The sequence below is a fragment of the Sphingomonas sp. Ag1 genome, assembly GCF_000980895.1.
GTDB classification, from domain to species: domain Bacteria; phylum Pseudomonadota; class Alphaproteobacteria; order Sphingomonadales; family Sphingomonadaceae; genus Sphingomonas; species Sphingomonas panaciterrae.
The window spans coordinates 1-53,904 of record NZ_LAZX01000091.1; the positions used below are offsets into that span (position 1 = coordinate 1).

Genomic DNA, 53,904 nt, shown 5'->3' on the forward strand with positions numbered 1-53,904 from the left:
TGGTCGATTCGGGGCTGGCGCGGCGGCCGCGCTATGATCGGGCGGCGGGGATGACCCGGCTGGTCACCGAGCGCGCGAGCCAGGCGTCGGCGACTCAGCGCGCCGGCCGTGCGGCGCGGCAGGGGCCGGGCGTTGCCTATCGCCTGTGGGAGGAAGCGGCGACCGCCGGCCTGCCGCGGTTCGACCCGCCCGAGATAGTGGAGGCGGACCTGTCGGCGCTGGTGCTGGCCAGCGCGATCTGGGGCGTGGCTGACCCGCGCGACCTGTCGTGGATCGATCCGCCGCCCGAGGCAGCGGTCAGCGAGGCGCGGGCGCGGCTCGGCGCGCTGGACGCGATCGATGCGGACGGGCGGCCGACCGCGCATGGCCGCGCCATCGCCGCGCTGCCGATGCCGCCGCGGCTGGCACACATGCTGGTGCGCGCGGGCGAGATGGGGCTGGGCGGCGTGGCGGCGGAGGTCGCGGTGCTGCTTGGCGAGCGCGGGCTGGGGGGCAATGACCCGGATCTCGAGCTTCGGCTGCGGCGCTGGCGCGGCGATCGGTCGCCCAAGGCGCAGGCGGCGCGCAAGCTGGCGGAGCGCTGGGCGCGCTCAATGCCGGCGGCCGTCAGCGCGCCGCCGGCGGGCGGGCATGATGTCGCGGTGGCGGTGGCGCTGGCCTTTCCGGACCGCGTAGCGCGGCGGCGTGATGCGAGTGGCGAACGCTGGGCCTCGGTCGGTGGGCGCGGGTTCAAGCTGGACCCGGCGTCGACGCTGGCGCGCGAGCAATGGCTGGCGGTGGCCGAAACGCAGGGCATGGCGGCGGGGGCGCGGATCCTGTCGGCGGCGGCGATCGACGAGGAAAGCGTCGCGGCCTTGTTCGGCGAGCGGATCGAGACGCGGCATATCGCCGAGTTCGATCCCGCGACGGGGGGCGTGCGGCCGCTGCGCGAGCGGCGGCTGGGCGCGATCCGGCTGAGCAGCGGGCCCGACAGCAGCGCCGATCCGGCGGCGATCGAGGCGGCGCTGGTCGAGGGGGTGCGGACGCATGGGCTGGCGTTGCTGCCGTGGCAGGCGGGGGCCGAGGCCTATCGCCAGCGCGCGATCTATGCCGGGCTGCCGTTCGATGACGAATCGCTGCTGGCGCGGCTGGACGATTGGTTGCCGCCGCTGGTGGCGGGGCGCCGGCGACTGGACGCCATCCCGGCGGGCGCGCTTGGCGATGCGCTGCGCGGCCTGTTGAGCTGGGACGAGCAGCAGCGCGTCGAGCGCGTCGCGCCGTCGCACTTCACCAGCCCGGCGGGGAGCAGCCATGCGATCGATTATGGCGCGGAAGGGGGACCCAGGGTGGAGCTGCGCGTGCAGGCGCTGTTCGGGCTGGCCGAGCATCCGACGGTCGGGACGGCGCGCGTGCCTTTGGTCCTGTCGCTCACCTCGCCTGCCGGCCGCCCGATCCAGACGACGCGCGACTTGCCCGGTTTCTGGGCGGGAAGCTGGGCCGCGGTGGCCAAGGAAATGCGTGGGCGGTATCCGCGCCATCCCTGGCCCGATGACCCGGCCGCGGCGGCGGCGACGCTGCGGACGAAAAATGCCGATGCAAGAGCGCGCGGATCGCGGTAAGGGCACGGCCATGTCGACCGCCCGTATCTTTCAGCGCCCGAAGAACGCCATGCAATCGGGCAAGCACCGCACCGACCTGTGGCAGCTCGAGATCCCGTCCGACGATCCCAAGCGCCCCGATCCGCTGACCGGCTGGGCCGGGGGCGCGGACACGCGCGAGCAGGTGAACCTGTTCTTCCCGACGGTGGAGGCGGCGATCGCCTATGCCGAGCGCGAAGGGCTGGCCTATACGGTCATCCCGGCGCCGAAGAAGACGCTGAAGCTGCAGAGCTACGCCGATAATTTCCGCTGATCCGCGGCGCCGCTGAGCTGAGCGGCGCGCGCCGACCGGCCCGTCAGGGGCGATCGGCGCAGCGCCGCCGGATCAATCCTCTTCCGGCTCCGGCTGCGGCGGGTGCAGCCGCACGCGATTGACGCGTCGTTCGTCGGCGTCGAGCACCTCGATCCGCCAGCCGCTGGGGTGGTCGATGCAATCGCCCGGCTCGGGCACATGGCCGGCCAGTGCGGCGGTGAGGCCGCCGATCGTGTCGACGTCATAACCGGCCTTGTCGAAGCGGGCGTCGACCAGCTCGGCGATATCCTCAAGCTCCGCGCGTGCGTCGGCGTCCCACGCGCCGCCATCGGTCGGCACCAGCAGCGCGGCGGGTGCCTCGTCATGCTCGTCCTCGATCTCGCCGACGATCTCCTCAATCAGATCCTCGATCGTCACCAGCCCCTCGGTGCCGGAATATTCGTCTAGAACCACGGCGAGGTGGACGCGCGTCTGGCGCATGTCGGCGAGCAGATCGAGCGCGCCGCGGCTCATCGGGACGTAGAGCGGCTGGCGAATGAGGCCAGTGATGTCATCCGGCCGCGGGCCATCCCCGGCGAGGATCGCGAACACGTCCTTCACATGGACCATGCCGATGATCGTATCGAGCCGCTCGCGATAAACCGGCACGCGGCTGACGCCGGCATCGGCGAAAACGTGGACCAGCTCGTCGAACGGCGTGCGTTCCTCGATCGCGATAATGTCCGCGCGCGGCACGCCGACGTCGCCGGCATCGCGCTCGCTGAAATGCAGCAGGTTGCGCACCATCTGCCGTTCGAGCGGGGTCAGATCGCCCTTCGTCTCGGGACGATCCTCCTCCTCGTGGCGGTCGATCGCCGCCTCGAGCACTTCGCGGAGCGTGGCCTCTTCGGAATCACCAAAGATCAAGGTGCGCAGGCCGCGCCAGATACTGCCTTCGCCAGGCTCGCCGTTTCCGGCGCTACTTCGGTCCTCGGACACTTAGTCCTCTCGTATAATGTAGGGATCGGCGATACCGAGCGAGGCGAGCGCATCACGCTCGATCGCTTCCATCGCGTCCCCTTCATCGTCGTTGATGTGATCATAGCCGAGCAGATGCAAGGTGCCATGCACGATCAGATGGGTCGCATGGTCGGCGACGCTGATCCCCCGTTCGGCGGCTTCGGCGGTGCAGACGCCGTGCGCGAGCACGATGTCGCCCAACAGCACCTCGCCGTCGTCCGAATTCTGGCTGACGGTGTCGATGAGGTCGGATTGCACCATCGGGAAGGACAGGACGTTGGTCGGCTTGTCCTTGCCGCGATATTGATGATTGAGCGCCTGCACCTCCACGTCGGAGGTCAGGCGGATGCTGACCTCCACCGTCGCGGGGGCGGCAAGCAGGGTGCCGTAAGGCGTCGCGCCGACGGCGGCACGCACCGCCGCCAGCGCCAGCGCTTCCCACCGATCCTGAGTCCAGGGGACTTCCTGCGAAAGGGCAATCTCGATCATCGAACCTGTCCGTAGAGCAAAGCGGCGCGTTTGATCAGGCCCAAAAATCCCAATGTGTCAGGCATCGGGCCCTTCATAGGCCTCGACGATGCGGCCGACGATCGGGTGGCGCACCACGTCCGCCGCGCTGAACCGCGCCATCGCGATCCCTTCCACGCCCTCCAGCCGAATGGTGGCGTCGGCCAGCCCGCTCGCCGCGACGCCGCCGGGAAGGTCGGTCTGGTTGGGATCGCCGCAGATCACCATCCGGCTGTTCTGGCCGAAGCGGGTGAGGAACATCTTCATCTGCGCGGGCGTGGTGTTCTGCGCCTCGTCGAGGATGACGAAGGCGTCGGCCAGCGTGCGGCCGCGCATGAAGGCGATCGGTGCGATCTCGATCTCGCCGCTCGCGATGCGCCGTTCGACCTGCTCGGCCGGCAGACAATCGTAGAGCGCGTCGTAGAGCGGGCGCAGATAGGGATCGACCTTCTCCTTCATGTCGCCGGGGAGGAAGCCGAGCCGCTCGCCCGCCTCCACCGCCGGGCGCGACAGGATCAGCCGCTGCACGCTGCCGGTGATGAGCTGCGCCACCGCCTGCGCCACGGCGAGATAGGTCTTGCCGGTGCCGGCGGGGCCGAGCGCGAAGATCATGTCATTGTTGACCAGTTCGCGCATGTAATGCGCCTGCGCCGGGGTGCGCGGCACGATCGTCTTCTTGCGCGTGCGGATCATGATAGGCGGCGCGCCGCCGCCGGGGCCGCCGGCGCTGCCCCGGTCGGCGGCGAAGATGCCGTCGAGCGTCGGTTCGGCCGCCATCGCGATCGCCGCGTCGACGAGGCCGCCGTCGACCTCCTCGCCGCGCTGGATGCGATGGTAGAGATCTTTCAGCACGTCGCGGGCGAGCGCCACCTGTTCGGCCGACCCCTCCAGCCCGACGCGATTGCCGCGTGCGGTGATGTACACGCCGAGCCGGTTTTCGAGCATCACGAGGTTGCGGTCATATTGACCGAACAGGGCGCTGAGCAGCTGGGGACGATCGAACGTCAGTTCGACGCGACTACGCTCGCCCGGCTGGGCGGCTACGGGCTTGCGGCTCATCGGGCTCCTTGGAAGCGGATCATGTCGCCGCAATGTGGCAGCGCGGATCGGCGAGTGTAAGCCCCCCTGTTGCTGATTTCGCGCAACTCGCCAGCAAGTTGGCGCCCGAGGCGGCGATCAGGCGGCGCGGCGATCAGGCGGCGCGGTCGAGCCGGGGGACGGCGATCAGCGAATTGGGACCGGCCTGAGTCAGCGTGACGGTGACGAGATCGCCGATCGCATGATCGCCGGCCAGCAGCACCGACTGAAGCCAGGGCGACTTGCCGAGCATCTGGCCGGGGAACTTGCCCCGCCGTTCGATCAGCACGTCGCAGGTGCGACCGACGCTGGCGGTGTTGAAGGCGTGCTGATCGCGGTTGAGCGCGGCCTGGAGCTGCTGGAGACGATCGGCCATCACCTCTTCGGGCACCTGGCCCGACAGATCGGCCGCCGGCGTGCCAGGGCGCGGGCTGTATTTGAAGCTGAACGCCTGGGCATAGCCGACCGCATCGACCAGGCTGAGCGTGTCGGCGAACTCGGCATCGGTCTCACCGGGGAAACCGACGATGAAGTCGCCCGACAGCGCGATGTCCGGCCGCGCGGCGCGGATGCGGTCGAGCAGGCGAAGGTAGGAATCGCGCGTGTGGCTGCGGTTCATTGCCTTCAGTACGCGATCATTGCCCGCCTGCACCGGCAAATGGAGGAAGGGCATCAGGCTTTCGACGTCGCGATGCGCATCGATCAGCCCCTGCGCCATGTCGTTCGGGTGGCTGGTGGTGTAGCGGATCCGCGCAAGGCCGGGAATCCGGTCCAGCGTGCGGATCAGGTCATGCAGGCCGCGGCCGTCGGCGTCGGTCCAAGCGTTGACGTTCTGCCCCAGCAGCGTGATTTCCCGCGCGCCGGCATCGACCAGTGCCTTTGCCTCGTCGACGATCGCGGCGAACGGGCGGCTGACTTCCGCCCCGCGGGTATAGGGCACGACGCAATAGGTGCAGAATTTGTCGCACCCTTCCTGCACGGTCAGGAAGGCGGCGGGGCCAACCTTGCGCCGCGCAGGCAGCACGCCGAACTTCGATTCGACCGGCATGTCGGTATCGACGCTGGGGGTGCCGGCGGCGGCATCGGCGACCAGGCGGGGCAGGTTGTGATAGGCCTGCGGGCCGACCACCACATCGACCTTGGCGCGGCGGACGATCTCCTCACCCTCGGCCTGGGCGACGCAGCCGGCGACGGCGATCATCGGCGCCTCGGCGCCCTGCAGGCGGCGATCCTTGCGCAGGCGGCCGATGTCCGAAAACACCTTTTCCGTCGCCTTTTCACGGATGTGGCAGGTGTTGAGCACGACCAGATCGGCGTCGGCGGCATCGACCGCGGTCATGCCCTGGCCGGCCATCAGCTCGGCCATCCGCTCGCCATCATAGACGTTCATCTGGCAGCCAAAGGATTTGACGGCGAAGGTCTTGGGCGCGGGCTTCATGGCGCCGGGCCTATAGCGAAGCTGCGGCCTCCACGCCACCGGAGTCCAAATTGGCGGGCTCGACCGTGGGGGAATCCACCCTGGCGGCCTCCATGCCCCCAGCAGCCGCGATCCGCGCGCGCGCTTCGGCGGCGATCGCCTTTCGTCCGCCATGCGCCGCCGGGTCGAACGGGGCGCAGAAGGTCAGCGTCACGGTGAAGCTGCCGCGGCGGCGCAGCACGCGCAGCGCATGGGCGGTGCCGGGTTCATCGCCGACCCAGGCGAGTTCGCGGGTCGCCGCGCCATAATCGATGCGCACCGGCTGGACGAGGACGCCGGGCGGGGGCGGATCGAGCACTGCGAGCAAGGGCGCCTTGAACGGCAGCAGCTGCGTGCCGTCGCCGGTGGTCCCTTCGGGGAAGATGGTGATCGCCCATGCCTCTGCCAGCGCGGCGCGCAGCGTGGCGATCTGCTCGGTCACTGCCATGCGGTCCTCGCGCCGGACGAAGATCGTGCGGTTGAGCGTGCACAGCCAGCCGACCAGCGGGACGGCGCGAAGCTCCGCCTTGGCCACGAACGCGCTGCCGGTGCGGCCGGCGAGGATGGGAATGTCCATCCAGCTGAGGTGATTGGCGACGAAGACGACGTTGCGCCTCAGCGGCGTGCCGACCGTCCGGCGGCGTGCGCCGATGATCCAGCCCAGCGTGCCAAGGTACCAGCGCGGCCAGGGGGAGGGGAGGCGAAGCAATCGCCACAGCAGGTGGATCGGCAGCGCGATCAGCAGCGCTGCGACGATCCCTGCGAGCCGTGCCGCGACTCGGATCAAACGAGGTCGGGCTCGCCAGCGGCGCGGGCGCGCGCCTCGCGGGTACGTTCCGCCTCCGGCACCAGGCGGAAGGCGGCGATCGCGGCGGCGAGCGTGATCGGCACGGTAACGAGGAGCGAGAGCATGCCGATCGACAGGCTGTCGGTCAGCGAGGAAATACGCCCGGCGAGATACGGACCCATCGCGAGGCCGAGCAGGGTCGTGCCGATGAAATAGGTCGCCGTCGCCGCGCCGCGCATCCGTGGCAGAACGAGATCCTGCGTGGTCGCGGCGGAATTGCCCAGGCCCCAGCTGGCGGTGAACTGGCCCAGGAACAGGCAGGCGTAGAGCACGATCGGCGTATCCGTGGTGAAGGCGATGGCGAGGAACGGCGCCGGCACGACCGCGCCCAGCGCGACCATGATGAGCCGCCCGCCGGGATGTTTGGCGCGCAGCTTGTCACCCAGGATGCCGCCGGCGGTGACGCCGAGGAAGCCTGACACGGCGCCAAGGCCGCCCAGGATCAGCCCCGCCTCTGCCGGCGAGATGCCGAGATCGCGCATCGCATAAGGCGCGGCCCAGAAGCCGGCGGCGTAGCTGAGGAAGGCGTTCAGGCCATAAGCGACGACGGTGCACAGGAACGCCGGCGTGCCGATGATCAGCGCAAAGGCCGGCGGATCACGGTGGCGCAGCGCCGTTGCCCAGGAGAAGACGGCATAGCAGCCGATCCCCACCGCCAGCCATTGCGGCAGCGGCTCACCAATGCTGATGAGCGCAAGGATTGCCGCTGCGACGACCGCAAGGCCGATCAGGTTGGTGACGAGCGCACGCGTGCCCAGCCGCGCCGCGCCGATCAGGGTGAAGGGCGGCAGGATCGACATGAGTTCGTTGAAGAATTCGCGGAACGGCGCGGGATGCGGCGGCTGCGCCAGCCCTTCCGACAGGCCGCGCACCGGTTCGCGCAAGGTGGCGATCCAGATGGCGAAGATGATGCCGGGCAGGCCCACGGCGAGGAAGGCGGCCTGCCACCCGGCAAGGCCGAACGGGCCGCCATCGGGATAAGCGGCGTTCCAGTTCTGCACGATCAGCCCGCCGATGAAGAGCGAGATGCCCGCGCCGACATAGATGCCCGCGGAATAGATCGACAGCGCGGTGCCGCGCAGCTTCTTGGGGAAATAGTCGGAGATCAGCGAATAGGCCGACGGGCTGGCCGTCGCCTCGCCGATGCCGACGCCGATGCGCGCGACGGCGAGCTGCGTCCCGTTCTTCGACAGGCCCGACAGCGCCGTCATCGTCGACCAGAGCGCGAGGCCGACGCTGATCAGCCGGACGCGGTGCCAGCTGTCCGCCAGCCGCCCCAGCGGGATGCCGAACAGCGCGTAGAAGACGCCGAAGGCGGTGCCGTAGAGGAAGCCGAGATCCTCGTCGCGCAGGTTCAGGTCGCGCTTGATATCCTCCGCCAGGATCGAGATCACCTGCCGGTCGATGAAGTTCAGGATGTAGACAACGAACAGAATGGCCAGGACGTACCAGGCATAGCCAGTGGCGCGATATTCACCATCCGTCTCGGTTTGCATCCTGCCCCCGTGTGATGTTCTTGGATCGTTGCGAGAGGCCTAACAGACGTTCATTCGAGGGGCCAGCGCGCGATTGGTTCATAGGCCGCGCCGGCATGGCCGAGGTGGCTTTCGTACAGGATGAGGTGCGTGAGCGCGAAGGGTTGGCTGGACAGCGCCGCGTGCCGCGCGAGCCAGGCGGCGACCTCCGCCTCCGCGCCGGCGCCACGGCTGAGCCGGGCGAGCGTGATGTGTGGCAGAAACGCGCGATGTTCCGGCTCCAGCCCGACGCGGATCATCGCCTGGTCGACTTTGCGGTGGAGCGCGGCGAGCGCGTCGTGCGGCGTGACGCCGGCCCAGAGTGCGCCGGTCTGCCCGCGCTGATCGAACCGGCCGACTCCCGACAGGGCGACGGTGGGCGCGGGCGCGCTGAGCGAGGACAAGGCGAGCGCCACGTCCTCCGCCACCGGGCGGTGCACCGATCCGATGAAGCGCACGGTGAGGTGCAGTTGCTCGTCATCCTGCCAGCGCGCGGGCGCCACGCCGTCCATCACATCGGTCAGCGTGTCGCGGATGGCGGGGGGCGGGCGAAGCGCCACGAACAGGCGGTGCATGGATCGTTTCCCTGTAATCTAAAGGGCTCAGGCGACGATGTGACGACGGGCGGGGAGCGGGCGAATGTGACGAACTGTTGCTAGGGGCGGCCAAACTTGAACTTTGCGTCCTCGCACGCAATATTCCGTGGGTATCCGGCCCTTTTGCCGGACGAAGGAGCATATACGAAATGGCCAACTGGTCCGACCCCCGTCCGACCGCGAGCGCGTTCGGCGCGAGCGTACCGGGCACCCGTGGAACGACGTATGATGCGGGTCTCCGCAAGTACATGCTGTCGGTCTACAATTACATGGCTTCGGGCGTCCTGCTGACGGGCATCGTCGCGCTGCTGTTCGCCAGCGGCGGGCGCGAAAGCCTGGCGGCGCAGGTGTTCCTGACCCCGGGGCCGCTGAAATATATCATCATGTTCTCGCCGCTGGCGTTCGTGATGGTGCTGAGCTTTGGCATCAACCGTCTGTCGACCGGCACCGCCCAGCTGCTGTTCTGGGCGTTCGCAGGCATCATGGGCCTGTCGATGTCGACGATCTTCCTCGTCTACACCGGCTCCTCGATCGCCACGACGTTCTTCGCGACCGCGGTCGCCTTCCTGTCGCTGAGCATCTACGGCTATACGACGAAGCGTAACCTGCAGGCGTTCGGCACGTTCCTGATCATGGGCGTCGTCGGCCTGATCGTCGCCTCGCTGCTGAACCTGTGGATGCAGAGCTCGGCGCTTCAGATGGGCATCAGCGCGATTGGCGTGCTGCTGTTCGCTGGCCTGACCGCCTATGACACGCAGCGCATCAAGGAGATGTACGCTCACGTCGCCGGCACCGACATGATGGGCAAGGCCGTGATCATGGGCGCGCTGTCGCTCTACCTCGACTTCATCAACATGTTCCAGTTCCTGCTCTCGTTCCTGGGCAACCGCGAATAAGCGAGCAGCATCCGGATCAACCGGGGCCCGGCGGGGAAACCTGCCGGGCCCTTTTCTTTTGTCCGCTTCCCGGCCGGCCCGACGGGACATGAGGGGGAATGGCCTGATGCGCCTGTCGATCGATGTCCACCTGGATTATGGCTTTGCCGAGCCGGCCGACGTGCTGCTGCAGATCGAGGCGGCGGCGATGCCGGATCAGTGGATCGAGACGGAATCCCTGGTCATCCGGTCCGACCATCCGATCCGTGCGGTGCCGGGCGAGGCGGGGATCGGCCAACGCTGCTGGGCACGGGGCGAGGGGCGGCTGGTGGCGGATTATCACGCCATCGTCGCAATCGACCGGCCGGGTATCGAATTGGCGGCGCTGCCGGAAACGATGGTTCGTGCGCTGCCGGCCGAAACGGTTCGCTACCTGCTGCCCAGCCGCTACGTCGAGTCCGACCGGTTCGAGCATTTCGTGCGCGGGCAATTCGCCGGCCTGCGCGGCGGCGCGGTGGCCGCGGCCCTGACCGACTGGGTACGCGAGAATCTCACATACAGCGGGGCGGTGAGCCACGGGCACAGCAGTGCGCTGACCACCTTTGCCGAGCGGCGCGGCGTGTGCCGCGATTATGCGCATCTGCTGGTGGCACTGGCGCGTGCAGCCGAGATCCCGGCGCGCTGCGTCGGCGCCTATGCGCCCGGCGTCGACCCGCCCGATTTTCATGCGGTCGCCGAACTGTGGCTCGACGGGGCGTGGCGGCTGGTCGACCCGACGGGCATGGCGAGTTGCGACGATCTGGCGCGTGTCGCCGTGGGGCTGGATGCGACCGAGATCGCCTTCATGACCATTTTTGGCGTGGCGACGCTGCAGCGGCAGACGGTCTGTGTGCGCCGGATCGACGATGTCGCCGGGCGATGATGCTGCGGGAACAGCCTAGACAAATTGTTCGTTGATGATGGGTAACGAAGGAGAGTTCGATGCCCACGCAGCAGCCACCGTCACAGGATGCCGGTCGCGACGAGTCGATTGCCGAGCGTTTGGACAAGGATCCCAAGAACAAGGACGCGCAGCTTGACGCGGGTCTCGATGAGTCGATGGACGCTTCCGACCCGCCCTCTTCGACGCAGCCGGGCAGCGGCGATCCCGCCAAGTCGTCGGGATATGATGAGGAAGCCGAGCGGCGGCGCGACGCCTGATTGTTGCGGCAAAGCCGCACTGATCGTCATTCCGTAACAAGAGTGACTCAGTTCGTCGCATCGCTTGTTGCAGTGCGTCATTGGCCATGATCGTATCGCCTTGTGGTCGCGCGGGGCGGATCCTCCCACCCCGCCGATCGCAACAACATGTGCGGGGTGGCTAGCGATGGGCGCGATGATGAGGCCGGCGGAAGGCGCAATGACGCTGGCGGAGATGAAGGAGTTTGCGGGCTTCGGCGCGTCGACCCAGCGCTACATCCGCCGCAGCCTCGACATCGGCCTTGACCGTGAGGATGCGCTGGCCCGCTGGTCGCGAGACGTGGTCGAGGCGGCGAGCATCCGGGCGCAGGCACGCTATTATCGCCGCCTGCCGGAGATTCGCGCGATGATCCCGCAGGACAGCGGCATCGATGCGATCGAGCCGTTCCTGGCGCCGCTGATCGCGGTCAGCGCCTTTGACCTGGGGCAGGGGCGGATCACCAGCTTTTCCGCCTATCGGTTCCTGTACGAGCGGCTGATCGGCGCGTCGGCGCGGCCATGGCTGCCAGGCGCCTTCTGTTCGGCCGCGGCCCTGCCGCACCTCCATCCTGCGCTGCGCCGTGACCTGCTGCAATCGATCAGCGAGGCGGCGGCCACGGCATCGGGCTGGTCGGCGCGGCCGCCGGCGTTCTTCCCCTATTGGGTGGAGAAGGTGGAGAGCCCCGCGATTCCGTATTGAGGCTTGCTGCGCCGGCGCGCGCCGGTGTCAGCGGCAGGAGCGCCAGCTCATCGATCCGCGGTTCGCCTGATCGAGGTGGAAGTGATCGCGGTGGGCGGCATTATAGTCAGGCGACAGGACGGTGGCGAAGAGCTTGCACGCGCCATCGCGCACGTCGCGCAGGAACGCGGCCTTGGCGCCGCCATCCTTCCAGTCGTCGAGCACGCTGATCCGACTGCCATCGGCGAGGCGGAAGCCGGCGATGTCGACCGCGTTGGCGGTGGCGTGCTGGCTGTAATCGCCGCTGCTGCGGCCGTAGAGGCGGCGGCAATTGTAGCTGCCGAGATGGTCGATCCGCGTCACGCGCATCCGCAGGTGCCGTTCGGCGGCGGGCTGCACCACCTCCCATTGCCATAGCGCCAGCGCGGCGGCGACCGGGCAGGAGATGCCCAGCCCGGCGGGTGTGAAGGGGGTGATGCGCGGCTCGTCCGCAGCGAAGCGCAGGGCATTGTCATAGCCGCAATTGTCGCCCTCGCGCAGCGGCGCCAGCACCGTATAGGTGACGCCCGCACGGTCGAGCAGCGACTGGCAGCGCGGAAAATCCTCCCCCAGCGCGACCAGCTTGCGCCCGGTGAACAGCCCGGGCGGCTGCGCCAGGTCGAGCGGCGCCCAGGGTGTATCCTGCGGATGCCGCTGCGCCCAACCATAGGCCAGCAGCGCCAGCAGGCCGACGACGGCCAGCGCAACGATGACGCGCAGCGTGCGCCGCACGCGCCGCGCGGCACGATCCCGCTTGCGCATCAACCGCGCATCGCGCTCGCGATCACCTCGGACGTGATGGGGTAGCCGGCGTCGTCGGGGATGCACAGATGCTCTTCCCCGTCGCGCGTTTCGGACCAGGGCGTGACCGTACGGATCGGCGTATCGTTGGCGTGCGCGGCCGCATCGGCGAAGCTGGTGAATTGCGCCAGCCGTTCCAGGTTGCGGCGGGTGGGGAAGATCACCTCCAGCTTGCCCGCATCGGCATCGTCGAGCACCTGCTGCGCGGTTGCCCAGACCAGCCGGACGTTTTCGGTGTGGTCGACGGTCGCCCGCGGTGCATTCTCCGGCAGCTGCGCCAGATAGAAACGCGTGTCGAAGATGCGCATGTTGCGGTGCGCGGGGCGCCAGCGCGCCCAGGGCACCAGCTGATCGAGGTCGAGCGTCATGCCGGCAGCGGCGAGCGCCTCGGCAAAGGAATCGCCGGCGTGCAGCGCGGCGCGCATCCGCACCAGTTGCTCTGCGGTCGGCAGCGCGGACAGGCCGATCGGCAATCCGGCTTCCTCGATCGTTTCGCGAATGGCGGCGATCCGCGCCGCCGCTTCCTCGCCGCCGCCGTGAAGCGCCGCCATCGCATGGTCGCCCGGGTCGATCCGACCGCCGGGGAACACCATCGCGCCGCCGGCGAAGACCATCGCCTTCGCCCGTTCCACCATCAGCAATTCGGGCGGGCCGTCGACGGCATCGCGGAAGATGATCAGGGTTGCGGCGGGAATCGCTTCAGGCAGATCGTCACTCATACGACCGACTTAACGATGCTTGCGCCAGAAAGTCACGCGCGCGGGTGCACGAATTGACTCTGACGGTGCTGCGATGATCGCGCGCGGGTGAGTGGGAGAGGGTGCCGACGGTCGGCGCGATGCCACGCAGCGGCATGATCGGGTGGTGGTGGAGCCGAGGGGAATCGAACCCCTGACCTCTGCAGTGCGATTGCAGCGCTCTCCCATCTGAGCTACGGCCCCGCCCGGTCCCGGCACAGCCGGGAGCGACGCCCTTAGCTCGCAATCCGGGGCGATGCAACGGCTTCTCGCCCCGTCCTGAAACGTCGCCATCGGTGACCAGAGCCGCCTTCACGACGGGTACCTTGATGCGCCTGCGTAACGACAGGAACATATCCCGGTGTCGTTGCTTGGTTTTGTAGCGCGACCGGGCCGCAGAACCCCCGGCGCCGTCCGACAGGCAAGGAGTTTCTGGCATGGTTTACGATCGAAACGGGCGCGGTGATCCAGCCGGCCGTGAACAGGACTATGGCCGCGATTATGGCTCAGGCCGTGACTATACATATTCCAGCGCGCGCGACTACGCGGCCGCGGGGCGCCTTGGGCGCGGCGGCGGTGGCAGCACGCGCCGCGACCGCGACGATGACAGCCGCGACTATGTGCGCGATTTCGTGCCTTATGGTGAGCGCGACTATGGCCATGAGGGCTATAGCCAGCGCGACCGGCGCTACGCCAGCTACGACGATGACAACAGCACCCGCGACTGGGGCGATGGCCGCCGCATGAGCCGCGACGGCGACTATTATGGTGCTGGCGAGCGATATGGCCGGTCGACGTACGGTCAGTCGCGCGACAGCCGCTGGGATCGTGGGCAGCAGGGCTATGGCGCCGGCTCAGGCTATGGATCGTGGCAGGGCCGCGACGACTATCGTGGCGGCGGACAGGGACGCGGTTGGGGCCGCGACCATGACGAGCATCGCCGGCACGAGCATCAGGGCCGCGGGCGCCATCGTCACGGCGGCGGCTACGCCGGAATGCCGCAGGGCTATGATTATGACGAGCGCGGTTTCTTCGCCCGCGCCGGGGACGAGGTGCGTTCCTGGTTCGGCGACGAGGAGGCGGAGCGCCGCCGCGAAGAAGACATGCGCCTCGACGAGCGGGACTATGGTGATCGCTACGGCAGCCACCGCGACAGCGATTATGGCTCGTGGCGCCGCTCGCAGATTGCTTCGCTCGACCGCGATTATGACGAATATCGCCGCGAGAACCGGAGCAAGTTCGAGAATGAATTCTCCAGCTGGCGCACCAACCGCCAGACGCAGCGCGATTCGCTGAACAAGGTGACCGAGCATATGGAGGTCGTCGGCATGGACGGCAGCCATGTCGGCACGGTCGACAAGGTGCGCGGTGACCGCATCCTGCTGACCAAGAACGACGCCGATGCCGAAGGGCGCCACCATTCGATCCCGTCGAGCTGGCTGGCGACCGTCGATACCAAGGTCACGCTGACCAAGACCGCCGACGAAGCCAAGAAGCACTGGCGTGACGAGGAAAACAGCTCGGCGCTGTTCGGCTATGGCGATCGCACCGGCGACCAGAACCGCGACAAGACGCGGACCGATGGCAAGGACGAGGGACGCACGTCGCTCGATCGGAGCTTTTCGGGCACGTATTGATTGAGCTAGCTGCCGGCCGTTCCCCCTCTGCGGTCGGCACTAGGGAGCCCGGGCATCGTGCCCGGGCTCTTTGCGTCTGGGCGCCGTGCCGCGTGGGCTTTTTGCCTGGAAGCCGGGGCTCATGCATAACCCGGGCGCAAGAACCGAAACTGGGAGATGATGATGCCACGCGCCTGGACCTTGCGAGCGCGCCCGTCGGGCATGCCGCAACACAGCGACTTCGAACTGATCGAACAGCCCTCCGCCCCGCTGGGCGAGAATGAAGTGCGGATCGCCAACCGCTGGCTGTCGGTCGATCCCTATATGCGCGGCCGGATGAACGACGTGAAAAGCTACGTCCCGCCGTTTGCCTTGGGTGAGCCCATGCAGGGCGGGGCGATCGGCGAGGTGGTGGAGAGCCGCGCCGCCGACCTTCCCGTCGGCACCAAGGTGCAGCACATGCTGGGCTGGCGCGAGGAAGCCGTGCTGCCGGCTGCGCAGGTGCAGAAGCTGCCGCCGATCGACGTGCCGGAGGAAGCGTTCCTGGGGCAGCTCGGCATGCCGGGCATGACCGCCTATTTCGGCCTGCTCGATGTCGCGCAGGCAAAGGAAGGCGAGGTCGTGTTCGTTTCCGCCGCCGCCGGCGCGGTGGGATCGACGGTGGTGCAGATCGCCAAGGCCAAGGGGATGACCGTCATCGGTTCGGCCGGGGGCGCGGCCAAGGCGGAATGGGTGAAGTCGCTCGGCGCCGACAAGGTGATCGATTACAAGGCGGGCAATGTCGTGCAGGCCCTGGCCGATGCGGCACCCGAGGGGATCGACGTCTATTTCGACAATGTCGGCGGCGATCATCTGGACGCGGCGCTGCTGGCGGCGCGGCTCCACGCGCGTTTCGCGATCTGCGGGATGATCGACATCTACAATGACGGCAAGCCGCAGTCGCTGAAGTATCTGGCCAAGGTGATCGGCGCGCGGATCACCATCAAGGGCTTCCTTGTCGGCGACCATCTGGCGCGGGTGGCGGATTTCTACGCCGACATGGGCCGCTGGCAGGCGGAAGGGCGCTTGCGCCGCGAAGAGACGGTGTTCGACGGGATCGAGGCGACACCCGACGCCTTCCTCGGCCTGTTCACCGGCGGTAATACCGGCAAGATGCTGGTGAAGCTCTGATCTAGCGCGCTGCGCCGCTGGCCTGATCGGTCGGCGGCGCGGGTATCACAGGCGGCGGCGTCCGGTTCGGACGGCCGCCGCTTTTTCATGCGCCCCGCGTCAGATCGCGCCGCTGAACGTGTCGCACACGGCGGGGTCGCCGCTCTGCAGCCCGCGCTGCAGCCATGTCTGGCGCTGCGCCGAGGTGCCGTGGGTGAAGCTTTCGGGCGCGACGCGGCCCGTCGCCTCGCGCTGCAGCGTGTCGTCGCCGATCGCCTCGGCAGCGCGCATCCCTTCTGCCACGTCGCCCGGATCCATGCGGTTGCGGTTCTGCGCCGCCCAGACACCGGCGTAGCAATCGGCCTGCAATTCCAGCCGGACCGACAGCGCATTGCCCTCCGCCTCGCTGGCGCGCGCCTGCAGGCGGCGAACCTGGTCGGAGGTGCCGGTCAGCGTCTGGATATGGTGGCCGAATTCGTGCGCCATGACGTAATATTGCGCGAAATCACCGGCCGCGCGGAACCGCTGCTCCAGCTCGTTGAAGAAGCCGGTGTCGATATAGATGCCCTGGTCCGACGGGCAGTAGAACGGGCCCATGGCCGACATCGCCGCGCCGCAGCCCGACTGGCCGCGGCCGCTGTAGAATACCAGCTTGGGCGCCTGGAACGGAGCGCCGGACTGCGCGAACAATTGCTCCCAGGTGTTTTCGGCCGAGGAGAAGGCGTTGCAGGTCGCGCGCGTTACCGCATCGACCGAGCAGGCCGCCGCCGCCCCGCCGCCCGCGCCCGCGCCCGCGGGTGCATTGCCACGCGACACCTGGGTGTGCGGCGCGCTGCCGGTGCCGCCACCGCTCAGCAGCCCGCCAAGATTGCCGAGCCCGCCGAACACCGCAAAGACGATCAGCAGGACGACGATGCCGCCACAGCCGAACCGGCTGCCGACCAGTGGGAGCAGGCCGAGCAGCAGCCCGCCCCCGCCGCCACCGCCGAAGCTCTGGCCCCGCTGATCCTCGACGTTGATGTCCCTGTCGAAATCGTCGAGCCGCATCGCGGTGCCCCCTGGTTGGTGTCTTTGATGATCTTGCTACCGGTGCGGCATGAATGCGCGAGAGGGATCGGCGGTTGCAAGCCGCCCGCTTGATGCCCGACGCCGCGCGGCGCATGGCGATGGTCCCGGCCATGCACAGGAGGTGCCCCATGTTGCTCAAGGGAAAGACGGCGCTGATCACCGGATCAACCTCCGGCATCGGGCTTGCCTATGCGCGCGCGTTCGCCGCCGAGGGCGCGGCGGTCATGCTGAACGGTTTTGGCGCGCCGGATGCGATTGCCGACATATGCCGCACGCTCAGCGGCTTGAGCGGGGCGGAGGCGCTACACGATGGCGCCGACATGACCGATCCTGCCGCGATCGCCGCGATGGTCGCGCGCTGCCATGCCGACCTCGGCGGGCCCGATGTGGTCGTCAACAATGCCGGGGTCCAGCATGTTGCGCCGATTGCCGATTTCCCGGTCGACCGCTGGGACGCGATCCTCGCGATCAACCTGTCGAGCGCCTTTCATGTCATGCGCGCGAGCGTGCCGCTGATGCGGGGGGCGGGATGGGGGCGGATCATCTCCACCGCATCGGCGCACAGTCTGGTCGCGAGCCCCAACAAGGCGGCCTATGTCGCTGCCAAGCACGGGCTGGTCGGGCTGACCAAGACGGTGGCGCTGGAAACCGCGACCGACGGCATCACCGTCAATTGCATCTCGCCCGGCTATGTCTGGACGCCGCTGGTGGAAAACCAGATCCCCGACACGATGGCGGCGCGCGGCCTGACGCGCGAGCAGGTGATCAATGACGTGCTGCTGGCCGCCCAGCCGACCAAGGCGTTCGTCACGCCTGAACAGGTGGCGGCAATGGCGGTGTTCCTGTGCCGCGAGGAGGCCGCGTCGATCACCGGCGCCAACCTGTCGATGGACGGTGGCTGGACCGCGGCGTGATCAGGCACTAGCCCCTTGGCCGAACAGGGAAAGGTCTCAGCGATGAAGCGGGCGGTGGTCGCGCTGATGACGGCGGCGACGCTGGCAGGGTGCGGCGGACGGCGGGAGCCGGAGACGGTAGCGGGCGCGCGTGCCCCGGTCGCAGACTGGCGCCGGGTGGCGACATTGTCCGATCGCGATCGCCTGCGCACGTGGCGCACCGTCTGGCTCGACGCGCTGGGCCGCGCACGGGCGAGCGGCGCCACGCGCGAGATCGACGCGCAGGGCGCCTTGTTCAATCCCGACCATGGACTTCCCGACCCTATTCCCCCCGCGGGCGATTACCGCTGCCGCGTCTTCAAGCTGGGCGCAAAGGCCAAGGGCGGGCGCGATTATGTCGCCTATCCCGCCTATACCTGCCGGGTCAGCGGGGAGGGGCCGGTGCGGATGTTCGAAAAGACCGCCGGGTCACAGCGCCCGGCCGGGCGGATCTTCCTGCTGCGCGCCGCGCGGGCAGTGTTCCTGGGTACGCTGGCGATCGGCGACGAGGCGCGCTGGCTGCCCTACGGACGCGACAGCGCGCGCGACATGGCGGGCTTCGTCGACCGGATCAGTGACGATCGCTGGCGCATCGCGCTGCCGCAGCCGGCGTTCGATTCGACGCTCGATATCATCGAACTCGTCCCCGCGCGCTGAGCGGGGCGGGGGCGGATCAGCCGACCGGAACCGGTGCTGGTGGCGGGGCGCTGACCTCAATTGCCGCCGCAGGCGCTGCAACCGCGGCATTCGCGCCGGCGGCAGGTGCGGGTGATTGCGCGTCGAGCGACGCCAGATATTCCTTTCCATGGCGGTCGATCAGCGTGACCTGCGCCGCATTCGCCTTCGCCACCGCCTTCAGGAAGGAGCGAGGCTTCTTCATCAGGTCCGGGAAATCGAGCGTGACGAGACCCGCCCGGCGCGCTGCTTCCTGCGCGAAATGCACGCAATTGCGGCTGTTCATCCGGTAGGTGCCATCGCCCTTCTTGTCGTCCCACTCATCGACCAGCCGCAGAATGGAGGCATATTGTGCGTCGGTGAGGACGAGCGAAAATTGCGCGTCGCTCCCCTCCATGTAGCTGCGCTTGGCGACATCGATCCGCCCGCCCACTGGGCCGAAGAGGATGGCGGGGGTCACCGCCTTGGGCGTGAAGCCGTAATTGAGGTCGACCGGCTCGCCACCCGCCTCTGGCGTGCCCCGCAGGGTGAAGAAGGCGTGGGGGAAATGATTGCCGAACTCATGGCTCCAGAAGGTGATGACCACCTGGGCGTGGGCCGGCAGTGCTGCGAGCGAGAGCAGCAGGGCGAGGGCGGCGGCAGCGACGCGCTTCATGACGCCGAGTGTGTCATTCCACGGGGGCAGGCTCAAGCGGGAAGCGTGCCGGTCACCGCTTCATCGCCGTAACCTGCCGCAAGGCCCGACGCGGAAATGCCCGCCGGTGACGAGCACCGACGGGCATCCTTCCTCCCCAGGAACTTGGTGGCCGGGTGGCGCCGCGGCGAAGCCGCGTCGTCGACCGCGCCTGAGCGGCGCCGCCGGCCAGGCTTGCGCGAGGTGAGGGCAGCAAGGCTGCCCTTGCCCGCGCTACGCCGCGAACTGGTTCATCGTGTTGTGGACGCCGCCGGCCTTCAGCGCGGCCTCGCCGGCGAAATATTCCTTGTGATCGTCGCCGATGTCGCTGCCCGACATGTTCTGGTGCTTCACGCAGGCGATCCCTTCGCGGATTTCCTTCCGCTGCACGCCCTTGACGTAGCCGAGCATCCCCGCCTCGCCGAAATATTCCTTGGCGAGATTGTCGGTCGAGAGTGCCGCGGTGTGATAGGTCGGCAGCGTGATGAGGTGGTGGAAGATGCCGGCCCGCGCCGCCGCATCCTTCTGGAAGGTGCGGATCCGCTCGTCGGCCTCTGCCGCCAGGTCGCTGTCGTCATAATCGACGCTCATCAGCTTCGCCCGGTCATAGGCGGAGACATCCTTGCCGGCCTCGACCCAGGCGTCGAACACCTGCTGGCGGAAGTTCAGCGTCCAGTTGAAGCTGGGGCTGTTGTTATAGACCAGCTTCGCATTGGGAACGACTTCGCGGATGCGATCGACCATCGACGCGATCTGCTCGATGTGCGGCTTCTCCGTCTCGATCCACAACAGGTCGGCGCCATTCTGCAGCGACGTGATGCAATCCAGCACGCAGCGGTCGGCACCGGTCCCTTCGCGGAACTGGAACAGGTTCGACGGCAGGCGCTTCGGGCGCATCAGCTTGCCGTCACGCTCGATCACGACATCGCCGCGCAGCGTCGACAGGTCGGTGACTTCCTCGCAATCGAGGAAGGCATTGTACTGGTCGCCGATGTCGCCCTTCTCCTTCGAGAAGGCGATCTGCTTGGTGAGGCCGGCGCCGAGCGAGTCGGTGCGGGTCACGATGATGCCGTCATCGACGCCAAGCTCGAGGAAGGCGTAGCGGCAGGCGCGGACCTTCGCGAGGAAGTCCTCGTGCGGCACGGTGACCTTGCCGTCCTGGTGGCCGCACTGCTTTTCGTCCGAGACCTGGTTCTCGATCTGCAGCGCGCAGGCGCCCGCCTCGATCATCTTCTTGGCCAGCAGATACGTCGCCTCGGCATTGCCGAAGCCGGCGTCGATGTCGGCGATGATCGGCACGACGTGCGTCTCGTAATTGTCGATCGCCTGCGTCAGCCGCTGCGCCTCAATCTCGTTGCCCGTCTCGCGTGCCTTGTCGAGATCGCGGAACATCATGCCCAGTTCGCGGGCATCGGCCTGCTTCAGGAAGGTGTAGAGTTCCTCGATCAGCGCGGGAACGCTGGTCTTTTCGTGCATCGACTGGTCGGGCAGTGGGCCGAACTCGCTGCGCAGCGCGGCGACCATCCAGCCGGACAGGTAGAGATACCGCCCCTTGGTGGTGCCGAAATGCTTCTTGATCGAGATGAGCTTCTGCTGCCCGATGAAGCCGTGCCAGCAGCCCAGCGACTGGGTGTAATTGGCCGGATCGGCGTCATAGGCGGCCATGTCGCGGCGCATGATGCCGGCGGTGTAGCGCGCAATGTCGAGGCCGGTGCGGAACCGGTTCTGCAGCCGCATCCGCGCCACGGATTCAGCGTCGATCCCGTCCCACGTGCCATTATAGCTGGCAACGAGCTGGCCGATCTGACTGGTCTGTTCCTGGTAGGTCATCATTGTTCCTGTCGCGGATGGTGGCACGCGGGACCGGTCCCGCACGATTGGATCAGGCGGGTTCGCGGTCAGCCGAGGCGGCCGAGGCGATGGTACAGGTTGGAGAATTTGGCCGAGCGGGGTTCGTCGGCGATCTTCTTGATATACTCGCCGATCGCTTCCTTCATGAGGCCGAAGTCCTCGGTCGAGAAAACGGCGCGGCTGCGCTGCGGGGTAGCGTCCATGGTCGTTCCTCCTGTGTGAATGCTTACAACTGCGATCATAAGAACAGCATGGAGCGGATATTCACAACGCGGCGCTCTGATGATTCGGTGTCATCGGGTCGGACAAGCGGCAGACATCATCTGTATTGCTGTAAAGAATTGACAGAATAACTCGGCTCGGTCAGCGTGGCGGGATGGCTGAGCGAAAGTTGATGGCGGGGCATGTGGTGCGGCGGCTGCGGCGGCAGCAGGCGCTGAGTCAGGCGGCGATGGCCGAGATGCTGGCGATCAGCCCCAGCTACCTCAATCTGGTCGAGCGCAACCAGCGCCCGGTATCAGCGACCCTGCTGGTGAAACTGGCGGAGACGTTCGATTTCGATCCGCGCGCATTGACCGCGGCCGAGCCGGGCGGTGGGCGGGACGCAATGCGGCGGCGGCTCGCCGACCCGATGTTCGCCGACCTTGAGATCGATCGCAACGAGCTGGAGGAATGGCTCGCCGCGGCGCCGGGCGGGGCGGAGGCATTCGCGCGCGCCTTCGACCGCGCGGGGCAGGGGGCAGCAACGGCGGCGCCCAGCGATGATCCGGTGGCGCTGGTACGGCGGGAGATCGGCCGGTGGCGCAACCATTTCCCCGATCTGGACGCAGCGGCGGAGGCGCTGGCCGACGAGCTGCGGCTCGGCGCGGGCGACCTGTATGGCGCGATCGCCGAGCGGCTGCGGGTGAAGCACAGCCTCGCCATCCGCATCCTGCCGGTCGATGTGATGCCCGACGTGCTGCGGCGGCTGGACCTTCATGCGCGCCAGCTTCAGCTGTCCGAATTGCTCGATCCGGCGAGCCGCACCTTTGCCGCGGCGTTCCAGCTGGCGCTGATCGAATCTCGGGCTGAAATCGACGCGCTGGTGGCGGGCGCCGGCTTCGGCCAGATCGCCGCCGATCGCCTGTTCCGCCGCCATCTCGCCAGCTATTTCGCCGCAGCGGTGATGATGCCCTATGCCCGCTTCCTGCGCGCCTGCGAGGCGACTGGATACGATATCGAGCTGCTGCAGCGCCGCTTTGGTGCCGGGTTCGAGCATGTCGCACACCGGTTGACGACGCTTCAGCGGGTCGGCGCGCGGGGGCTGCCCTTCTTCATGATCCGCGTCGACCGGGCGGGGCAGTCATCGAAACGCTATGCCGGGGCGAGCGGCGCGGCGCTGGTCGAGGCGGAGGGGCGCTGCCCCTTGTGGCATTTGCACCATGCGTTCGATCGGCCGGGGCACCTCGCGGTTCAGTTGGTCGAACTGGAGGATGGCGAGCGCTGGCTTACGATGGCGCGCACGGTGACGCCGCAGGGGCAGCGATACGGACTGGTTTCGGCCGAATTTGCGGTCGGCATCGGTGTGGCGGCGGAACATGCCGGGACGCTGGCGGTCGCTCGCGGCTTCGACCTTGCCGGCGTGGCGATGCCGATCGGGCTGGGGTGCCGCCAGTGTTTCCGCCAGGAATGTCCACAGCGTGCCGCCGCACCGGCGGGCCGCGCGCTGACCATCAACGAGCGGGAGCGGCGGATCACCGCGCTGACCTTTGCCGGGGATTGATCGGCGACGCCGCGGCTCAGGCAGCCTTTACCGCCTGTCCAATCTCCAGCGCCTCACCGCGGGTGATGATGACCTTGTCGCCCAGCTTCGCCGTCTCGAACAGTTTCTTCGCGAAGGGCTTGGGCACGCCGATGCAACCGTGCGTCATATAACCGTCAGCCACCTCGCTGGCGTGCACCGCGATCCCATCATTGGTCAGGCGAAGCATGTACGGCATCGGCGCGTGATAAATGTTGGAAACGTGATCCTTGCTCTTCTGCGTGATCGGATAGACGCCGAGCGGGGTCGGCTTCGAATCGGCGCCGAACAGGATCGCCGCCGCGCCAATCTCATGCCCGTCGCGAAAGACGCTGAGCACCTGCGCGGCAAGATCGACGGTGATGATGAGCGTGCCCGTCGCCGGGGCGGCGCTTTCGTCCCAATGATGGTCGCCCATCTTCATCGGCCCTTCGATAGGCAGGATCGACTTGATCGTATAGGCCGCGTCCTGCGCCGCGGCGGGCGGCTTGGACACAGGCGTCGTTTCGGCAACGGCGGGCCGGGCAGGGGGAATGATCTGGCTGGCGAGCACGCGTGGCGGCGGCGGACGGGTGGCGGCAAAGGCCACCGAGCCGGCAGCGATCGCTAGGGCGAGCAGCACGAGTCGGAGTGGCGAAAGCATGGTCATCCGATAGCATGAAGGCATTGCGGCGCACTGACGCGATCTGGTTAACGCCGCTTTGCCTCCCTCTTACCCCTGAGGTCGCGCCTCAGGCGCCGGCGTTGGTCAGCCGATCGAGTTGGTCCGCCGACAGCTTGAGCGTCATGGCCGGCAGCAGATCCTCGACCTGCGCGACGCTGGTCGCGCTGGCGATTGGCGCGGTGACGCCCTCCTGGGCGATCAGCCAGGCGAGCGAGATCTGCGCCAGCGTTGCGCCGGTTTCCGCGGCGACACTGTCGAGCGCGTCGAGCACGGCCTTGCCCTTACCCTCCAGCAGATCGCCCATCCGGCCGCCGCGCACACTCTTCGACAGGTCGTCGCGGGTGCGGTACTTGCCGGTGAGGAAGCCGGAGGCGAGGCCGTAATAGGGCACCACGCCGACATTCTGCTCGACGCAATAATCCTGAAGCTCGCCCTCGAACTTGGTCCGGCTGACGAGATTATATTCGGGCTGAAGCACGTCGTAGCGCGGCAGTCCCGCGGCGCGCGCGGCCTCATTGGCGGATTTCAGCCGCATCGCGCTGAAGTTGGACGCGCCGAGCACGCGGACCTTGCCGGCCTTCACCAAGGCGGCGAACGCCTCCAGCGCGGCCTCCTGCGGCGTGTCCTCGTCATCCTGATGCGCGAAATACAGGTCGATCCGATCGGTGCCGAGCCGCTTCAGCGATGCCTCGCACGCCGCCGCGATCCGTGCCGGTGCCAGCTTCTTGCCGCCGTCGCCCGGCAACATGCCGACCTTGGTCGCGATCAACACCGCGTCGCGCTTGCCCGACGCCTTCAGCCATTCGCCGATCATCGTCTCGGATTCGCCGCCTTTGTGGCCGGGAACCCAGGCGGAATAGACGTCGGCGGTGTCGATCATCGTGCCGCCGCCGGCAACAAAGGCGTCGAGCACGGCGAAGCTCGCGTCGCGATCGGCCGTCCAGCCGAATACGTTGCCGCCCAGCACCAGCGGCGCGATCTGCAGGTCGGAGGAGCCGAGGCGTGTCTTCACTGAACATTCCCGTCGGTAGGGGCGACCTCATCGAGCCGGATGCTGTTCGCCTCCAGCATGGCCGCCGCCTCGTTCAACTGCTGCTCCTCCTCGGCCGTGACCGCGCCCGGTGGCGGCGGGTCACCCGAGCAGGCGGCAAGCGCCGCCATCGCGGGGAGCAGCAACAAGGGGAGCGCGAACCGCGCGCCCCTCATGTCTCCTCGCATCAACGCTTGATCGCGTTGCCGGCGTCGGTCAGCGCGTCACCGGTCGCCTCACGGGCGTCTTCAGTGGCGTTGTCGATCGCACGGCCGGCGCGATCGGCGTCACGCTCTGCCTTTGCGCCGGCACGGTCGGCACCGCGCTCGATATCGTCGCCGGCGTTCTCGATCGCACGCTCGGCCGAGCCAAGCGCCTCGTCCGTTGCCCGGTCGACGTCGTTCACCGCATTGCTGGTGGTGGCGCTGACATCGGCACCGATCGCATTGGCGGCCTCGGCGCTTTCATTCTGCGCCTGCGGGCTGCACGCCGCGAGTGCGGCGGCGGTGGCGATGCCGGCGGTGATGGCGAGAAACTTCATAAACACTCTCCCTGTCATGGACCCTGGCCGACGCGCGGCGTTAGCGGCAGAAACGTGCATAAGGCGTTTTGGCTCCGCAACGATCGCGGTCGTGCTTGGTCGCCCCGCTCCGGCAATCCATCGTTTGACGACATATAAAGATATCTTTATATCTCGTCCTTGTGACCCAGGCGCTCGAGATATTCCGTGCATTGGCCGATTCCTCCCGGCTGCGCATCCTGCGTCTGCTGCGCACGATGGAATTGTCGGTCGGTGAGCTTGCGCTCGTTCTGGGGCAAAGCCAGCCGCGTGTCAGCCGCCATGTGAAGATCCTGTGCGACGCCGGCCTGACCGAGCGGCGCAAGGAAGGCAGCTGGGTGTTCGTCGCGCTGGGTGCCCCCGCGCTGGTCGATCCGGTACTGGCAGCGATCGATTCATGGGAAGGCGACGTTCCGGATCGCGAAGGGGCGACCGACGCGGCGCGCCTTGCCGCGGTACGCGCCGACCGCGCCGCCTCGGCGTCGCAATGGTTCGAGGCGCATGCCACCGAATGGGATGCGATCCGCTCGCTCCACATTGCCGAAACCGATGTGGAAAAGGCGATGCAGCAGATGCTGGGCGATGCACCGCTCGGCCGGCTGATCGATATCGGCACCGGTACGGGGCGGATGATTGAGCTGTTCGCGCCGCGCGCCGACAGCGCGCTGGGGATCGATCGCAGCTCCGAGATGCTGCGCATCGCGCGCGCCAAGATCGGGGAGCGCGGGCTGGCCAATACCGAGTTGCGCCAGGCGGACCTGTATTCGCTGCCGCTGGGCGATGCCGCGGCCGATGTCGCGATCGTCCATCACGTGCTCCATTATGCGCAGCAGCCGGGCGCCGCGATCGTCGAGGCGGCGCGTGTGTTGGCGCCGGGCGGACGACTACTGATCGCGGACTTTGCGCCGCATGATCGCGAGGAATTGCGCACGCGCGACGCACACACGCGGCTCGGCTTTTCCGATGCGCAGATCAGCGGCTGGTTCGACGCGGCCGGGCTGGTCGCGGAACGGATCGAGACGCTGGAAGGCGGCGAACTGACGGTGAAGATTTGGCTGGGGCGAAAGCCGGCCGCGGCCCCCGGCAAGACGGCGGGCACGACATTGCACGAGGTGAAGGCGGCATGACCCTATCGATCAATCAGCTGGAAGAGGCACGCCGCGCGCTGGATGCGCCACTATTCGCCAATGTCGCCGGCGACGCGGAGGTCAGCTTCGAATTCTTCCCGCCCAAGACGCCGGCGATGGAAGCGACGCTGTGGAAGTCGATGGCGACGCTGGCGCCGCTCGCGCCGCGCTTCGTCTCGGTGACCTATGGCGCCGGCGGATCGACCCGCGAGCGAACGCACAACACGGTCGCGCGGATCGCGCGGGAAACCAGCATTCCCGCCGCCGCGCACCTTACCTGTGTCGAGGCGACGCGCGAGGAGATCGACGCGGTGGCCGAGCAATATTGGGCCGCTGGCGTGCGCCACATCGTCGCGCTGCGCGGCGATCCGCCGCGCGTGGGTGAGCGTTATGCCGCGCATCCGGGCGGCTATGAGAATGCCGCTGCGCTGGTCGAGGGGCTGCGCCGGTTGCACCCGTTCGAGATTTCGGTTGCCTGTTATCCCGAATGCCACCCTGATTCGGGCGATGCGGCGATCGATCTCGACAATCTGAAGCGCAAGATGGACGCTGGCGCCACGCGCGCGATCAGCCAGTTCTTCTTCTCGCCCGACGTCTTCTTCCGCTTTCGCGATGCGGTGGCGGCGGCCGGCATCGATGCGGAGATCGTTCCGGGCATCATGCCGGTCAGCAACTTCGCCGCGGTCCAGCGCATGTCGAAGATGTGCGGCACCGATGTGCCGGGCTGGATGGAGCATCTGTTCGCCGGGCTGGACGACCTGCCCGATGCGCGGCAGCTCGTTTCCGCCACGCTCGCCGCCGAACTGTGCCGCAAGCTGTATGCGGGCGGCGTGAAGCAATTCCATTTCTACACGTTGAACCGCGCGGAACTGAGCTTCGCGATCTGCCACTTGCTGGGCCTGCGCGCCCGGCCCGAGGTGGCGCGCGTCGCGGCCTGACGATGTCCCCCGGCGGCAGCGCCGGGGGACATCATCGGTAATCAGGCCAGTTCGGGCACCCGCATCGCTTCGGCGGCGATGGCGATGCTGCGCTTGCGCGCCTCATGGTCGTAGATGCTGCTGGTCAGCATCACCTCGTCGATCCCCGTCCGCTTGACGAAGGCAGCGATCCCCGCCGCCACATCGTCGCGGTCGCCGACCGCGCTGCACGACAGCACGGAATCGAGGATCCGCGCATGGGTCGGCGGCAGGCTTTCGCGATAGCCGCGCACCGGCGGCTTCATCTTGCCCGGATTGCCGGTGCGCAGCGCGACGAACTGCTGCTGCTGCGAGGTGGCGAGGAATGCCGCCTCGTCGCGCGTATCGGCGGCGAAGACGTTGAAGCCGGCCATCGCATAGGGCCGCTCAAGCTGCGCCGAGGGGCGGAAGTCGCGGCGATAGATTTCCATCGCCTGGTCGAGCGCATCGGGCGCGAAATGCGAGGCAAAGGCATAGGGCAGCCCGAGCATCGCGGCGAGCTGCGCCCCGAACAGCGAGGAGCCGAGGATCCACAGCTGCGGCTTGGCGCCAGCACCCGGGGTCGCGGTGATGCCGGTGCGGCCATCATCGGCAAGGTAGCTTTGCAGCTCCACGACATCGTTGGGGAAGGCGTTGGGATCGCTGTCCAGCGTGCGGCGGATCGCCCGCGCCACGCGCTGGTCGCTGCCCGGCGCCCGGCCCAGCCCCAGGTCGATGCGGCCCGGGAACAGCGCGTCGAGCGTGCCGAACTGTTCGGCGATCTGCAGCGGCGCATGGTTTGGCAGCATGATGCCGCCCGCGCCGACGCGGATCGTGCTGGTCGCCGCGCCGACATGCGCGATCACCACCGCGGTTGCGGCGGAGGCGATGCCCTCCATCCCGTGATGCTCCGCCACCCAATAGCGGTTGTAGCCATGCGCCTCGGCATGGCGGGCCAGATCGGCGGCATTGGCAAGCGCGTCGGCGACGGTACCGCCTTCGACGACCGGGACGAGATCGAGCAGCGAATATTTGGTCATGGCTGATGATGTGGGCGGAAGGGTTGCCGATCGCAACCATCCCCAGCTTCACCGTGCCCAAGCACGGCTTTGGCCGGATTGGCTTGCCCGTGCGCGCCGGCGTCCGTAACGCAGCGCCATGCCGCCGGGTCTAGACCATATCCGCGCCTGGATCTTCGATCTGGACAATACCCTCTACCCGTCGAGCGCCGATCTCTTCGCGCAGATCGACGCCAAGATGACGGACTATATCGCCCGGCTTCTCGGCACTGACCGGGGGGAGGCGCGGCGGATCCAGAAGGCCTATTTCCTTGGCCATGGCACCACGCTCGCCGGGTTGATGGCGGAGCATCACGTCGATCCGCACGACTTTCTCGATTTCGTCCACGACGTGGAGATGGACGTGCTGGAGGAAAACGTGCCGCTCGCCGCCGCCGTGGCGAAGCTGCCGGGGCGCAAGGTGGTCTTCACCAATGGCGACGCGCCTTATGCCGCGCGCGTGCTCGACCGGCTCGGGCTGGGCGAAAGCTTCGAGGCGGTGCACGATATTCACGCCATGGATCTGGCGCCGAAGCCCGCGCCGTCGGCCTATGCCGGCCTGTGCGAACGACTGTCGATCGATCCGACGACGGCGCTGTTCGCCGACGACATGGCGCGCAACCTGGCGCCGGCCAAGGCGATCGGCATGACGACCGTCTGGGTCGATAACGGATCCGAACAGGCGCATGACAGCGACCGCAGTTTCATCGATTTCACCACGCCGGATCTCACCGCGTGGCTGACCAGCATATTGGAAGGCAAATGACCGATATCGAAACCACGATCGACACCGCCTGGGAAAACCGGGCGGACATCGGCGTCTCCACCGCGGGCGAGGTGCGCGTCGCCGTCGACCGCGCGCTGGCGCTGCTCGATTCCGGCAAGGCGCGCGTCGCCGAACCGGACGGCGATGGCGGCTGGCGCGTCAACCAGTGGCTGAAGAAGGCGGTGCTGCTGTCGTTCCGCCTGAACGACAATGCGCTGATCGATAACGGGCCGGGCGCTGGTCATTGGTTCGACAAGGTGCCGTCCAAATTCTCCGGCTGGAGCGAGGCGGAGTTCCGCGACGCCGGCTTCCGCGCGGTGCCGGGCAGCGTGGTTCGCCGCGGCGCCTTCATCGGCAAGGGCGCGATCCTGATGCCCAGCTTCGTCAACATCGGCGCCTATGTCGGTGAGGGGACGATGGTCGATACCTGGGCGACCGTCGGCTCATGCGCGCAAATCGGCAAGAACGTCCATCTGTCGGGCGGCGCCGGTATCGGCGGCGTGCTGGAGCCGCTGCAGGCCGATCCGGTGATCATCGGCGACGGCGCCTTCATCGGGGCGCGCTCGGAGGTGGCGGAGGGCGTTCGCGTGGGCGAGGGCGCGGTGCTGTCGATGGGCGTCTATCTCGGCGCGTCGACCAAGATCATCGATCGCGCGACCGGCGAAACCTTCATCGGCGAAGTGCCGCCTTATGCCGTAGTCGTCCCCGGCTCGACCGGTGGCAACCTTGGCCTCTACTGCGCGGTGATCGTGAAGCGCGTGGATGAGCGCACCCGGTCCAAGACCAGCATCAACGAACTGCTGCGCGACTGACCTGTTCCGCGCCGCGGGACCCTCGTTCCTGCGGCGCCCGGAAGCGCGGCTATTCTCCCGACGCGCGCGACCTGTCTCCCAACATGAACGCACGGTTGTTTCAGGTTCATGCAACCGCCGTATGAAGCGCACGTTACGATGGCATATCAATCATACCATCGTATCGAATTTCGAGGGAGACAGTAATAATGCGTAAGATGATGCTGGCGCTCGGTGCCACCGCCATGGTCGTTCCCAGCGTGATGGTCACCACCACCGATGCCGATGCGCAGCGCCGCTACAAGTATCGCGAGTGGAAGGGCAATGACGGCCGCATCCGCTGCCGCAAGCCTGATGGCACCACCGGCCTCGTGGTCGGCGGCGTTGCCGGCGCGCTGCTCGGCCGCACCATCGATACGCGCGGCGATCGTACGCTGGGCACGCTGGGCGGCGCCGCCGTCGGCGCGCTGGCCGGCCGCGAGATCGAGCGCAGCACGAGCAACCGTCGCTGCCGTTGATCCGTTACCCGGATTGTCGAACACGAAAGGGGCGTGGTCCGGCGGACCGCGCCCGTTTTGCTATGAGGAGAAGCTGACATGCCGACACGCAACGGTTCCGCGCGCTATGAGGGTTTGGGGAAGGACGGGCAGGGCTCCGTCTCGACCCAGTCCGGCGTCCTCAAGGATCAGCGCTACGGCTTCGGCACGCGCTTTGGCGACGAACCCGGCACCAATCCGGAGGAACTGATCGCTGCCGCCCATGCCAGCTGCTTCACCATGGCGCTCAGTTTCGCGCTGGCCGCGGCGGGGCACGAGGATGGCGTCCTCGACACGACGGCCAAGGTGACGGTCGACAAGGATGGTGACGGCTTCACCATCACCAGGTCCGCGCTTGAGCTGAAGGCCAAGGTGCCCGGCATCAGCGCCGAAGAGTTCGATCGCATCGCGGCCGACGCAAAGGCAAACTGCCCTGTATCCAAGGTGTTGAACGCTGAGATCACGCTCAGTCATACGCTGGAGAACTAAGTGGCGGGAAGATGAACAGGATGTAGTTTCCTGTTCACGCAACTTAGCGCCAATGTGGTTGTTCTTCCCGCATCATCAGCGAGGAGCTTTCGATGCGTATCATCATCGCCGCCGTGCTGGCCGCTGCAACAACGGCCACCGCCATGCCGGCTCAGGCACAGTCGGGGCGGGAATATCGTCAGGACGTGCGAGAGGCGCGGCGCGATTATCAGCGCGACCTGCGCCGGGCGGATTCGCCGCGCGACGTGCGCCAGGCGCAGCGCGAATATCGCCGCGACGTGCGTGACGCGCGCCAGGACTATCGCCGCGACGCGCGCAACGACTGGCGCCGCGATCGCAACCAATGGGGTCGCTACGACTATAATCGCCTGCCGCCGGGCCAGCAGCGTTATTATGCCGACAACTTCTATCGCGACGGCCAATATTATCAGACCCGTCGCCTCGGCCGGAACGACCGCATCTATCGCGGCAACAACGGGCGCTATTACTGCCGCCGCAACGACGGCACGACCGGCCTGATCATCGGTGGCCTGGGTGGCGGCGTGCTCGGCAGCCTGCTCGCCAATGGCAGCTCGAACACGCTCGGCGCGCTGATCGGCGCTGGTGCGGGTGCGCTGCTCGGCTCGCAGGTGGATCGTGGCAACGTGAGCTGCCGCTAACAGTTTTGCCGGAAGTAACGGCGCGTACCGAAGGGGCCCGGCGATCCGATCGCCGGGCCTTTTCTCCTTTGTGATCGCAGCGGCTAGAGTGAGGCGATGACGATCAGCCAATCCATCCTCGGCGCCATCCTGGCCGGCGGCGCGGCGAGCCGCTTCGGATCGGACAAGGCGCTGGCCTTGTTCGAGGGGCGCCCGCTGATCGATCATGTGGCGCAGGCGCTGGCAGATCAGGCAGCGGCGGTGATCGTGGTCGGGCGCACGCATGGCACGCTCACCAGCGTCGCCGACCGCCCAGCGCCGGGGCTAGGGCCGCTCGGCGCGCTCGCGGGGGCGCTGGCCTGGGCGCGCAATCACGGCTTTGCCGCGGTGCTGAGCGCGCCATGCGACGTGCCCTTGCTGCCCGCCGACCTCGCGCGGCGGCTTGCCGGCGAGGGCCCTGCCTATGTCGAAGGCCTGCCGGTGGTCGGGCACTGGCCGAGCAGCCTTGCCGATCATCTGCAGGACTGGCTGGCCGCCGATCAGCCGCGCGCGGTGCGCCGCTGGGCGGCCGCGGTGGGCGCACGCGCGGTCACGCTCGATCACCTTCCCACCAATGTGAATACGCGCGCGGACCTCGATACGCTGCGGCGCTGATCCCCGTCGATCGGGCGAGGGAAGGGCTCAGCCGATCCAGCGCCAGATGCCGGCCGGCCAGCCGGACAGCGGAATATGCGCCCACGTCGCCGCCAGCCATATGACGCTGCCGCCGCCCAGCGCATGGCCACCGATCCTGCCGATCCGCGCGCGCTTCGCGGCAATGGCAGCGAACGGCCAGAAGCTGGTCCGTCGCTCCCACTCACGCCAGAATTCGGGCTGTAGTTTCTCTTTCTTGCGGTCCTGCATCCGCGCGCCGGCCAGCGCCAGGACGATGATCGACAGCGCAACGACGATATTGGCCGGGTCGGGAAAGACCATGATGTGGACCATGCCCCAGATGGCGAGGCTCCACATCATCGGGTGGCGGGTGATGGCAAAGACGCCGGCCGCGGTCGGCACGACATCGGTGTTCGCTTCCGGCAGCGCGGGGTTGCGGACCAAAGATCCCATGAACAGGATCGCCGCCAGCAGCATCAGGATCGTGCCGATCGCCCACAGGGCATCGCCGACCGGCCATAGCAGGGCGGCGGCCGGCGCCGCGCGATAGGCGAGCACCAGCCAGATGAGCGTGGCGAGCGCGACCAGGCTGTAGAGGCCCAGAAATCCCTTCTGCCCGATCGCGCGGATCAGGGGGGCGCGCAGCGGATGGGACAGAAGAAAGTGCGTTCCTGCGAACGCGATTGCGGCCGCCACGACGTTGCCCATCTTCGATCCTCCCCCGTTGTTGGTCGCTTCCGGCCTGTCACGCGCGATGCTTCCGCGGTGACAGGCCGGTATCGTGTCAGCGGCGCGTTTCTCCCGCCGTGTTCAGCCCCGCCGCCGCCGGTTCGGCAAGCTCCGGCTCGCCGGCCATGGCGTGGTCGGTGTCGTCGTGCAGCGTGTCGAGGTGCATCATCCGCTTGACCAGCGGGCTCAGCACCAGGACGACCGCGGCGATGCCGATCGTCCACCAGCCGATGGTGGAATAGACCGCCAGCGTCGCCTCCTTGGTCATCTCGCCGCCTTCGCCGCCGGTCGCCTCACCGATCTTGCCGGCGACGAAATTGCCGACCGCCGTCATGTAGAACCAGGCGCCCATGATCAGGCTGGCGAGGTGCTTGGGGGCGAGCCGGTTCATCGCGCTGAGCCCCACCGGCGACAGGCACAGCTCACCGGTCGTCTGCAGGAAGTAGATGGCGAAGACGAAGAACACCGGCGTTGCGACTTCGACGCCGACGGTATGGGCGCCCCAGACGAACACCAGGAACGACAGGCCGACCTGCGCCAGCGCGAGGCCGAACTTGGCCGGCGCCGACGGCTCCAGCCCGCGCTTGCCCAGGAATACCCACAGGCCTGCGAAGATCGGGCCGAGCAGCACGATGTAGATCGGGTTGATCGACTGGAACAGCGATGCCGGCACCCCGCCACGATCGACGAAGCGATCGGTGTAGAGGTTGAGGCTGCCGCCGGCCTGTTCGAACAGGCCCCAGAACACCGGGTTCAGCGCGATCAGGAACAGCACCACGAACATGCGGTCGCGGGCATGTTTTTCCAGCTTCAGGCTCTCGAAAAGCACATAACCGAGCATGCCGATGCCCGAGATGATGAGCAGCGTCTGGATGACGTCCTGATACTGGACCAGCGCCCAGATCACGAGGACGGAGGCGAGGCCGACCGCATAAAGCGACCATTCGGTCCGCGCCTTCAGCGGCCGCGGTGCCTCACCCTTGCCCAGCAGCAGCGGCTTGCCGAGGATGAAGACGACGAGGCCGAGCAGCATGCCGACGCCCGCCGCGCCAAAGCCATAGGCCCAGCCATAGGTCTCGCCCAGCCAGCCGGCCATGATCGTGCCGATTGCAGCGCCAGTGTTAATGCCGATGTAGAAGATGGTGTAGGCACCGTCGCGGCGCGTGTCGGTCAGCGGGTAGAGCTGCCCCACGATCACCGAGATATTGGCCTTCAGGAAGCCGGTGCCGACGATGATGAAGGCAAGCGCCAGCCAGAAGACGTTGATTGCGGCCGATCCCTGGCCGCCGTCGCCTTCCACCGCCATCAGCAGATGGCCAAGCGTCAGCAGGACCGCACCGAAGGTCACCGCCTTGCGCTGACCCAGATAGCGATCGGCCAGATAGCCGCCGAGCACCGGGGTGATGTACACCAGGCTGGTATAGGCGCCGTAGATGAGGTTCGATTTGCTGTCGTCGAACAGCCAGTGCTTGGTCAGGTAAAAGATCAGCAGCGCGCGCATGCCATAGTAGGAGAAACGCTCCCACATTTCGGCGAAGAACAGCACGTACAGGCCTTTGGGGTGCCCCATGAACTCGGGGCCCTTCTTGACCGCGCCGGCGACACCGCCAGCGAGCAGGATCGCAAGGAATCCCAGTGCGATCGAGGGGATGATGGGCAAAATACGCTCCCTGGAAGTCAGGTGGGGATCATCGATATCCCGAATTGATTCAGCCTAGCGCGCAATTTCGCGATGCCCAAGCATTGTTGCGAACGAAACGTTTCGCGGTTGGACGCTCGACTTGCGAACGATTCGCGATAAAGAGGCGCATGTTCAATGACCTTTCCTCTCCTCTCGCGCTTCTGCGCACCCGCCGCTCGGGCAAGCCGCGCGATCTCGCCGGCCCGGGACCGAGCGACGCGCAGCTGCAGGAAATGTGCGCCATCGCCTGCCGCACGCCCGATCATGGCAAGCTGGCGCCGTGGCGTTTCGTCATCGTCGGGGCGGACCAGCGCGACGCCTTCGCCGAGGTGCTGCGGGCGGCGTATGTGGCAGAGCGACCGGAGGCGAAGCGGCTCGAGCTAGAATCGATCGAACAGTTCGCGCATCAGGCCGCGGCGCTGGTCGTCGCCCTGTCATCGCCGCGCACCGACAGCCAGATTCCCTTGTGGGAACAGGAATTGTCGGCGGGTGCGGCGTGCATGAACCTGCTCCATGCGGCGCATGCGATGGGCTTTGCCGGCGGCTGGCTGACGACGTGGGCGGCGTTTGACGACCGGGTGCGCGATGCCTTTGGCGCGGCCCCCGAGCGGATCGCCGGCTTCATCTTTATCGGCACGCCGTCGCGGCCGCTGGAGGAACGCCCGCGGCCGGATCTTGCCGACACGGTCACCCACTGGCGCCCTTGAGGCGTCAGCTTTTCCCGGCAAACATGAAGGCGGCGGCGCCGACCAGGCAGACGAAGGCGCCGGCGTGCCGCCAGCTCAATTGTTCGCCCAGCACAACGACCGCAAAGACGCCGAACACCAGCAGCGTGATCACCTCCTGCGCGATCTTCAGCTGCCCGCCGCTCCAGCCGCTGGCATAGCCCAGCCGGTTGGCCGGCACGGCGAAACAATATTCGACCAGCGCGATTGCCCAGCTCAGCAGGATGACGGTGGGCAGCGGCTTCGCCATGCCGCCCTTCAAATGCCAATACCAGGCGATCGTCATGAAGACGTTGGAGATCAGCAGGAGCGCGAGCGTCGGCATGATTCCCGCCTAGTCGCGTCCGACGGCGGTTGGAAGCTGCCGGCCAGTCGGCCCCTTAATCGTCAAGGTCACGGCACGCGTGCTGCTTTCCCGACGGCTCGGTCAACGTCGCATGGCGCCCCTTGCCGCGCAGTTCGTAGCCGCTTCCTTCATACCAGATGCCGGACGCGGCGCGCTGCGCGGGGATCTGCACCTTCGCGCCCGGCAGGGCCAGCGCCACGGTACCGGCGGCATTGTCGAAGACGGCGGTGAAGGCGAGGCCGTCGCGGCACCGGAACCGCGCCGTCACCTGGTCAGGCGTTGCGGGGGCAGCGGCGCCGGGGCGCGGCTTCAGCGCCGAAGCCGAGATATGCCATTGCCGCTGCTGCTCGGTGGCACCGTCGACGGGGCCGGTGCGATGAAGCGTGATCGGCCCGGCGAGCGTGAAGGGATCGCCATTCTTCAGCGTGCCGGTCACGCGCACCGGCACGGTGATGTACCGCTGCCCGGCGCCGGCATCGATCCGGCCCGGCTCGCCCACCTCGCCCTTGAAGCTGCGATAGCGTGCGAAGCTGGCGGCGAAATCCGCCTCGCTCATGCCTGACGCCGCGCCGCCCCGGTCCCATAGCGACCGGGCGGTGGCGAAATCGCGGTCGGCGATCAGCGCCAGGTAGCGGCGCACGACCGCCGCGGCCTCCGCGGCGCCGGGCTCCGCTACCTTTTCTGTCGCGCCCGCCACTGGCGCTGATGCGCTGGCAGATGGGGAGGCGAGGGGAGCGGGCCGGGCGCTCGCCGGGGCCGTCGATGCAGCCGTCGGACCGCTGCTGCTCGACCCGCTGGCATAGGCTCCGACCGATTCGTGCGCTGCCCGCGCGGCATTGCCGATATCGACCTGGCCCGACGGCTGCTGCGGCGAACAGGCGGTCGCCAGCAGCAGCGTTGCCGTCGTCAGGACGAAGCGCCGCCGCTGCCGGTCAGGGATTGAGCGCGACATCGTCCGGGTCGTCGAGATCTTCATCTTCGGCGATCGACCCGTCGTCGAATTCATCCTGGACGACGTCTTCATCGATATCGTCCTCATCCTGATCGGCATCGTCATCCTGCTCGGCGACCTGATCGTCGCGCATCAGCAGTTCGTCTTCTTGCTCGTCATCGTCGTCGTTGGCGTCGGTATCGGGATCAAGATCGGTGATGATCGTGCCGTCGCCCGGCCCGTCCCGCGTCGCTTCCAGGATTTCGGCACGCTGGCTTTCGTCATAGCCATCCTCGTCAAAACCGTCGTCACCCGAACCGTGGCTCGTCACCTGATGGCCGCCCATGATAATCCTCCTGATCGAGGATGCTGCAACGGCCGCACGCTACGCGCGGTTCCGGCGCATCGCGTGGGCTGCGCAGTGTAGCTCAGGCGGGGTGGAACAACCGCCCGCGCTCCGTCAGCCCGGCGGCGAGCAGCGCGGCAAGTCCCGCAAGCAGGAAGGCGATCGTCAGTGGCGCAGTGGTGCCGTCGAATGACTGGCCCACCACCATGCCCAGCCCCGACCCGATCGTGATCGCCAGGAACCCCTGCACGCTCGACGCCGTGCCCGCGATATGCCCCATCCGCTCCATCGCCAGCGACGAGAAGTTGGACGTGGACAGTGCGAAACAGGCGAGCGTCAGTGCCTGCGCAATGCCAAAGGTCCACAGCGTCTCGCGCCCGCTCAGCACCAGCGCGAGATGCGCCAGGCTGATCACCACCAGTGCCGCGACCGCGCCATGCCCCAGCCGGCGCATGCCCAGCCGCATCACCAGCCGCGAATTGGCGAGATTGGCCACCGCCATGGTTGCCGCGGTCGTCGCGAACACGACGATCAGCAGCTGCGGGCTGCCGAATGTCTCGGCCATGATCGGCTCGATCGTGCCGAGATAGCCATAAAGTGCGCCGGTCAGCGCTGCGGCCGCCAGCGAATAGCCGAGCGACAGGCGGTCGGTCAGCGCGATGCGCCAGCCGGCCAGGATTGGTCCGGGCTCGATGGGGCGGCGATCCTCGGGATGTTGCGTCTCGGGCAGGCGGATCGCGATCCAGCCGGCGAGCAGCAGCGCTGCCCCGGCGATGATCCAGAAGATCGTCCGCCAGTCGCCGAACAGCAGGATGCCGGCGCCCAGCGCGGGCGCCGCGACCGGCACCGCCATGAACACCATGAAGGCCAGCGACATGATCCGCGCCATCGACCGGCCGGAAAAACAATCGCGCACCATCGCGACGGTCGCGACGCGGCACCCGGCGACGCACGACCCGCCCAGGAAGCGCGCGACCAGCAGCAGGGGGAAGCTTTGCGCCAGCGCGGCAAGAATGTTGGTCGCGGCATAAAGCGCCAGCACGACCAGCAGCAGGCGCCGCCGCCCGAACCGATCCGTCAGCGGTCCGTGCAGCAGCTGCGCGACGCCAAAGCCGACACCGAAGATGGTGATGACATATTGGCGATCGGTGACGTCGGTCACGCCCAGCGCGTTGCCGATGTCGGGCAGCGCGGGCAGCATCGTGTCGATGCCCAGCGCCGCCATCGCCATCAGCGACGCGGTCATGGCGATGAATTCGCCGATGTGGATCGGGGCGCCGCGATCGAGGTTGGCGACGGGAAGGGGCGCGGACATCGCGCCGCCCTAGGCGGGAACGGTCGTCGTGTCAGCCGGCTTGACGGGCGGGCTTGCCGGAACGACCCGCTTCGTTAGTGTGTTATAGAACCAGTACACGAAAGGACTGCCATGCGTTCGCTCCTGCTTCCCGTCGCGCTCTGCGCGTTTGGCCTCGCGGCCTGCGATCGCCAGGATGGGCAAGGCACGACCGTGTCGATCGATGCTGGCAACGGCGCCGCGTCGATCAATGGCGCGACGGGGGAGGTGAAGCTCGACACGCCGCTCCTCAAGGGTTCGATCAAGCTGCCGCGCATGCAGTTCACCGGCGACAATTTCGAGATCAACGGCGTTCACCTCTATCCGGGGACGAAGATCGGCGCGATGAACGTCAACGCCGGCGGTAATGAGGGGGACGGCGTGGTGCGCATGTCGTTCGAAAGCCCCGCGGCCGTCGACACGGTGCGCGACTGGCTGGCCGGCGAGTTCGCCAAGGCCGGGGCAACGGTGAAGGTGTCGGGCAATACGCTGAGCGGCGACACCGATGGCGAACCGTTCCGCATCGACCTGCAACCAGCCGGCGACCGCGCCGCCGGCACGGTGACGATTGGCGGCTGAACACCCGCTCGCCCGGACGCGCGGTCGGTTCCGCGCACTGGCGGGCGAACCGTCGGATGACTATGTGGCGCCTTTCATTAGTTCGTGATTGAGGCGTTTGTGATGCTTGATACCCCGCTGGCGAAGGTGCCGACCCTGAGCCTTGCCGATCAGGCGCGCGATCCCGATCGCTTCGCGGCTGATCTGGGCGGGTCGTTCCGCCGATTCGGGTTCGCGATCGTCGCGGATCACGGCGTGTCGCAGGATCTGATTGCGCGCGCCTGGCGTCAGACGGAGGCGCTGTTCGCGCTGGCGGAGGCGGAGAAGCGCGGCTATTTCGTCGAAGGCGCCGGCGGCGCGCGTGGCTACACGCCGTTCAAGACCGAGATCGCCAAGGACGCCAAGCACGTCGACCTGAAGGAATTCTGGCACGTCGGGCGCGAGCTGCCCGCCGGCCACCCCTATGCCGACGAAATGCCCGCCAATGTCTGGCCGACCCGGCCGGAGGGTTTCCGCGACACCTTCCTGGAGCTGTTCCAGGCATTCGACACCGCGGGCGACAAGCTGCTCTCCGCGATCGCGCGCGACCTGGGCCTCGCCCCCGACTGGTTCGATCCGGCCGTGAAGGACGGCAATTCGGTGCTTCGCCTGCTCCACTATCCGCCGATCCCGGCCGATGCGGAGGGGGTTCGCGCCGGCGCGCATGAGGATATCAACCTCATCACCCTGCTGCTTGGCGCCGAGGAATCGGGGCTCGAACTCCTCGACCGGGATTCGGGCCAGTGGCTCGCGATCAAGCCGCCGGAGGGCGCGATGGTTGTCAACGTCGGCGACATGCTGCAGCGGCTGACCAACCATGTCCTGCCGTCGACCACGCACCGCGTCGTCAATCCGCCGGTCGAGCGTCGCGGCCATTCGCGCTATTCGATGCCGTTCTTCCTGCACCCCGCTCCCGATTTCATGATCGAGACGCTGCCGCAGACGATCACGGCCGAAAACCCGAACCGCTATCCGACGCCAATCACTGCCAACGGCTATCTGCGTGAGCGGCTGGTCGAGATCGGCCTGATCAAGAAGTAAGCAGGAAGGAGATCCGCGGGTGCCGCCACGTGCGCGGCACCTGCCGATCATTGTGCGCCGACCTCAGCGGCTGGCGATTTCCGTCGCGCCGCCCTTGATCGCCGCCTCATTGGCCGCGATCGTCATCTGCGCATCGCTGCGCGGCGCGGGCATGTCACCCGAATAGGAAACGTCGGTCACCTCGACGGTCGCGCCCATCTCGGTTGCGGCGAACAGCTTCTTGGCGAAGCTTGCCGGCACGCGGATGCAGCCGTGCGAGGCGGGAAAGCCCGGGTTCTTGCCGGCATGGATCGCGATCCCGTCCCACGTCAGGCGCTGCATGAACGGCATCGGCGCATTGTCGTAGAGGTTGGAGCGGTGCATCTCCTTCTTCTGGAGGATGGTGAACACGCCGACCGGCGTTTCCTTGCCCTCCTTGCCCGTCGACACGGTCGACACCGCGACCAGCGCATCGCCGCGATACACATAGGCCTTCTGGTCCGGGATGCTGATGAGGATGCTCACCGGCCCGGCCGCGACGTCATTTTCCCACAGATACTTGCCGGGCGTCAGCGTCGCTGCGGCTTCGACCAGCGCAACGGCAGAGGATGTGACATGGCTCGCCGACCCGGCGGTCGCCGTCGCAGTTGACGTTGACGTTTCCGCCAGAGCGGGCATAGACGTGATGGCTGCCAGTCCAAAGGCAGCCGGCAGCAAGGCGCGAATCATGCGCATGGTGCGACCCCATTTTGTTGTGGTGGCCCGATCATCGGGCCGTCGCATCAGTAAACGCGCGCTATTGACATTTGTGCCATACGATGAGCCGCGCGATTTGCGCGGTGGACGCACGCGAATCCGGCAGATTGGTTCCCGCTGCTGAAGATTTTTCACCTTTTCCCTGCTATACAGTCGCTTAGCGGGAAGGGACTGTAAGATTGATGGCGAAGATGGGTGACACGGTGCCGACGCGCCGCGGATTGTTGAAGACGGCGGGTGCTCTGGCGGGGGCAATGATTATTCCGGACGCGGTGTCTGCCGCGATGCGCGCGGCCGAGCCCAAGCAGGTGCCGCTGACGTCCTCCGGTCTGGCGCCGGTGCGCCCTGCGCCCCGCGTCGTGCCCAGTTCGCCGCGCGTCGTTCGCCCGGAATTGATGCGCGAGGCGCTCGCCGCGCTGGAGCGTCACGGGAGCACGATCAAGCTGCGCGACCGGATCGTCATTGCCGACTTTTCGGCGCCCTCATCGCAGCCGCGCTTCCACTTCATCGATCTGGTCAGCGGCAAGAGCGTGTCGAAGCTGGTCGCGCATGGCAGCGGCTCCGATCCGGGGCACACGGGCTTCCTGCAGCGCTTCTCGAACAAGAACGGGTCGAATGCGTCGTGCGAAGGCGCCTTCCTCGCCGACAATTATTACGTCGGGAAGCATGGCAAGTCGCAGCGGCTGATCGGGCTCGATCCGACCAACGACAATGCGCTCGCCCGCGCGATCGTGGTGCATGGCGCCTGGTATTCGAACCCGGACATGGTCCGCACGCACGGCCGTCTCGGCCGCAGCCAGGGCTGTTTCGCGGTCGGTGAGCGTGAGCTGGCGGAAACGTTCGAGCGGCTCGGCCAGGGCCGCATGATCTACGCCGCGAAGGTCTGACGGCGCGTTGCGCTTCGGGCTCGGCCGATCAGCCGGGCCCATAACAATTCTTCCAGCCCCGCATGGCCTAGGCCCAGGTGCGGCGGCCGGACGCGCAGCGCCTCCGCCAGCGTCAGCGTCCCCGACCGCAGCGAGGCGCGCGCCACGTCGGCCCAGCGCCGCGCCGTGGTCCAGCGGACCAGCCGGACATCCGCCGCCTCGCACGGCTGGTCCAGCAAAAACGCCTCCTGCAATCGCACCAGCACATCGCCGAGCCGGGCCAGCGCCGCGCGGTCCGGCACGGGCTGGCGGTGCATCAGGTGCTCGACCACCAGCGCCGCCGCGGCATCCGCATCCTCGCCCAGCACCGGCGCATAGGCGCCTGCCAGCACGCGCCGCGCGCTCGTCAGCATGATATCCTCATAGCGTTGCGACGCTCCGCCGGCGTGACGGCGATAGGCGAGCAGCGGGGTGTCGATCCGGGAGATCGGGCCCAGCGCCGACAGGCGATGATAGAGGTCGAAATCCTCGGCATAGAGGATCTCCGGCCGGGTGAATGGCGTCAGCCGGCGCGCGGCGTCCGCACGCACCATCACCGACGACCAGACAAACGGATTCTCGATCCGGATCAGCCAGCGCAGCAGCGCGGGCGAGGTATAGGCGACGTGCGGGGAGGGTAGCAGGCGCGCGCCGTCCAGCACCTCCGTCGCGCTCGCCACCATCACCATTTCCGGATGGGCATCGAGATAGGCGACCTGTCGCGCGAACCGTTCCGGCAGGCAAAGATCGTCCTGGTCCAGCCCGGCGATATAGCGGCCGCGTGCCTCGGCGACGGCACGGTTGCGCGCACGCACCGGCCCGCCATTCTGCTCCAGCGCGATCACCCGCAGCCGCGGGTCGGGCCATGATCGCAGCACGTCCAGCGTATGGTCGGTCGAACGATCGTCGACGACGATGATCTCGAAATCGCCACGGGTCTGCTTCTGCAGCGTCGCCAGCGTGGCGGGCAGGAACTCGGCGCCATTATACGCCGCCATGATGACGCTGACGGCGGGCATCAGCGTCATGCCGCCGCGCGCGTCCGCCCGGCGAGAAGCTGGTCGACGATCATCATGCCCACGTCATTCTGCCACAGCCACAGGCCGTTTGCCTGGCCGACGAAGCTCGACTCGCCGCCCAGCCGCCCGTGCGGGACGAAGCCGGCGGCCAGCCCGATGCCGTAAAGGCCGGGGACCGGCGCCCCTGCCGCATCGCGCACGCGGCAGGCGTCGTCGACCATCGGCGCACCGCTGTGCGCGGCGATCGACAGCGGGCGCCCGTCGGCATCCTCCAGCGGCAAGGCGCGCGGGCGATAGCCGAGCGCCGCGATGACCAGATCCGCCCCGGCCAGGATGTCGCGCGCAGCCGCATCCTCGTCACCGGTCACCCGGTGCAGCGCCACGCGCGGCTCGGGCGTACGACCGTCGATCCCCAGCATCCGCAGCACCAGCTCGCGCGCCTCCAGCCGGAATCCGGCGAGGCGATAGACGAAGCCCGATACCGGGCAGATGTCGCTCGGGCCGAAATCGGTGAAGCCTTCGGCATGGGCGGCATCGACCGAATGGTAGAAGGGGCGAAGCGGCCGGCGGTGCAGCAGCGTGATCCCGCCCGCGCCAAAGGGCAGTGCGGGTCGCTCGCGCAGCAGCAGCGCCACGGTGGTCAGCGCGCTGGTCGATCCGCCGATTACCGCCACGCGCGGACTGCGCTTCTGCGACAGCAGGTCGGCGACCATCTCGAACCCGCCGCGCGCCAGCACCGAATCCGACTGGAGCAGCCGGTTGCCGGCAATCTCCATCAGCGGCACGCCGGCCACCTCCTGCGTCACTAGCCGGTCGAGCGGCTGATGCCCGCCGGTCGCGATCACCAGGTTGCGCGCCACCCGCTCGCTGTCGTTGTGGGTCGCGCCATCACGCAGGCGGACGTGCCACAGGCCGTCCTTGCGCCGCGCGCCCAGCGCCTCGGTATTGGTCAGGACCGTTCCGCCCTGCGCAGTGACGCCGGCGTGCAGCCGCTCGCCGACCGCACGCAGCAGCGGCCCGACCTCGGCCAGCGGCACGCCCAGCGAGGCGCGATGCCGCGCCACTGCTAGCGCCGCGGGATGATCGACCAGCGACGCGATCGCGCCGTCGGGATTGTTCTCGATCGCCGACAGGAAGGTCTGCGCGGTGGAATCCGACGTGATGGCATAACGGCCCAGCTGGCCGCCGCCGATCGCGCCGTCACGCTCGACGATCACCAGCCCGCGCGACAATTCAGGCAGCAGGCCGTGGCGGCTCGCCGCGGTCAGCATCGCGGTGCCCGCCGGGCCGCCGCCGATGATCATCGTTTCCGCAACCGGCGGTGCGGAGACGGCGATCGGGCGGCTGCGCCGCGCCACCACCCGGTCGAGCGTCGCGACGACATGGTGGACGTCGTCGGGCGTCATGGTGTCGGACAGCGGCAGCGACAGCAGCCGGCCGCCCACCATGTCGGCGACCGGCGTCTGTTCGATATGGCCGATGCTGCGGATCCACGGCTGTTCGCCGAGGTGCGGGCTGAAATACTTCCCCGCGCCGATCCCTTCCTCGCCGAGCCGCGCGATGATCGCGTCGCGCTCGTGCGTGCGCTCGGATGGCAGCAGCAGCGGGAAGAAGCCCAGCGCCTGCTGGCCGGGCCGGCGCGCCTGCGTCACGTAGCGACCGGCCACCGCGCTGCGATAGCTGCGGGCCAGCTGCTCGCGGTGGCGTGAAACCGCGTCGAAGTCCTCCAGCCGCGCCTGCGCCACCAGCGCCATCGCTTCGGGCAGCTTGGCGTTCAGGCCGGGCAAGGTTGCGGTGCGCGGCGCGGTGAATCCGAAATTGGCCATCGCCCGCAGCCGCTCGATCCGGTCCGGGTCGGCGCAGTGGATCAGGCCACCTTCCTGGGTCGCGAACGGCTTGGTCGCGTGCATGGAGAATACGACGGGGAAGGGCGCGCCCGCGCCAAAGCCGAGCCCCGCGGCATCGGTCGTCCCCAGCGACGCCGCCGCGTCCACCACCACCGCAACGCCATAGCGGTTGGACAGCCAGCGATACCGGTCGAGGTCGATGCCATAGCCGAAGGTCGCATAAGGAACGATGGCGGCGATCTGCGCGCCGTGCCGCTCCAGCAGCTCCTCTTCCTCATTGGCCGCGGCGGACCAATTGTCCGCATCGATGTCGCAGACGAGCGGGGTCAGCCCGGCCCACCATGCCGCCTGCGCCGTGGCGGCAAAGGTCAGCGCCGGCATCAGCGCGAACCGTCCAGCCGGCCCGTCGCTCACCGCATCGCGCAGCGCGATCATCAGCCCCAGCGTCGCATTGGCAACCGCAAGGCAGGCGCCCTTGCCGCCGAACAATTGCTCGGTGGCACTGGCCTCGAATGCGCGCAGCACCGGTCCGTTGTTGCTGTAGATCCCCGATTCCTCGATCCGGGCGAGACCCTCGGCAAGTTTGCTCAGTCGTGGCGGATGCGGCGTGATCAGCGGCAAGCGTTTCATCGGACGGTGTTTCCTCCCGTCCGAGATTGTGCCTGATGCGACCTAAGACTTTGTTACCCGTCGATCATAGGCATCAAGTTCATAAGCGATCGATGCTTCGACCAGCGCGTCCCACAATTGCGCGATTGCTTGTTCAGGCAGGCCAAGCTCGGCGGCATAAGCGCTGGCATTGGCGATGACCTGCGCCTTGCGGCCCTCGTCGCGCACATGGCCACGCTCCGGCTTGATGCGGGCGGCGGCGTCCATATAGTCGAACCGGCGGCGCAGCAGGGCGACCAGCTCGCGGTCCAGCTGGTCCACGCCGGCGCGTACCTCGGCCATGGTGGTGCATTCTTGTCCGGGAAGGATCGTCATGGCGGCGCCTTGGCCGCCCGGCGCGGGCCTGTCCAGCTTGACTTGAAACAGGTCTGCGGCTAGGCGCGCCGCTTCGCGATCGCCCCTGCATCCCGGTGAAGCAGGTGGCCTGCCCGTGCTCCGCACGGATGGTGCGATACCGGGACCAACGTTGTTAGCAAATCGAAGGAAAGACGATGTCGAAGCGCCATAGCGCCAAGCACAAGCTCGATCGCCGTTTGGGCGAGAACATCTGGGGTCGCCCGAAGAGCCCGGTCAACAAGCGTGAATACGGTCCGGGCCAGCACGGCCAGCGCCGCAAGGGCAAGGTGTCGGACTTCGGCATCCAGCTGCGCGCCAAGCAGAAGCTGAAGGGCTATTACGGCGACGTGACCGAGAAGCAGTTCCGCCACTGCTACGACGAGGCTGCCCGGATGAAGGGCGATACCTCGCAGAACCTGATCGGCCTGCTCGAGCGTCGCCTCGACATGATCGTGTACCGTGCGAAGTTCGCGCCGACGATCTTCGCCGCGCGCCAGCTCGTCAGCCACGGCCACGTCTATGTGAACGGCGTGAAGTGCAACATCGCGTCGCGTCGCTGCGCGGTGAACGACGAGATCACGCTGGGCAAGAAGGCGCAGGAAATGGCGCTGGTGCTCGAGGCGCAGAGCCTCGCCGAGCGCGACGTGCCCGACTATGTCGTTCAGGACGGCACCACCAAGGTCACCTTCATCCGCGTCCCGACGCTGGACGAAGTGCCGTACCCGGTGAAGATGGAACCGAACCTCGTGGTCGAGTTCTACAGCCGCTGATCTGTCGCTCCGGCACGTGCCGGAGCCACGATGGCCAGAAAAAGGGCGGTCCCGGTCGGGGCCGCCCTTTTTCGTTCGGGTCACATCTTCATGGACGTGCGCAGGAAGGCATCGGCCTTCTCCAGCATGTCGGCGCGAGCCGAGCCACTCTCGATCGAATGGGCCTCGCCGTCATATTCGACCAGCTGGACCTGCTTGCCCGCGCCGCGCAGCCGGGCCTGCATCAGGCGCGATGCCTCGATCCCGACGTTGAGATCGAGGTCGCCGTGGAACAGCAGCACCGGGGACTTGATCGCGGCGGCATTCTGCGCCGGCGATCCCTCGCGCAAATGCGGGCCGGACCCGATCATCGCCGCGACCTGCGGGTAATAGCGATTGTCGAGATACTGATCCTTCAGCGACACCAGATCGGTGACCGGCGCGATCGCCACCACCGCGCGGTACAGGTCCGGATCGAGCACCTGCGATTGCAGCGCCGCATAGCCGCCGTACGACCAGCCGACGATGCCCAGCCGTGATGCGTCGGCGATGCCCTGCTTCACCAGCCATCGTCCGGCGTCGTTGACGTCGCCCACCGCGGTTCGCCACGACTGGAAGCCATTGTTTCGGAACCACTCGCTGCCATAGCCGGCCGAGCCGCGGAAATTGGGCTGGAGCACCGCATAGCCGCGCGCCGCGAAGAACTGGACCAGCCAGTCGAAGCCCCATTCGTCACGCGCGCTCGGCCCGCCATGCGGCATCACGATCGCGGGCAGGTTCTTGCCCGAATGGCCGACCGGCAGGGTCAGATAGCCGGGGATCATCGTGCCGTCCGCCGCCGGGAAGGACACCGGCTTCATCGGCGCCAGCTTCATCGTCGCCAGCTCGGGCCGTGCCGGCGCGATTTCGGTCAGCCGCTTGGTTGCCTTCTGGAACACATAATAGCGCCCCGGATCGATATCGCTGTGGGTATAGAGCAGCAGCGTGTTCTCGTCCGCGCTCGCGTCGATGAACGATACCACCGGCTGGTTCGGCAGCGCCTTGCTCAGCGCCGTGGAGAGCGCGTGCAGCTCCTTGTCGAAGAAGACGGCGGTGCGCTTGTCGGTGGCGAAGCTGCCGCCGACGACGCGCTGCTGCCGACCGACACGCATCAGGCCGTCGACATCGACCTCTGGGTGCGACAGCACCAGTTCGCGTTTCATCGACCCGTCCAGCGCCACCCGCCACAGGCCCTTGCGGCCGCCGGCATCCTCGAAACCGTAGGCGACGTTCAGCTTGGGGTCGACGGCATAGGGATTGAACCCCTTCCACGTCGCTCCCGCCATCTCCAGCTTGCGGAGCGGTTCCCAGTCGGTCGCGTCCGACCGCCGATAGAAATAGTTGATGACGTTGCTGGAATAACCCGTGCCGGCGATCGGCCTTACGCCCATGATGCGGATCGTGCCCATGCCGTCGGTGATATATTCCACCGCGTCGCGGCGCGGTCGCACGGTCGGCCTGCGTTCCAGCGTGGACAGGTTCACGCGTTCGACGCCCAGGCCATAGGCATCCTTCTGCACCAGCCGCCCGATCGACGTTTCCGGCACATAGGTACGCAGCAGCAGGATATTGCCCTTGCTGTCGCCGGTCAGGTCGATGACGTCGCCGCCGTAACGGCTGCCGAATAGCGATCGATCGTTCGCGCGCGCGGTCACGATCTTGAAGTTCTTCCCGTCGACATCGACGGAGACCAGCCGTGAAAAGGCCTCGACCGCCCCGGCATGGCGCAGCATGACCTCGATCTTGCAGATCAGGCGCGTGTCGGTCGCCCAGTTGCACCATTTCAGGTGATCGCCTTCGCCGCTCGATCGCATGATCGATGCCGGCTCGCCGCCCTTCAGCGGCTCGGCGATCAGCAACGCCGTTTCGCGGTTCTTGCCGGGCACCACCATGGCGATCTTGCTGCCATCGGGCGACAGGCTGATATCCGCCATCGAATATCGGGCGCCAAAGGCTCGCGCAGTGGCGGTGGCATCCTGCGCCTGCGCCGTCATCGGCAGAAACGTCGTCAGCAGCGCCGTCGCGAGAACGCGGCGCGTCCATCCTCTCATCATGTTTTATTCCCCCTTCTCAGGATCCTGCCGCGGGATCGTTACGCTGGCAAGCCACCATCGCGGCGGGGCAGCGGGCCTTGCGTTGCGGGGCTGCGATGAAGTTGTAAGGGGGATGGGTGCATGTTGCTGATGAGGTCGCCTTGATGCGTTCGTTGCTTGTCTCCTTCCTCGCCCTGACGGTCGCCACGCCCGCGCTGGCGCAGACCGTCCCCGCCATTTCCGTCGATACGCTGAAGACGGTGACTGAGGTCCTGTCCTCCGACGCGTTCGAAGGCCGCGCGCCGACCACGGCGGGTGAGGAAAAGACCGTCGACTATCTGATCAAGCGATTCTCGGCCGCCGGGCTGAAGCCGGGCAACAAGGGCCAGTGGACGCAGGACGTTCCGATGGTGGAGCTTACCGCGAAGAACGTCACCCCCTTCACCGCCACCGGCGGCAAGGCGCCGGTTACCTTCAACTATCGCACCGACATGGTCGTCGGCACGTACCGCGTCGTGCCTGAGGTCAGCCTGAAGGACAGCGATCTGGTCTTCGTCGGCTATGGCATCAATGCGCCGGAAAAGGGCTGGAACGATTATGCCGGGCTCGACGTGAAGGGGAAGACGGTCGTCATCCTCGTCAACGATCCCGACTGGGAAGTGAAGGAGGCGGGCGCCGCCGCCGGCCCGTTCGAGGGCCGCGCGATGACCTATTACGGCCGCTGGACCTACAAGTTCGAGGAGGCGGCCCGGCAGGGCGCAGCCGGCGCGATCATCGTCCATGACACTGCTCCCGCCGCCTACGGCTGGTCGGTCGTCCAATCCTCCTGGACCGGCCCGCAATACGGGCTGGACGAACCCGGCAACCACATGGACCAGAGCCAGGTGATCGGCTGGATCCAGCTGCCCAAGGCGAAGGAGCTGTTCGCCGCCGCCGGCAAGGATTTCGATCAATTGTCCGCCGCCGCCAAGCAGAAGGGCTTCCGCGCCGTCCCGCTCGGCCTGAAGCTGTCGAGCAGCTTCTCGAATGACATCAAGCGCAGCACGTCGAAGAATGTCGTCGCGGTGCTGCCGGGGACGCAGGCGCCGGACGAGGTCGTGCTCTATTCGGCGCATTGGGATCACCTTGGCCGCTGCGACGCGGTGGATGGCGATGACATCTGCAACGGCGCGGCCGACAATGCGACCGGCACGGCCGGCCTCGTTGCCATGGCGGAGGCGTTCGCCAAGGCGGGCCCCGCCCGCCGCTCGGTTGCCTTCGTCGCGGTGACGGCGGAGGAAAGCGGGCTGCTCGGCTCGCGCTATTATGCCGAAAACCCGGTTTATCCGCTTGGCAAGACGGTCGGCGGCGTCAACATGGACGTGCTGAACGTACTCGGCGCCACCAAGGATTTCGAGATCACCGGCGCCGGCAAGTCGGAGCTGGAGGATATGGTGAAGCCGCTGCTCGCCGCGCAGGGCCGCCGCGTCTCGCCCGAATCCGCGCCGCAAGCGGGTGGCTATTACCGCTCGGACCATTTCAGCTTCGCCAAGCTCGGCGTGCCGATGCTGTCGGCGGGCAGCGGCGAGGATCTGGTGAACGGCGGCGTGCTGGCCGGAAAGGCCGCGGCCAAGGACTATAATGTGAAGCGCTACCACGGCCCGAAGGACGAATATGATCCCAACTGGAACTGGGACGGCGCGCTTCAGGACATGACCATTTACTATCAGCTCGGCCGGCAGCTCGCCGATGGCACGATGTGGCCGAACTGGTATCCCACCGCAGAGTTCAAGGCGATCCGCGATGCATCGCGGCAGGAGACGAAATGACCCGCGCACCCCGTCCCGAATGGGCCCCGCACAAGGCCGTCTGGATCGGTTTTCCGAGCCATCCCGAATTGTGGCAGGAGGATCTCGATCAGGCGCGCGACGAAGTCGTCGCCTTCGCCGCCGCCGTCCATGCCGATGGCAAGGGCGAACAGGTGCTGCTCGTCGCCGCCAATGACGAGGCGGCCGACGCAGCGCGCGCCATGGCGCCCTTCGCCACGGTCATCGTCGAGCTGTTCGGCGACATCTGGCTGCGCGACACCGGCCCGATCATCGGCGCCGACGGCACCGCCAACAGCTTCCTCTTCAACGGCTGGGGCGGCAAGTACGACCTGCCCGGCGACGACGACATCGGCCTTCGCCTCGCCGCCGAGCGTGGCCAGACGCCGGCGCGGCACGATTGGGTGCTGGAGGGCGGGGCGATCGACGGCGACGGCACCGGTCTCGTCGTCAGCACCGAACAATGTTTGCTGAACCCCAACCGCAACCCTGCGCTGGATCGCACGCAGATCGAACAGCGGCTGCGCGACGACCTGGGCTATGATCGCGTGCTGTGGCTCGGTGACGGGCTGCTCAACGACCACACCGACGGCCATGTCGACAATCTGGCGCGCTTCGTCGGCGAGGGCCGCCTGGCGCTTCCCGTCGCGGCGGAGAACGATCCCAATTGGCAGGTCTATCAGCAGGCCGCCGATCGCGCCCGCGCGTTTGGCGTGGAGGTCGTGCCGATCCCGTCGCCCGGCCGCGTGCTGCGCGATGATGAGGTCGTGCCGGCGAGCTACATGAACTTCTACATCGGCAATGCTGCGGTCGTGGTGCCGCTCTATGGCGCCGCCAATGACGATTCGGCGGTGGCCGCGATCCAGGCGATCTTCCCCGATCGCCAGGTGGTCGGCCTGCGCGCCGATGCGATCCTGACCGGGGGCGGCAGCTTCCACTGCATTTCGCAGCAGATCCCGGCCTGATCCGGCGGCGCCCCTCCCGCGCATGATGCGGGGGAGGGGCGCCGGTCGGTCAGTCGCCGAACACGCGGGCGAAGATCGTGTCGACGTGCTTGTGGTGATAGCCAAGGTCGAACTCGGCATCGATCGCTTCGGGTGACAGCACCGCGGTCACGTCGGGATCGGCCTTCAGCAGTTCGTTCAGCGACAGCGCGCCGTCCGATTCCCACACTTTCATCGCGTTGCGCTGGACCAGCCGGTACGCATCCTCGCGGCTGACTCCCGCCTGCGTCAGCGCCAGCAGCACGCGCTGCGAATGGATCAGGCCGCCCATCCGGTCCATGTTGCGCTGCATCCGCTCAGGGTAAATCAGCAGCTTGTCGATGACGCCGGTCAGGCGAGCGAGCGCGAAGTCGAGCGTGATCGTCGCATCGGGGCCGATATAGCGTTCGACCGACGAATGGCTGATGTCGCGCTCATGCCACAGCGCGACATTCTCCAGCGCCGGGGTGACATAGCCGCGCACCATGCGGGCAAGGCCGGTCAGGTTTTCGGTCAGCACCGGGTTGCGCTTGTGCGGCATCGCCGAGGAGCCCTTCTGCCCCGGCGAGAAATATTCCTCCGCCTCCAGCACCTCGGTACGCTGCAGGTGGCGCACCTCGGTCGCCAGCCGCTCGATCGAGCTCGCGACGACGCCCAACGTGGCGAAGAACATCGCGTGGCGATCGCGCGGGATGACCTGGGTCGACACCGGCTCCACCGTCAGCCCCAGCTTGGCGGCGACATGCGCCTCGACGCGGGGGTCGATATTGGCAAAGGTGCCGACCGCGCCCGAAATCGCGCAGGTCGCGATTTCCGCCTTGGCGGCGAGCAGCCGCACGCGGCAGCGATCGAATTCGGCATAAGCCTGCGCCAGCTTCAGGCCGAACGTCACCGGCTCGGCATGGATGCCGTGGCTGCGGCCGATCGTCGGCGTGAACTTGTGCTCCTCGGCGCGGCGGCGGATCACCGCCAGCAGCGCGTCGAGATCGGCGATCAGGATGTCGCTCGCCCGCGCCAGCTGCACGGCAAGGCAGGTGTCGAGCACGTCGGAGCTCGTCATCCCCTGGTGCATGAAGCGGGCCTGATCGCCGACCTGCTCCGCCACCCACGTCAGGAACGCGATCACGTCATGCTTGGTCACCGCCTCGATCGCGTCGATCGCGGCAACGTCGATCTCCGGATTGGTCCGCCACCACGCCCACAGCGCATCGGCGGCTTCCTTCGGCACCACGCCCAGTTCGGCCAGTGCCTCGGTCGCATGCGCCTCGATCTCGAACCAGATGCGAAAACGGGCTTCAGGCGTCCAGATCGCCGTCATGTCGGGCCGGGAGTAGCGCGGAACCATGTGAATTTCCTCGGTCGTGCTGGGGCAACGCCTCATGGTTGAGTCGTTGCAAAAACAGGGCTGGGTGCCGGTAGCAGGCTAGCGCAATCGCTTCAAATGCCCGGCGAGGAACCGTATATCCAAGTTATCGGTTTATTGCGCCAAGTTGTTGTCCGAACCGCAAGGTTGAAAAGTGAAATACATGACACGACATGGAATAGTATAAAGGAGAGAGATGATGCTGAAGAGCTTCATTCTGGCTAGTTCGATGATGGTTGCTGCCCCGGTGCTTGCGCAGGACGCGGCCGGGACTCAGCCAATGGCGCCGAGCGCTTCGCCCGCCCCCTCGACAACGCCGCAAGGTGCCGCCCCGGCGCAGCCCGCTGCGCCCGCGCAACCGGGTGGCGCCGCGACGGAGAGCGCCGCGGCGACTGGCGCCGATCAGGTCGCAAGCATCGTGAACGCCGAATTCGCCAGCTACGACAAGGACCGCAACGGCACGCTCGACAAGACCGAGTTCGCCGCCTGGATGGACGCGCTGAAGGCAAAGGCGCCCAATGCCGCGGCAAAGCCCGCCGATCCGAAGTGGAACGACGCGGCCTTCGCCCAGGCGGACAAGGACAAGTCGGCCTCGCTCACCAAGGATGAGCTGAGCGGCTTCCTTGGCAGCCCGGCCACTGCTGGCAGCCAGTAAGGCACAATTCTAAATTTCAGGGGGCGCGGCTCACCCCATGCCGCGCCGGCATCGCGGGCGGTCACCGGATCATCGGTGGCCGCCCGTTTGCCATTCCGGCGTGAACATTGGCGGAATCTTTACGGCGTGATGGTACAGCCGGTGCATGACCCCGGTCTTTCTCACCATCGATACCGAGATCGCGTGGCGCCACCATGCCGCGGGGCTCGCACCCGATGCGGTGGAGGCGCGATCGATCGAGCCGGGCGGCGTCGGCCTCGCCTGGCAGCTCGCGATGCTCAAGCGGCATGCGCTGAAGGCGACCTTCTTCGTCGATCCGATGCCGGCGCGTGTCTATGGTTTCGATCCCTTCCGGCGCATCGTCGCGGCGGTGCGCGACGCGGGGCAGGAGGTTCAGCTCCATCTCCATCCCAATTGGGTCGGTGCCGGCCTTGCGGATCGCGGCGCGCACGGAAAGTTCGAGCTGATCGACCTCGCCGGCGAGGAGCAGCAGCGCCTGCTGGCAGAGGCCGCCGCCCTGCTGGTGGAGGCGGGGGCACCCGCGCCGGTCGCCTTTCGCAGCGGCAGCTATTCGGCCAATGATGCGACGCTCGCGGCGCTCGCCGCGATCGGCATCGCCTATGACAGCAGCCACAATGGCGCGCACCATCCCTGGCCCAGTGCGATCGGCCTCCCGCCGTCGCAGATCGCCCCCGTCGAACATGCGGGCGTGGTCGAGGTGCCGGTGACCGTGATCGAGGACCGCCCCGGCGTCTGGCGCAATGTCCAGATCTGCGCGCTGTCCGCCGCTGAGATGAGCGCGGCGCTCGAT

General features: G+C 67.4%; 58 protein-coding genes and 1 tRNA gene (1 of these 59 only partly in view). 28 read left to right on the plus strand and 31 right to left on the minus strand.

Going from position 1 to position 53,904, the window contains the following annotated elements; genetic code table 11:
- On the plus strand, positions 1-1,598 hold a 1,598-nt coding region (locus XM50_RS09740; RefSeq protein WP_046409157.1), incomplete at its 5' end, for an ATP-dependent helicase C-terminal domain-containing protein.
- Positions 1,599-1,608: 10 nt separating this feature from the next.
- Positions 1,609-1,890 carry an ETC complex I subunit gene (locus tag XM50_RS09745; protein ID WP_046409158.1) on the plus strand — a complete coding sequence of 94 codons (282 nt, stop codon included), beginning with the start codon at positions 1,609-1,611 and terminating at the stop codon, positions 1,888-1,890.
- A gap of 72 nt (positions 1,891-1,962) precedes the next feature.
- Here the strand turns inward: XM50_RS09745 and XM50_RS09750 are convergent, their stop codons facing one another.
- The 7 genes from XM50_RS09750 to thpR form a co-directional block, all read right to left on the minus strand.
- Positions 1,963-2,868: a hemolysin family protein gene (locus tag XM50_RS09750; protein WP_046409159.1), complete on the minus strand. Its 906-nt coding sequence runs from the start codon at positions 2,866-2,868 to the stop codon at positions 1,963-1,965.
- Positions 2,869-3,378, minus strand: coding sequence for an rRNA maturation RNase YbeY (ybeY, locus tag XM50_RS09755; RefSeq protein WP_046409160.1), 510 nt, complete (start codon positions 3,376-3,378; stop codon positions 2,869-2,871). It lies immediately after the preceding gene.
- 57 nt (positions 3,379-3,435) lie between these two features.
- On the minus strand, positions 3,436-4,455 hold the full coding sequence (locus XM50_RS09760; RefSeq protein WP_046409161.1) for a PhoH family protein: 1,020 nt from the start codon (positions 4,453-4,455) through the stop codon (positions 3,436-3,438).
- A gap of 133 nt (positions 4,456-4,588) precedes the next feature.
- Positions 4,589-5,911 carry a tRNA (N6-isopentenyl adenosine(37)-C2)-methylthiotransferase MiaB gene (gene miaB, locus XM50_RS09765; RefSeq protein WP_082102949.1) on the minus strand — a complete coding sequence of 441 codons (1,323 nt, stop codon included), beginning with the start codon at positions 5,909-5,911 and terminating at the stop codon, positions 4,589-4,591.
- A 10-nt stretch (positions 5,912-5,921) separates the two neighbouring features.
- Positions 5,922-6,716: a lysophospholipid acyltransferase family protein gene (locus XM50_RS09770; protein ID WP_082102951.1), complete on the minus strand. Its 795-nt coding sequence runs from the start codon at positions 6,714-6,716 to the stop codon at positions 5,922-5,924.
- Positions 6,713-8,272 (minus strand): spinster family MFS transporter, encoded by a 1,560-nt coding sequence (locus tag XM50_RS09775; RefSeq protein ID WP_046409162.1) that lies wholly within the window; start codon positions 8,270-8,272, stop codon positions 6,713-6,715. Before XM50_RS09775 ends, XM50_RS09770 begins: the two co-directional genes overlap by 4 nt.
- 50 nt (positions 8,273-8,322) lie before the next feature.
- The gene (gene thpR, locus XM50_RS09780; protein WP_046409163.1) at positions 8,323-8,865 is read right to left on the minus strand and encodes an RNA 2',3'-cyclic phosphodiesterase; all 543 of its coding nucleotides are present in this window, start codon (positions 8,863-8,865) and stop codon (positions 8,323-8,325) included.
- Between the two features lie 170 nt (positions 8,866-9,035).
- On the opposite strand from thpR, the gene XM50_RS09785 reads away from it, so the two are divergent.
- The 4 genes from XM50_RS09785 (at position 9,036) to XM50_RS09800 (ending at position 11,679) form a co-directional block, all read left to right on the plus strand.
- A complete protein-coding gene (locus XM50_RS09785; protein WP_046409164.1) occupies positions 9,036-9,782 on the plus strand; it encodes a Bax inhibitor-1/YccA family protein in 747 nt (248 codons plus the stop codon).
- A gap of 106 nt (positions 9,783-9,888) precedes the next feature.
- A complete protein-coding gene (locus XM50_RS09790) occupies positions 9,889-10,683 on the plus strand; it encodes a transglutaminase-like domain-containing protein (protein WP_046409165.1) in 795 nt (264 codons plus the stop codon).
- Positions 10,684-10,742: 59 nt separating this feature from the next.
- Positions 10,743-10,961 (plus strand): hypothetical protein, encoded by a 219-nt coding sequence (locus XM50_RS09795; protein WP_046409166.1) that lies wholly within the window; start codon positions 10,743-10,745, stop codon positions 10,959-10,961.
- 166 nt (positions 10,962-11,127) lie between these two features.
- A complete protein-coding gene (locus XM50_RS09800) occupies positions 11,128-11,679 on the plus strand; it encodes a hypothetical protein (RefSeq protein WP_046409167.1) in 552 nt (183 codons plus the stop codon).
- Between the two features lie 27 nt (positions 11,680-11,706).
- On the opposite strand, the gene XM50_RS09805 is transcribed toward XM50_RS09800, so the two are convergent.
- From XM50_RS09805 to XM50_RS09815, 3 genes are all read right to left on the minus strand, one after another.
- A complete protein-coding gene (locus tag XM50_RS09805) occupies positions 11,707-12,459 on the minus strand; it encodes an extensin-like domain-containing protein (protein WP_046409168.1) in 753 nt (250 codons plus the stop codon).
- On the minus strand, positions 12,459-13,217 hold the full coding sequence (locus XM50_RS09810) for an NUDIX hydrolase (protein ID WP_046409169.1): 759 nt from the start codon (positions 13,215-13,217) through the stop codon (positions 12,459-12,461). Before XM50_RS09810 ends, XM50_RS09805 begins: the two co-directional genes overlap by 1 nt.
- Positions 13,218-13,363: 146 nt before the next feature.
- Positions 13,364-13,439, minus strand: a tRNA-Ala gene (locus XM50_RS09815).
- 233 nt (positions 13,440-13,672) lie between these two features.
- Between XM50_RS09815 and XM50_RS20510 the strand changes: the two genes are divergently transcribed.
- Both XM50_RS20510 and XM50_RS09825 read left to right on the plus strand, forming a co-directional pair.
- Positions 13,673-14,872, plus strand: coding sequence for a DUF2171 domain-containing protein (locus XM50_RS20510; protein WP_046409170.1), 1,200 nt, complete (start codon positions 13,673-13,675; stop codon positions 14,870-14,872).
- Between the two features lie 162 nt (positions 14,873-15,034).
- On the plus strand, positions 15,035-16,021 hold the full coding sequence (locus XM50_RS09825) for an NADP-dependent oxidoreductase (protein WP_186313893.1): 987 nt from the start codon (positions 15,035-15,037) through the stop codon (positions 16,019-16,021).
- Positions 16,022-16,120: 99 nt separating this feature from the next.
- Here XM50_RS09825 and ypfJ read toward each other — a convergent pair whose 3' ends face one another.
- The gene (gene ypfJ, locus XM50_RS09830; protein ID WP_046409171.1) at positions 16,121-17,047 is read right to left on the minus strand and encodes a KPN_02809 family neutral zinc metallopeptidase; all 927 of its coding nucleotides are present in this window, start codon (positions 17,045-17,047) and stop codon (positions 16,121-16,123) included.
- A 149-nt stretch (positions 17,048-17,196) separates the two neighbouring features.
- On the opposite strand from ypfJ, the gene XM50_RS09835 reads away from it, so the two are divergent.
- Positions 17,197-17,982, plus strand: coding sequence for a 3-hydroxybutyrate dehydrogenase (locus XM50_RS09835; protein WP_046409172.1), 786 nt, complete (start codon positions 17,197-17,199; stop codon positions 17,980-17,982).
- 42 nt (positions 17,983-18,024) lie between these two features.
- On the plus strand, positions 18,025-18,657 hold the full coding sequence (locus XM50_RS09840) for a DUF4893 domain-containing protein (RefSeq protein WP_052742542.1): 633 nt from the start codon (positions 18,025-18,027) through the stop codon (positions 18,655-18,657).
- A 16-nt stretch (positions 18,658-18,673) separates the two neighbouring features.
- On the opposite strand, the gene XM50_RS09845 is transcribed toward XM50_RS09840, so the two are convergent.
- The 3 genes from XM50_RS09845 to XM50_RS20515 all read right to left on the minus strand — a co-directional run bounded on the left by XM50_RS09845 (position 18,674) and on the right by XM50_RS20515 (position 21,402).
- Entirely contained in the window at positions 18,674-19,366 is a 693-nt protein-coding gene (locus XM50_RS09845) for a hypothetical protein (RefSeq protein ID WP_197075501.1), read from the minus strand.
- A gap of 216 nt (positions 19,367-19,582) precedes the next feature.
- Positions 19,583-21,178, minus strand: coding sequence for an isocitrate lyase (locus tag XM50_RS09850; protein WP_046409305.1), 1,596 nt, complete (start codon positions 21,176-21,178; stop codon positions 19,583-19,585).
- A gap of 68 nt (positions 21,179-21,246) precedes the next feature.
- Positions 21,247-21,402, minus strand: a complete 156-nt coding sequence (locus tag XM50_RS20515; protein WP_164518819.1) for a hypothetical protein — start codon at positions 21,400-21,402, stop codon at positions 21,247-21,249.
- Between the two features lie 173 nt (positions 21,403-21,575).
- On the opposite strand from XM50_RS20515, the gene XM50_RS09855 reads away from it, so the two are divergent.
- Positions 21,576-22,961, plus strand: a complete 1,386-nt coding sequence (locus XM50_RS09855) for a helix-turn-helix domain-containing protein (RefSeq protein WP_046409174.1) — start codon at positions 21,576-21,578, stop codon at positions 22,959-22,961.
- A 16-nt stretch (positions 22,962-22,977) separates the two neighbouring features.
- Here the strand turns inward: XM50_RS09855 and XM50_RS09860 are convergent, their stop codons facing one another.
- The 4 genes from XM50_RS09860 to XM50_RS09875 form a co-directional block, all read right to left on the minus strand.
- A complete protein-coding gene (locus XM50_RS09860) occupies positions 22,978-23,628 on the minus strand; it encodes a L,D-transpeptidase family protein (protein ID WP_046409175.1) in 651 nt (216 codons plus the stop codon).
- 82 nt (positions 23,629-23,710) lie between these two features.
- A complete protein-coding gene (locus XM50_RS09865; RefSeq protein WP_046409176.1) occupies positions 23,711-24,655 on the minus strand; it encodes an aldo/keto reductase in 945 nt (314 codons plus the stop codon).
- Positions 24,652-24,849 (minus strand): hypothetical protein, encoded by a 198-nt coding sequence (locus XM50_RS09870; protein ID WP_046409306.1) that lies wholly within the window; start codon positions 24,847-24,849, stop codon positions 24,652-24,654. The genes XM50_RS09865 and XM50_RS09870 overlap by 4 nt, the downstream gene beginning before the upstream one ends.
- Before the next feature lie 11 nt (positions 24,850-24,860).
- On the minus strand, positions 24,861-25,214 hold the full coding sequence (locus tag XM50_RS09875) for a hypothetical protein (protein WP_046409177.1): 354 nt from the start codon (positions 25,212-25,214) through the stop codon (positions 24,861-24,863).
- A gap of 161 nt (positions 25,215-25,375) precedes the next feature.
- Between XM50_RS09875 and XM50_RS09880 the strand changes: the two genes are divergently transcribed.
- Both XM50_RS09880 and metF read left to right on the plus strand, forming a co-directional pair.
- On the plus strand, positions 25,376-26,359 hold the full coding sequence (locus XM50_RS09880) for an ArsR/SmtB family transcription factor (RefSeq protein ID WP_046409178.1): 984 nt from the start codon (positions 25,376-25,378) through the stop codon (positions 26,357-26,359).
- The gene (gene metF, locus XM50_RS09885) at positions 26,356-27,297 is read left to right on the plus strand and encodes a methylenetetrahydrofolate reductase [NAD(P)H] (protein ID WP_046409179.1); all 942 of its coding nucleotides are present in this window, start codon (positions 26,356-26,358) and stop codon (positions 27,295-27,297) included. The genes XM50_RS09880 and metF overlap by 4 nt, the downstream gene beginning before the upstream one ends.
- Before the next feature lie 41 nt (positions 27,298-27,338).
- On the opposite strand, the gene XM50_RS09890 is transcribed toward metF, so the two are convergent.
- A complete protein-coding gene (locus tag XM50_RS09890; RefSeq protein WP_046409180.1) occupies positions 27,339-28,334 on the minus strand; it encodes an LLM class flavin-dependent oxidoreductase in 996 nt (331 codons plus the stop codon).
- A 118-nt stretch (positions 28,335-28,452) separates the two neighbouring features.
- Here XM50_RS09890 and XM50_RS09895 point away from each other — a divergent pair, with 118 nt between their 5' ends.
- The 6 genes from XM50_RS09895 (at position 28,453) to mobA (ending at position 32,226) form a co-directional block, all read left to right on the plus strand.
- Positions 28,453-29,118: a pyrimidine 5'-nucleotidase gene (locus XM50_RS09895; RefSeq protein WP_046409181.1), complete on the plus strand. Its 666-nt coding sequence runs from the start codon at positions 28,453-28,455 to the stop codon at positions 29,116-29,118.
- Complete coding sequence (dapD, locus tag XM50_RS09900; RefSeq protein ID WP_046409182.1) at positions 29,115-29,930, plus strand: 2,3,4,5-tetrahydropyridine-2,6-dicarboxylate N-succinyltransferase; 816 nt, start codon at positions 29,115-29,117, stop codon at positions 29,928-29,930. The genes XM50_RS09895 and dapD overlap by 4 nt, the downstream gene beginning before the upstream one ends.
- 188 nt (positions 29,931-30,118) lie before the next feature.
- Positions 30,119-30,427: a glycine zipper 2TM domain-containing protein gene (locus XM50_RS09905; protein ID WP_046409183.1), complete on the plus strand. Its 309-nt coding sequence runs from the start codon at positions 30,119-30,121 to the stop codon at positions 30,425-30,427.
- 78 nt (positions 30,428-30,505) lie between these two features.
- Positions 30,506-30,934 carry an OsmC family protein gene (locus XM50_RS09910; protein ID WP_046409184.1) on the plus strand — a complete coding sequence of 143 codons (429 nt, stop codon included), beginning with the start codon at positions 30,506-30,508 and terminating at the stop codon, positions 30,932-30,934.
- A gap of 92 nt (positions 30,935-31,026) precedes the next feature.
- Positions 31,027-31,593 (plus strand): glycine zipper 2TM domain-containing protein, encoded by a 567-nt coding sequence (locus XM50_RS09915; protein ID WP_046409185.1) that lies wholly within the window; start codon positions 31,027-31,029, stop codon positions 31,591-31,593.
- A 96-nt stretch (positions 31,594-31,689) separates the two neighbouring features.
- Complete coding sequence (gene mobA, locus XM50_RS09920) at positions 31,690-32,226, plus strand: molybdenum cofactor guanylyltransferase (RefSeq protein ID WP_046409186.1); 537 nt, start codon at positions 31,690-31,692, stop codon at positions 32,224-32,226.
- A 27-nt stretch (positions 32,227-32,253) separates the two neighbouring features.
- On the opposite strand, the gene XM50_RS09925 is transcribed toward mobA, so the two are convergent.
- A complete protein-coding gene (locus XM50_RS09925; protein WP_046409187.1) occupies positions 32,254-32,934 on the minus strand; it encodes an NnrU family protein in 681 nt (226 codons plus the stop codon).
- Between the two features lie 76 nt (positions 32,935-33,010).
- Entirely contained in the window at positions 33,011-34,525 is a 1,515-nt protein-coding gene (locus XM50_RS09930; RefSeq protein WP_156167231.1) for a peptide MFS transporter, read from the minus strand.
- Between the two features lie 239 nt (positions 34,526-34,764).
- Between XM50_RS09930 and XM50_RS09935 the strand changes: the two genes are divergently transcribed.
- Positions 34,765-35,343, plus strand: a complete 579-nt coding sequence (locus XM50_RS09935) for a nitroreductase family protein (RefSeq protein ID WP_046409189.1) — start codon at positions 34,765-34,767, stop codon at positions 35,341-35,343.
- 4 nt (positions 35,344-35,347) lie between these two features.
- On the opposite strand, the gene XM50_RS09940 is transcribed toward XM50_RS09935, so the two are convergent.
- From XM50_RS09940 to XM50_RS09955, 4 genes are all read right to left on the minus strand, one after another.
- Positions 35,348-35,686, minus strand: a complete 339-nt coding sequence (locus XM50_RS09940; RefSeq protein ID WP_046409190.1) for a DMT family protein — start codon at positions 35,684-35,686, stop codon at positions 35,348-35,350.
- Between the two features lie 55 nt (positions 35,687-35,741).
- Entirely contained in the window at positions 35,742-36,659 is a 918-nt protein-coding gene (locus XM50_RS20090) for an MliC family protein (RefSeq protein WP_052742526.1), read from the minus strand.
- A complete protein-coding gene (locus XM50_RS09950; RefSeq protein WP_046409191.1) occupies positions 36,640-36,984 on the minus strand; it encodes a hypothetical protein in 345 nt (114 codons plus the stop codon). The genes XM50_RS20090 and XM50_RS09950 overlap by 20 nt, the downstream gene beginning before the upstream one ends.
- An 82-nt stretch (positions 36,985-37,066) precedes the next feature.
- Positions 37,067-38,299: a multidrug effflux MFS transporter gene (locus XM50_RS09955; RefSeq protein WP_046409192.1), complete on the minus strand. Its 1,233-nt coding sequence runs from the start codon at positions 38,297-38,299 to the stop codon at positions 37,067-37,069.
- Positions 38,300-38,410: 111 nt separating this feature from the next.
- Here XM50_RS09955 and XM50_RS19210 point away from each other — a divergent pair, with 111 nt between their 5' ends.
- Together XM50_RS19210 and XM50_RS09965 are read left to right on the plus strand one after the other, a co-directional pair.
- Positions 38,411-38,896 (plus strand): hypothetical protein, encoded by a 486-nt coding sequence (locus tag XM50_RS19210; RefSeq protein WP_052742527.1) that lies wholly within the window; start codon positions 38,411-38,413, stop codon positions 38,894-38,896.
- Positions 38,897-38,998: 102 nt separating this feature from the next.
- Positions 38,999-39,955, plus strand: a complete 957-nt coding sequence (locus XM50_RS09965) for an isopenicillin N synthase family dioxygenase (protein ID WP_046409193.1) — start codon at positions 38,999-39,001, stop codon at positions 39,953-39,955.
- A 63-nt stretch (positions 39,956-40,018) separates the two neighbouring features.
- On the opposite strand, the gene XM50_RS09970 is transcribed toward XM50_RS09965, so the two are convergent.
- Entirely contained in the window at positions 40,019-40,669 is a 651-nt protein-coding gene (locus XM50_RS09970; protein ID WP_052742528.1) for a L,D-transpeptidase family protein, read from the minus strand.
- A gap of 203 nt (positions 40,670-40,872) precedes the next feature.
- Here XM50_RS09970 and XM50_RS09975 point away from each other — a divergent pair, with 203 nt between their 5' ends.
- Entirely contained in the window at positions 40,873-41,577 is a 705-nt protein-coding gene (locus tag XM50_RS09975; RefSeq protein ID WP_082102955.1) for a murein L,D-transpeptidase catalytic domain family protein, read from the plus strand.
- On the opposite strand, the gene XM50_RS09980 is transcribed toward XM50_RS09975, so the two are convergent.
- The 3 genes from XM50_RS09980 to XM50_RS09990 are packed head-to-tail and all read right to left on the minus strand — an operon-like array spanning position 41,559 to position 45,445.
- Positions 41,559-42,623: a glycosyltransferase family 2 protein gene (locus XM50_RS09980; protein WP_231621926.1), complete on the minus strand. Its 1,065-nt coding sequence runs from the start codon at positions 42,621-42,623 to the stop codon at positions 41,559-41,561. The two genes, XM50_RS09975 and XM50_RS09980, sit on opposite strands and share 19 nt — an antisense overlap.
- The gene (locus XM50_RS09985; RefSeq protein WP_046409194.1) at positions 42,620-45,091 is read right to left on the minus strand and encodes a DegT/DnrJ/EryC1/StrS family aminotransferase; all 2,472 of its coding nucleotides are present in this window, start codon (positions 45,089-45,091) and stop codon (positions 42,620-42,622) included. Before XM50_RS09985 ends, XM50_RS09980 begins: the two co-directional genes overlap by 4 nt.
- 42 nt (positions 45,092-45,133) lie before the next feature.
- The gene (locus XM50_RS09990; protein WP_046409195.1) at positions 45,134-45,445 is read right to left on the minus strand and encodes a chorismate mutase; all 312 of its coding nucleotides are present in this window, start codon (positions 45,443-45,445) and stop codon (positions 45,134-45,136) included.
- 176 nt (positions 45,446-45,621) lie between these two features.
- On the opposite strand from XM50_RS09990, the gene rpsD reads away from it, so the two are divergent.
- On the plus strand, positions 45,622-46,236 hold the full coding sequence (gene rpsD, locus XM50_RS09995) for a 30S ribosomal protein S4 (RefSeq protein WP_046409196.1): 615 nt from the start codon (positions 45,622-45,624) through the stop codon (positions 46,234-46,236).
- Between the two features lie 80 nt (positions 46,237-46,316).
- Here rpsD and XM50_RS10000 read toward each other — a convergent pair whose 3' ends face one another.
- Positions 46,317-48,308: an alpha/beta hydrolase family protein gene (locus tag XM50_RS10000; protein WP_231621927.1), complete on the minus strand. Its 1,992-nt coding sequence runs from the start codon at positions 48,306-48,308 to the stop codon at positions 46,317-46,319.
- Between the two features lie 143 nt (positions 48,309-48,451).
- Between XM50_RS10000 and XM50_RS10005 the strand changes: the two genes are divergently transcribed.
- Complete coding sequence (locus XM50_RS10005) at positions 48,452-50,095, plus strand: M28 family metallopeptidase (RefSeq protein WP_046409313.1); 1,644 nt, start codon at positions 48,452-48,454, stop codon at positions 50,093-50,095.
- Positions 50,092-51,057, plus strand: a complete 966-nt coding sequence (locus XM50_RS10010; RefSeq protein WP_046409197.1) for an agmatine deiminase family protein — start codon at positions 50,092-50,094, stop codon at positions 51,055-51,057. Before XM50_RS10005 ends, XM50_RS10010 begins: the two co-directional genes overlap by 4 nt.
- Before the next feature lie 49 nt (positions 51,058-51,106).
- Here the strand turns inward: XM50_RS10010 and purB are convergent, their stop codons facing one another.
- Positions 51,107-52,420 (minus strand): adenylosuccinate lyase, encoded by a 1,314-nt coding sequence (gene purB / locus XM50_RS10015; protein WP_046409198.1) that lies wholly within the window; start codon positions 52,418-52,420, stop codon positions 51,107-51,109.
- Between the two features lie 217 nt (positions 52,421-52,637).
- On the opposite strand from purB, the gene XM50_RS10020 reads away from it, so the two are divergent.
- Positions 52,638-53,093 (plus strand): hypothetical protein, encoded by a 456-nt coding sequence (locus XM50_RS10020; protein ID WP_046409314.1) that lies wholly within the window; start codon positions 52,638-52,640, stop codon positions 53,091-53,093.
- A 145-nt stretch (positions 53,094-53,238) separates the two neighbouring features.
- A protein-coding gene (locus XM50_RS10025) for a polysaccharide deacetylase (RefSeq protein ID WP_046409199.1) crosses the window boundary here: on the plus strand, positions 53,239-53,904 show its 5' portion. It continues 285 nt past the right edge of the window; the window shows 666 of its 951 coding nt (coding positions 1-666); its start codon is at positions 53,239-53,241; its stop codon lies beyond the right edge, outside the window.

What these genes read in the sequence shown, in the direction of transcription:
- XM50_RS09745 (WP_046409158.1), top strand. Translation starts at nt 1,609, where the DNA reads ATGTCGACCGCCCGTATCTTTCAGCGCCCGAAGAACGCCATGCAATCG.
- ybeY (WP_046409160.1), bottom strand. Translation starts at nt 3,378, where the DNA reads ATGATCGAGATTGCCCTTTCGCAGGAAGTCCCCTGGACTCAGGATCGG.
- XM50_RS09760 (WP_046409161.1), bottom strand. Translation starts at nt 4,455, where the DNA reads ATGAGCCGCAAGCCCGTAGCCGCCCAGCCGGGCGAGCGTAGTCGCGTC.
- miaB (WP_082102949.1), bottom strand. Translation starts at nt 5,911, where the DNA reads ATGAAGCCCGCGCCCAAGACCTTCGCCGTCAAATCCTTTGGCTGCCAG.
- XM50_RS09775 (WP_046409162.1), bottom strand. Translation starts at nt 8,272, where the DNA reads ATGCAAACCGAGACGGATGGTGAATATCGCGCCACTGGCTATGCCTGG.
- thpR (WP_046409163.1), bottom strand. Translation starts at nt 8,865, where the DNA reads ATGCACCGCCTGTTCGTGGCGCTTCGCCCGCCCCCCGCCATCCGCGAC.
- XM50_RS09785 (WP_046409164.1), top strand. Translation starts at nt 9,036, where the DNA reads ATGGCCAACTGGTCCGACCCCCGTCCGACCGCGAGCGCGTTCGGCGCG.
- XM50_RS09790 (WP_046409165.1), top strand. Translation starts at nt 9,889, where the DNA reads ATGCGCCTGTCGATCGATGTCCACCTGGATTATGGCTTTGCCGAGCCG.
- XM50_RS09795 (WP_046409166.1), top strand. Translation starts at nt 10,743, where the DNA reads ATGCCCACGCAGCAGCCACCGTCACAGGATGCCGGTCGCGACGAGTCG.
- XM50_RS09800 (WP_046409167.1), top strand. Translation starts at nt 11,128, where the DNA reads ATGGGCGCGATGATGAGGCCGGCGGAAGGCGCAATGACGCTGGCGGAG.
- XM50_RS09805 (WP_046409168.1), bottom strand. Translation starts at nt 12,459, where the DNA reads ATGCGCAAGCGGGATCGTGCCGCGCGGCGCGTGCGGCGCACGCTGCGC.
- XM50_RS09810 (WP_046409169.1), bottom strand. Translation starts at nt 13,217, where the DNA reads ATGAGTGACGATCTGCCTGAAGCGATTCCCGCCGCAACCCTGATCATC.
- XM50_RS20510 (WP_046409170.1), top strand. Translation starts at nt 13,673, where the DNA reads ATGGTTTACGATCGAAACGGGCGCGGTGATCCAGCCGGCCGTGAACAG.
- XM50_RS09825 (WP_186313893.1), top strand. Translation starts at nt 15,035, where the DNA reads ATGCCACGCGCCTGGACCTTGCGAGCGCGCCCGTCGGGCATGCCGCAA.
- ypfJ (WP_046409171.1), bottom strand. Translation starts at nt 17,047, where the DNA reads ATGCGGCTCGACGATTTCGACAGGGACATCAACGTCGAGGATCAGCGG.
- XM50_RS09835 (WP_046409172.1), top strand. Translation starts at nt 17,197, where the DNA reads ATGTTGCTCAAGGGAAAGACGGCGCTGATCACCGGATCAACCTCCGGC.
- XM50_RS09840 (WP_052742542.1), top strand. Translation starts at nt 18,025, where the DNA reads ATGAAGCGGGCGGTGGTCGCGCTGATGACGGCGGCGACGCTGGCAGGG.
- XM50_RS09850 (WP_046409305.1), bottom strand. Translation starts at nt 21,178, where the DNA reads ATGACCTACCAGGAACAGACCAGTCAGATCGGCCAGCTCGTTGCCAGC.
- XM50_RS20515 (WP_164518819.1), bottom strand. Translation starts at nt 21,402, where the DNA reads ATGGACGCTACCCCGCAGCGCAGCCGCGCCGTTTTCTCGACCGAGGAC.
- XM50_RS09855 (WP_046409174.1), top strand. Translation starts at nt 21,576, where the DNA reads ATGGCTGAGCGAAAGTTGATGGCGGGGCATGTGGTGCGGCGGCTGCGG.
- XM50_RS09860 (WP_046409175.1), bottom strand. Translation starts at nt 23,628, where the DNA reads ATGACCATGCTTTCGCCACTCCGACTCGTGCTGCTCGCCCTAGCGATC.
- XM50_RS09870 (WP_046409306.1), bottom strand. Translation starts at nt 24,849, where the DNA reads ATGAGGGGCGCGCGGTTCGCGCTCCCCTTGTTGCTGCTCCCCGCGATG.
- XM50_RS09875 (WP_046409177.1), bottom strand. Translation starts at nt 25,214, where the DNA reads ATGAAGTTTCTCGCCATCACCGCCGGCATCGCCACCGCCGCCGCACTC.
- metF (WP_046409179.1), top strand. Translation starts at nt 26,356, where the DNA reads ATGACCCTATCGATCAATCAGCTGGAAGAGGCACGCCGCGCGCTGGAT.
- XM50_RS09890 (WP_046409180.1), bottom strand. Translation starts at nt 28,334, where the DNA reads ATGACCAAATATTCGCTGCTCGATCTCGTCCCGGTCGTCGAAGGCGGT.
- XM50_RS09895 (WP_046409181.1), top strand. Translation starts at nt 28,453, where the DNA reads ATGCCGCCGGGTCTAGACCATATCCGCGCCTGGATCTTCGATCTGGAC.
- dapD (WP_046409182.1), top strand. Translation starts at nt 29,115, where the DNA reads ATGACCGATATCGAAACCACGATCGACACCGCCTGGGAAAACCGGGCG.
- XM50_RS09905 (WP_046409183.1), top strand. Translation starts at nt 30,119, where the DNA reads ATGCGTAAGATGATGCTGGCGCTCGGTGCCACCGCCATGGTCGTTCCC.
- XM50_RS09910 (WP_046409184.1), top strand. Translation starts at nt 30,506, where the DNA reads ATGCCGACACGCAACGGTTCCGCGCGCTATGAGGGTTTGGGGAAGGAC.
- XM50_RS09915 (WP_046409185.1), top strand. Translation starts at nt 31,027, where the DNA reads ATGCGTATCATCATCGCCGCCGTGCTGGCCGCTGCAACAACGGCCACC.
- mobA (WP_046409186.1), top strand. Translation starts at nt 31,690, where the DNA reads ATGACGATCAGCCAATCCATCCTCGGCGCCATCCTGGCCGGCGGCGCG.
- XM50_RS09925 (WP_046409187.1), bottom strand. Translation starts at nt 32,934, where the DNA reads ATGGGCAACGTCGTGGCGGCCGCAATCGCGTTCGCAGGAACGCACTTT.
- XM50_RS09930 (WP_156167231.1), bottom strand. Translation starts at nt 34,525, where the DNA reads ATGGGGCACCCCAAAGGCCTGTACGTGCTGTTCTTCGCCGAAATGTGG.
- XM50_RS09935 (WP_046409189.1), top strand. Translation starts at nt 34,765, where the DNA reads ATGTTCAATGACCTTTCCTCTCCTCTCGCGCTTCTGCGCACCCGCCGC.
- XM50_RS09940 (WP_046409190.1), bottom strand. Translation starts at nt 35,686, where the DNA reads ATGCCGACGCTCGCGCTCCTGCTGATCTCCAACGTCTTCATGACGATC.
- XM50_RS20090 (WP_052742526.1), bottom strand. Translation starts at nt 36,659, where the DNA reads ATGTCGCGCTCAATCCCTGACCGGCAGCGGCGGCGCTTCGTCCTGACG.
- XM50_RS09950 (WP_046409191.1), bottom strand. Translation starts at nt 36,984, where the DNA reads ATGGGCGGCCATCAGGTGACGAGCCACGGTTCGGGTGACGACGGTTTT.
- XM50_RS09955 (WP_046409192.1), bottom strand. Translation starts at nt 38,299, where the DNA reads ATGTCCGCGCCCCTTCCCGTCGCCAACCTCGATCGCGGCGCCCCGATC.
- XM50_RS19210 (WP_052742527.1), top strand. Translation starts at nt 38,411, where the DNA reads ATGCGTTCGCTCCTGCTTCCCGTCGCGCTCTGCGCGTTTGGCCTCGCG.
- XM50_RS09965 (WP_046409193.1), top strand. Translation starts at nt 38,999, where the DNA reads ATGCTTGATACCCCGCTGGCGAAGGTGCCGACCCTGAGCCTTGCCGAT.
- XM50_RS09970 (WP_052742528.1), bottom strand. Translation starts at nt 40,669, where the DNA reads ATGCGCATGATTCGCGCCTTGCTGCCGGCTGCCTTTGGACTGGCAGCC.
- XM50_RS09975 (WP_082102955.1), top strand. Translation starts at nt 40,873, where the DNA reads ATGGCGAAGATGGGTGACACGGTGCCGACGCGCCGCGGATTGTTGAAG.
- XM50_RS09980 (WP_231621926.1), bottom strand. Translation starts at nt 42,623, where the DNA reads ATGACGCTGATGCCCGCCGTCAGCGTCATCATGGCGGCGTATAATGGC.
- XM50_RS09985 (WP_046409194.1), bottom strand. Translation starts at nt 45,091, where the DNA reads ATGAAACGCTTGCCGCTGATCACGCCGCATCCGCCACGACTGAGCAAA.
- XM50_RS09990 (WP_046409195.1), bottom strand. Translation starts at nt 45,445, where the DNA reads ATGACGATCCTTCCCGGACAAGAATGCACCACCATGGCCGAGGTACGC.
- rpsD (WP_046409196.1), top strand. Translation starts at nt 45,622, where the DNA reads ATGTCGAAGCGCCATAGCGCCAAGCACAAGCTCGATCGCCGTTTGGGC.
- XM50_RS10000 (WP_231621927.1), bottom strand. Translation starts at nt 48,308, where the DNA reads ATGATGAGAGGATGGACGCGCCGCGTTCTCGCGACGGCGCTGCTGACG.
- XM50_RS10005 (WP_046409313.1), top strand. Translation starts at nt 48,452, where the DNA reads ATGCGTTCGTTGCTTGTCTCCTTCCTCGCCCTGACGGTCGCCACGCCC.
- XM50_RS10010 (WP_046409197.1), top strand. Translation starts at nt 50,092, where the DNA reads ATGACCCGCGCACCCCGTCCCGAATGGGCCCCGCACAAGGCCGTCTGG.
- purB (WP_046409198.1), bottom strand. Translation starts at nt 52,420, where the DNA reads ATGGTTCCGCGCTACTCCCGGCCCGACATGACGGCGATCTGGACGCCT.
- XM50_RS10020 (WP_046409314.1), top strand. Translation starts at nt 52,638, where the DNA reads ATGCTGAAGAGCTTCATTCTGGCTAGTTCGATGATGGTTGCTGCCCCG.